The organism is Sinomonas soli, from assembly GCF_054782415.1.
Genome location: NZ_BAAGSN010000004.1, coordinates 1 through 55,937, shown reverse-complemented (window position 1 = coordinate 55,937; position 55,937 = coordinate 1). Strand labels below are relative to the sequence as shown.

Below are 55,937 nucleotides of genomic sequence, written 5' to 3'. Positions count from 1 at the left end.
GAGCGAGTCGGTGTCCTTGACGAACAGGGTGGGCGGCATGCCGTGGCTGAAGTCGAGGGGGTTGGCGACGTCCACGAGGACCTTGCCCGCGAGCTGGTGCGCCCCGGCGAGCTCGAGGACCTCGAGCGAGGCCGCCCCGTTGCTGGCGTTGACCACCAGCTCGGCGGCGGCAGCGGCGTCGTCGAACGCGGCGACACCGACGGCGCGGTTCCGCGCCGCCCAGTCGCCGAACTCCCCTTCGCCGGTACGGGCGAGCGTGGCCTGCGGGTCCCGCGTGCCGACGGTGACGGTGTGGCCGAGCTCGGCGAGGCGCGCCGCGAGGGTGCGCCCCACGATGCCGGTGCCGAGAACTGCAATGTCCATGATGGGTCCTCCCGGGAGACGTGTGGGGCTGTGGACGGGTCGGGGCTTAAAGCTGACCTGCGCGCTGCCGTCTGCGTCAAGGACTGTGCCGGTGACGAGCGCAGCGGCCGTCAGAGTGCGGCCCTCGCGGATGCCGCGCTATGGCCCCGGCTTGGCGAATGCCGCGCTCGAGGTGGACTCCAGCGGCGCCATCCCGAAGCTGCTCGGCAGCGCGCTCCGGAAGGCGTCACCGACTGGGCCCTCGCTGTTGGCCACCCAGTCCACTGTCGGATGGCCAGGCTGGTTCTCCTGCTTGATCCACTCGAACCAGACGGCCAGTCTCAGTCGGGGGAAGCGCGCCCTCAGCTGCGGGTCGAAGAGCTGGTCCCACCAGGCCTTCTTGATGCTCAGTGGAGAGGCGCCGTCCGGGCGCGAAAGGTTGTAGAAGGCGCCAGTCTCGCAGATCGCGAAGGGCTTGTTGTGCCCCTCTGCGTAGTCGGCGTAGAAGTCGGGCACCGCCGTCTCGTCGACTGACGCGCTCCGGAAGGTGCCGGTGATCTTGCCGATGAGCTTCCCGGGCTCGGGCATCGTGTTCTTGCCCCACGGGTAGGCGGCGCCGAAGTGGTAGACGGACAGGCCGACCCAGTCCACCGCGTCGTCCCCGGGCCAGTACGGGCTGTACGGATCGTCCTCCTGGGTGAGCCGCCCGTCCTTGTCGGTGTCCAGCGCCGCGAAGTCGGCAGTCCCGGGCTTCGCCTCGTACGGTCCGCCTTCGAAGGGATAGCCGCCCCCTTCGTTCGGTGCCCAGACCGTCCCCGAACCCGGGGAGCTGTGGACGGCGGCAGCGACCTCCCGGAACTTCTCGATGTACTGCGCCGGCTTCTGCCCCCAGGGGTACCAGGCGCCGTTCATCTCCTGTCCGAACCGGACGAGGACGGGCACGCCGAGGCTGTTCCACGCCTGAAGCGACCGCGTGAGCTCCGCCAGGGCCGGCGGCGTCACGGCACCGAGCCCGCCCCGCGGCTCGAGCGTGAGCATCAGCGACGACCGGCGCTGGGCGAGCTCGTGTGCCCGGGCGTCGAGGAAGGACAGGTCCGCCGGCTGGAAGGGGAAGTCCACGTAGAACCCATAGAGCGCGGGCGCCTGGCCCAGCCGCGCCGCGTAGCCATCCACGGTGTCCCGTCCGCTGTCCAGCTGGACGCCGAAGTAGGTCTGGGGGCTGCTGGGCCGCGGCGCGGGGGCGCCCTGTCCGGGGGCTGCCATCGCGATGCCCCCGGCGGCCAGGGCAAGCGCCACCATCGCCAGCCTGAGCCGGACGGGCAGGCTCAGCAGCATGGCTAATGCCTCGCTTGGGTCTTCAGAACGGTGAGGACGACCGCCAGCGCGGCCTCCACGACAATGACCACGGCGAGCGCCAGCGCCACGCCGCCCAGCACGGCGCCGGCGCGCAGCGCGGCAACCAGGGGCAGCAGGACGTACGCCGTGACGACTGCCAGCGCCCCGAGGACTATGAGGAGCCTGCCCATCACGGCGGCGAGCCAGGCCCGGGCGGCGGCGGGCGGCAGCCCGTCGGCACGGACCAGGGAACCGATCCGGGCGCCGGGGGCAACGACTGCGGGCGCAGAGGCGAGGGTCTCCGGAGATGTCCTGGTATCGACGAGGGTAGTTCCGCTCATGGCCTAGCCTTTCCTGATCTCGGCGGCGTCCGCCTCTACGGTTTTGGGGGTGGGGACCCAGCTCACGTGCCGGGTCCCCCGCGCCCAGGCCAGCACGGCCCAGAGCGCTGCCGAACTCTCGATCAGTCCCGCGACGGGGGCGGCCACGACGGCTCTGGCGATCTCCGCCCTTCGCGTGGGGCCGTCCAGGCCGGAGTCGGCGAGGTTGTGCCACGCTCCGATGAAGACCGAGCCGATCCACATCATTCCGACCAGCGAGAGCCACGCACTCGCCGGCCCGGGCAGGGGCGCCTGCTGGTTGAGGTATACCGATGCGATCGTCTTGGCGAGGAACGCCGGAAGGACGGCGAAGGACAGGACGGAGACGATGCACCCCGTCGCGAAGGCCGCGATCCGGTACCGCGTGCCCCACAGCAGCCCGAATTTCGTGGTGGTCGAGAGCGCGCCGAACCGGCCGCTGCGCTTGAGGTCAGCGAGCCCCTGCAGCACGCCGAAGACCCAGCGGTACCGCTGCCTGAAGGCGCTGCGCACTGAGAATGGGGGCTGTTCGAGCATCGCGCAGCCATGCCAGCCGAAGATCTCGCCTCCGTGCAGGGTGAACGCCTTCATGCCGAAGACGTAGTCCTCTGCGATGAAGGGCTCGCCGTCGAGGCAGCCGATGTCCCAGCCGATGTCATTCTCCAGGGATTCCTCGATCACCAGATTGGACCCGTGGAGGTGGAGGGGAGTTCCGGCCTCCATCACATGGCGGCATTCGTAGCAGCCGATGGGCCGGTTGGCCTCCATGGAACGGCACAGCGGTGAGGCCTGCAGGTAATCGAGCGGATAGAAAATAGGGCCCTCGAGAATCCTGCGGGGAGTTTCGGCGAGGCAGGCCATGAGCTTGCGCAGTTCCCCGGGCACCATCACGCTCTCCTCGTCGTAATGGACTATGAAAGTCCTGCCCGGCTTCCTATTCCAGAGCGCGCGCCGCTGCTCGACCGCGTAGTGGAGCCCGCGGGCCTTCATCTGGGTGCCCGCCGGAGTCCTGTAGTCGGAGGGGACGACGAGGACGTGGACTCCGATGGGAGCGTGGGAGAAGGCCTGGAGAAGGAGCTGGCGCTGGGGCTCGGACTCGGTGACGACCTCCACCGAGAGCAGCCGGCCGTAGAACTCGGGCGCCTCGTTCGCGAGGTCGATGACGTTCTCGATGCCGCGCATGATCACCGCCGAGCTTCCCGCGGACCCGCGGGTGGTGATCTGGATCTTCATGAACGGCACCGGCAGGGAGCGGAGCCTCTCCGTGGTGACGGGTTCGACCCGGCGGTACTTCCCCGTGTGGAACAGGAAGCTGCGCCAGTACGAGAGCATCCGCCAGCCGATAAACGTTACGGCGGCGAACAGGAATATCCCTACTCCAGAGAGAATTTCGTCGGAGAGCGAGGCCAATGGATCCCCCAGATTGTGAGCGCGGACCAACGGCCCTCCAGGCGTGGACGGAATGTCCGGATGGAAATGCCTGGAGGCGATGCCATTTCTTGACTTTCGAGACCGTTGCTTGACTCTAAGCTGCGCAATCGGGGCGATTCACCAGTAGCCCTTACCCGATATTCGCTGGGCGTTACTGGTGCGTTACTGGACGCCGAGGGCACCGATACGCGGACGGCCCAGAGCGGGCCACGGTGCCTGTACGCAACGGGCCCGCGGCGCGCACCTCAGACTACTTACCGAGGGTTTGGTATCGATTCGGCGCGGCAGGCCTCAGCGGGCGCGCGCCTCGACCCGGCATCCGATCGCGGTGAGGATCGGCGTCCAGTTGCGGCGGAGCGAGCCGCCGTCCGCAAGCCGCTCCGCGGCATCGATGCTGTCGGATACTGCGGCGATGGCATCGAGGGCGTCCAGGATGCCGCCGCCTCCGCCGCCGCCGGATCCCCCGGCAAGCTTGGGCACGGGCATGCCGGCCGCCTTGAGCTCGTCCTGCTGGCGTTGGCTGAAGCTGGAGGACCAGCTGGATCCCTCGCGGTTGAGGATGAAGCGGCGCCCATGGTGCGTGAGGTGCATCATCCCGAAGAAGCTGAAGCGGGCCGAGACCTCGGGGGCGGCCGCGTCCAGGAGGACCCGGTCCGCCTTGTCCGTGAGCCGCAGCCGCGACTGCGCGACCGTGAGGATGACCGGCCGCCACAGCATCCGGTCCCACAGCCCCGCCCCCAGGTAGAAGCCCTGCTTGACGGTCAGATTCCCCTCGTCCATGGGCGCGACCCTATCAGCCGCACGCCCCGGGCCCGGCGCTACCGCCGCCCCCGCCTGATCCGCCTGATGGTCATCGCGCCGAGGAGGACCGCCAGGAGCCCGAGCAGAGCGATGACCACCGTGGATCCGGCTCCGGCCGAGTAGGTGCCCGTCACGGCCTCGGCGACTGCGACCCCGCAGACGAACGCGAAGAGGGCGCACACCACGACGAGCACCCACCGGCCGATCCGCGCCGCGGCCGAGTTGTTGCCGAGCCGGTCGCCGACGTTGGCGCCCACCTCTGCGGCCACTGCACAGGGGTCGGCGTCGGGATGGCGCTGCCGCCAGGCGCGCCGCGCCGTACCCATGTACACGATGAAGCCACCGATGGCCGCGATGGGCGCTCCACTGGCGATCCGGGCCACGCGGGCCTGGTCGTCCTCGAGGAGGCCTAGGGTCACGGCGAACAGTCCGACGAGCGCCAAAACCAGCCCGATCGCGATCGTCAGCCCGGGCGGCATGGGGCCCTGCCACCGGCCCGGGTCGTCGAGCCACGGGAAGGGCGGCGGGTCCGAGCGCCAGTCGCGCTTGGCGTCCGTCTGCTGCGGACTGTCGGGGTGGGTCATCGGCGGTCTCCTCGGGCGCTCGCTGCTGGTCGCAGAAGGGCGCGGCACGAGTCACTCTCTGGCCCCCTTCGGCTCACAGGCTACCCGCCGGCCGCCCACGGTCGACGCCGGAGGGCACCTGCCGCGGGCCGCCGTCGGTTTCGGCTACTCGCCAGTTGGGTAATTCACGCCCAATCGGGCTCGCTGGCGCCGCTCAGGCTGCCGAGCTGCCGTCCGTCCGGGGGAAACGAGGTGGGATGGCCGAGCAGCACCGCGACAGCGGCGATCAGGACCTGGTGGGGGGCCGGTACCGGCTGCTCGAGGTGGTCGGACGGGGGTCGACGGCGGTGGTGCACCGGGCGCTGGACGAGTTCCTGGACCGCGAGGTCGCCGTGAAGCTGACCCAGTCGGGGGCGATGGACGAGGCCGAGCTGCGCCGCAGCGACATGGAGGTCAAGGTCCTGGCCCGGCTCAACCACCCGGGCCTCGTCACCCTGCTCGATGCCGGCACCGACCGCGCCCCCGGGGGCTCCCCGCGCGTCTTCCTCGTCATGGAGCTGGTAGACGGCGCGGATCTGCGCGAACGCCTACGGCAGGGCGCGCTGGAGCCCTCTGCCGTAGCCGAGATCGGCCACGACCTGTGCGAGGCCCTCGCCTACGTCCACGGCCGCGGCGTGGTCCACCGGGACATCAAGCCCGCCAACGTCATGCTGCTGGACCACCCGGACGCGGCGGCGCGGTTCCACGCCAAGCTCACCGACTTCGGTATCGCCTGGGCCGTCGACTCCGAGCTCACGCTCGAGAACGCCGTCTCGGGCACCCCCGCCTTCCTCAGCCCGGAGCAGGTCCGCGGCGAGACGGTGGGCCCGGCCAGCGACATCTACTCGCTGGGCCTGGTGCTGCTCCAGTGCCTCACCGGGACGCTGGCCTTCCCCGGTCCGCCGCTGGAGAGCGCCATCCGGCGGCTCACCCTGCCGCCGCCCATCCCGGACGACGTCGATCCCCTGTGGCGTGAGCTCCTCGTGGGGATGACGGCCATGGACCCGGCCGCCCGCCCCAGCGCCGCGGAGGCGGCCGCCGCCCTGTACCGGATGGCCGCCCTCGGCACCCTCGGCGGCCCGCTCGCCGAGCCGGTGGGCGCGTCGGAGGAGCTGCGCCTGGCCGAGGTGCGCAGCTACGCCGCGCCGGGCACGGCCGAATCCGGGGCCCTCGACCGGATTGCCCGCCTGGCCTCCCGGCTCCTCGGGGTGCCCATGGCGGCGGTGAGCATCGTGGACGAGGACCGGATCCGGTTCCTGGCCACCCACGGCATCGACGCGGACCACGTGGCCCGGGACCCGGGGCTGTGCGCCACCGCCGTGCTGCAGGACGACCTCTGGGTCCTCCCCGACGCCGCCGTGGACCCCGGCGCTGCCGGGAACCCGCTGGTGTGCGGGGACCTGGGCGTGCGGTTCTACGCCGCGGTGCCGCTGAAGACCCCGGCCGGGGCGAACATCGGCACCCTGTCCGTCCTGGACCGGGCGCCGCGCACCCTCTCCCGCGTCCACGCCGCCGCCCTGCGGGACCTGGCCGGCGTCGTCATGGACCTGCTCGTGGTGCGCCGGGAGGCGCGCGAGGCGGGCTCCCCCGCCGCGGGGGCCGCCGGCGTCGTGCCTCTCGCCGAAGTGCTCGTGACGGACGCGGTGCAGCCCGCGGAGCCGGCCTCCCTGGTGGGGCTGCCGAGCGCGGGCTGACCGCGCGCGCTCTCCAAGGACTATTGGCCCTCCAGATTTGATCCACGGCCATAATCAATGTGCATGGCGGTAGCGTGGCCGACGCCGAGTTCTCAACGAGCTTGCCCAGCTCGTAGGCGAGTACCGCTACTCCAACATGGGGAGTAGTTCCTGGCAGGGCACCTCCTGCAGCCACGACAACGATCGCAAGGAGCGCACTCTGGACGTCTCCGACCAAGCCGCGTTCCCACGCGGAGATTGTCTGCGGCGGCAACGTGGCGGATGGCCAGGCGTGCGCGGCAATGGAGGCCCACACGCTTTCGGCCCGAGGTCCGCTCATCCAGGGGCACGGTCTCAAGCAGCGGGGGGCGGGGCAGCGGAGGCGAACATGATTGCGCCGGTGGAAGCCGCTGGAGCCTCCCATGAGTGAGGGCCTGGACGAGTGGGATGACGAGCCCGAGGCTCCGGAGCCGGCCGAGGATGCGCCTGAGCGCCGCCCCGGCCCGCCGGTGGACCCGTTTACTGGGCGCCGCATCCGCCCTCACGGCAGGGGCCGTCGTCCTCGCAGACGGCGAGTCCGGCCAAAGAACGCAGCCCGCCAGCAGCAAGGCCCCCTCTCGATGATCCCCCAAGGATGCCTTCGCCAACTCGTCATAGAGCTTCACTATGCGGATGAAGGCCGGTGGGCCATCCGACCCTATTGACTTCCATAGTCAACCATTATCTTTCCTTTATGCATGACAAGACAGTGAAGTACGAGCAGGAGCTCCTTGGTCGCGTTGAGGACGGCTTTGACCTCAAACGCGTTCCTGCCCGGGAGACCCCTAGGGGGGAGACTCAGGTGAACGAGTCAGACTTCATCTTTATCGCGTCCGGTCACTGTCCCACCTGTCACGCTCCTGGCCAACAAGGCACAGGGCGCGAGAACGTGATATTCACTGGGCTAGCACCACCTTGGATTGACGTAGTTATCGATTGCTCTTGCGGGTTTGGCCACGGCGGAGAAGGGGAGAAGACAGGATGCGGCCGGACTTGGTCGGTAGGAGCGTTCTTCGACGAATGGAAGCTGACCGATGAGTAGTGCGCAGCAGACCCCGCCTCCGCCGCCCCCCAGTGCGGGTGATTACGAGACTGAAAAGCTGCTCAAGAAAAGCGACGCGAGTCTGCTCAGTGATGTTCGCTCGCGGGCAGATAAATGGTCAGCTGGCCTTACCGCTTTGACCGGCCTCCTCACGACTGCCCTCCTCGTCAAGGGACCGGAAGGAATACTGGATGTTCCGGAACCCTTTCGTGTCTTGGTTGCAGTACTGATTAGCATCGCGCTCTTGCTGCTGATCATTGCGACGCTGCTCATCTACAGCGCCGCCTACGGTTCGCCAACTGGGATGCCCGTTTTAAGTCGGCAGCTGTCGGGCTTGCAGGTCCGCTATATGAAGATCCGCGAAAGCGCAGCGAAGAGTGCGTTCAAATCCATGCAGATCGCGATCGGGCTCACTGTGCTGGCCGTCTTCCTACTGTTTGGAACCACCATGTTTACCTGGTTCGCAAAGAGTGGCAGCAGCCAAGTGGTGACAGGTGCCTGCATCCAAGTTGACGGAGTAACGATCAAACTTGGAGAGCTACAGGCGGTAGACGGGCGACGACAGCTGGCTGTTGTCCCCTGCCCCGCCTAGAGAGAGCGCTCCATGCGGGTTCCCTTGCAGGCAGTTGTCTCCATGTCGCCCCCCGGGGATAAGGCGGGCTCCGCCCAATTCGGCCTTCTCCTAGACATTCAAACACGGGCGCATCCCACACGGTGAGGCCCAGGCAGATGGTCCTGGATGAAGCCGCCACACCGGTGCTGGATCAACGTGCACGACGCGTCATGTCACTGCGGCACCGCCGCGGTCGCTGCCGCCGATCAGGCTTAGTGCGGCTACTGCCTCGGGCACTCGAGTCTTCCCAAAGCTTCGGAAGGCAGGTCATGTCGCCGGGGCAGGAGGTTCTTCATCTCCCCACACACCTCCCTCCCGCACACACGCACGCTTGGCTCAGGGGACGATCCCCATCCCCCGTCTTAAGGTCTGGGTATCCCGATGCCATGCCTATGCCCATCTGTCCTCAACGCCGCACTCAGCAGGGTCCCGAACCGTGCAGAATGTCGCGCTGAGGCGGAGCTGAGATCCACATTTGAGGACTCAGGTGTAGGAAGTGCCCTCGAAGCGATCCACCACCAGATCATCCACGGTCGGAGGAGACCCATGAAGGACACCCCAGCAAGCCTGCCCCGCCACCACAGGCCGTCCGCGCCCCTCGACCCGTGGCGCGGCCCGCCCCTGCTGCCTCGGCAGGCCGAGCCGACTGATCCGAACGCCCACCGCCGCCAGGAACAGCGGCTCGACGACCTGATCCGGGCGGGCCTCAGCGAGGAGCAGGCGCTCGCACAGCTCGCGCGCCTCGAGGCCGGCGACCTCTGGAGCGGGTAGACAGGCTCCCCCGGCGGCGCTCCGGCTCAGTCCTCCGCGTCGGCCCTCTCCGGCGCCGCCTCGAGCACCACGGCGCTGCGCGCGGGCACCGTGTAGACCTCGTTGGCGGCGGCGGTCTCCCCCACGAGGTGGTCGGCGCAGGTGGTGAGCACGGTGGTCCACTTGGGCGGGAAGAGGCCGCCGGGGATGAGGTAGTCCACGTCGTTGTCCGCGGCGTTGAGGATCACGAGGAAGTCGGAGTCCCCGGGGGCGCCGTGCCGGCCCACGGCGGGGACGGCGTTGCCGTTGAGGAAGAACGCGAGCGACTTGGCCCAGTCCTCGTCCCAGTCGTCCTGGCCCATGGCGGACCCGTCGGCGTCGATCCAGGCGATGTCCGGCAGCGGGTCGCCCTCGGCGGGGTCCACCGGGCAGCCGTCGAAGAAGTGCCGGCGGCGGAACACGGGGTGGTCGGCGCGCAGCCGCAGCAGACGCTTCGTGAAGTCCGCCAGCTCGGTGTCGGCGTGCTCCCAGTCGATCCACGTGGTGGCGTTGTCCTGGCAGTAGGCGTTGTTGTTCCCGCCCTGGGTCCGGCCCAGCTCGTCGCCGTGGGAGAGCATCGGCACGCCCTGGGAGAGCACGAGGGTGAGCAGCAGGTTGCGCTGCTGGCGGCCCCGCAGCTCGAGCACCGCGGGGTCGTCGGTGGGCCCCTCCACGCCGCAGTTCCAGGAGCGGTTGTCGTCGGCGCCGTCGCGGCCGCCCTCGCCGTTGGCCTCGTTGTGCTTGCCGTTGTAGGAGACCAGGTCGCGCAGGGTGAACCCGTCGTGGGCGGTGACGAAGTTGATCGAGGCGCTGGGCCGGCGCCCGTGCTCGGCGTACAGGTCGGCGGAGCCGGCCACGCGCATGGACAGCTCGCGCAGCGTGCCGGGCTCGCCGCGCCAGAAGTCGCGCACGCAGTCGCGGAACTTGCCGTTCCACTCGGTCCACTGGGGCGGGAAGTTGCCCACCTGGTAGCCGCCCGGGCCCACGTCCCACGGCTCGGCGATGAGCTTGGCGCGGGAGAGGACCGGGTCCGCGGCCGCGAGCTCGAAGAACGGCGAGACCATGTCCACGTCCCCCTCCTCGCGGGCCAGGGTGGCGGCGAGGTCGAACCGGAACCCGTCCACGTGCAGCTCGGTGACCCAGTACCGCAGCGAGTCGAGGACCAGCTGGAGGGTGAGCGGGTGGCCCACATTCAGGGAGTTCCCGGTGCCGGTGTAGTCCATGTAGTAGAACTCGTTGCCCGGCACGAGGTGGTAGTAGGCGGCGTTGTCGATCCCGCGGTAGGAGAGGTGGGGGCCCAGGTGGTTGCCCTCGGCGGTGTGGTTGTAGACCACGTCGAGGATCACCTCGATCCCGGCGCGGTGGTAGGCCTTGACGAGCTCCTTGAACTCGTAGATCTGCTGCCCGTGGTCCCCGGAGGAGGAGTAGAAGGAGTGCGGGGCGAAGAAGCCGATCGTGTTGTAGCCCCAGTAGTTGGCCAGGCCCTTGTCCAGCAGGGTGGAGTCGTTGACGAACTGGTGGATTGGCATGAGCTCCACCGCGGTGACGCCGAGCTCGGCGAGGTAGCGCACGACGGCGGGGTGGGCCGCCCCCGCGTACGTCCCGCGGAGCGCTTCGGGGACCTCGGGGTGGAGCTGGGTGAGGCCCTTGAGGTGCGCCTCGTAGATGACCGTCTCGCTGTACGGGGTGCGCGGGTGGGCGTCGCCCTCCCAGTCGTACTCGCCGTGGTCCACGACCACGGAGAGCATGCTGTGGCCGAGGGAGTCGGAGGTGTCCATGGTGGCGGGGTCGCCGAAGACGTAGGCGTGCATCTGCTGGCCCCACTCGTTGCGGCCGGAGACGGCGAGGGAGTGCGGGTCAAGGAGCAGTTTGGAGGGGTTGAACCGCAGCCCGCGGGCCGGGTCCCAGGGCCCGTGGACGCGGTAGCCGTAGTGCTGGCCGGCGGCGCAGGCGGGCACGGTGCCCTCCCACCGCACGGCCTGCCCGGAGGCGGTGTCGCCCACCCTGGCGAGGTCGAAGCAGCGCTGCTCCCACGTCTCGTGGTCCACGAGGCAGACCTCCACCCGCTCGGCCTCCGGGGCGGTGGCGAGGGCGAAGCCGGTGCCGGCGGCGGTGGGCCGGGCGCCCCAGTAGGCGTCCTGGGTGTTTGGCTCCATGGGCCGAGGGTAGCGGAGAAACGGCACACGCGGACGGATGGTCCGCCCTCCACGGCCAGCCCCCGGCGCACGGCTACAGTGGGAGCCCTGTGGGCCGTCCGTCTGGGAGGAGGCGCACGCATGGACTTGGCCTTCGACGAGGTCGACGCGCCGCCTGCCCGGCGCACCTGGCTCTGGCTAGGCGTGGCGGGCGTGGGCACGCTCCTGCTGGTGCTGTTCCTCGTCGCACCGGCGGCCGCCGCGGTGGCCGGGCTGATCCTGCTCTCGGCGATCCCGCTCGCCGTGCTCGCCGGGACGAAGCGCACGACGGCGCCGCTCGCCGCCGCGGGCGCCGTGGCCCTCGTGGCGCTGGGCGGGTCTGCCGTGGCGCTGGCGGTCGAGTCGCACGGGGCCGGCCGCATGCAGGACACCGTGACCGCCCGCACCAAGCCCGCGACGGCCCCGCCGAGCGACCGCGCCGCCGTCGGCACCCGCCCCCGCCCGCATGCCGCCACCGCTCCCCCGCCGCAGCAGGCCAGGACGGCGCCGCGCGCTCCCCAGCGCGCGCCGCTGGTGCCCCTCGTGCCCCCGGCACGGCCTGCCGCCCCCGCGGCCCCGGCGCCGGTCCCCGCCGCTCCCCCGCCGGCCGCGCCGACCGTCCCCGCAGCGCCGGCTCCGGCACCGTCTCCGTCCGCTCCGCCGGCCGCCCCGGCAGCGCCGAGGATCGTGGACGTCTCCGCGAACGTGGCCTGGGGACGGCTCACCCTCGAGGCCCGGACGCAGCTGTGCGCCGCGGCCCCCATGCAGGGCATCGCCGTCCCGCGCGGTCAGTGCCGCTGACCGGCAGCGTCACACTTCAGCCAGCGCCGTCGCCCCTGTCCGCCGCGCCCTGTCACGTCCTAGCCTTGTTCCGAGGCGAAGCACTGGCGACGGGAGGCCGGGCGATGGGTTCCAGGATCCTTGCCCTCGGCGACAAGGTGACGTTCCATGACACGGGGCGCCGGCCGTTCAACGTCCGCGCGGTGTCCCCGGACGGCAGCGTGGTGATCCTCTCCCGGCCCGTGGGGCACGGGGACTCGGCCGAGTACACGATGATCGACTGGCACCAGGGGATGCGCGGGACGGACGGCACCGCCGGCGCCGGGATCCGCATCGCCTCGCAGGCCCACCACCGGCTGCACCGCTTCTTCACCGAGCGGGCGTCGCTGCGCGACGGCGACGTGCCGGCCACCCAGTCGATCCTGGCCTTCGGCGACTGGACCCCGGTGCAGATCGCCACGGTGAACGGGCGCCCCTGGCCGGAACTGCACCAGGCCGCCTCCGAGCACGGGTGAGGTGCGGAAGGCGGCCAGGGGCACCGCAACTAATTCCGCCCGTAGTCCCCTGTAGGGCAGCGGCATGCCGTGCACGGGAGAGACTATCGGACAGCCCCACCCCCGGATCCCCCGCACGCTCCACCGCGGCACAGAGCGTCCCACCGAGAAGCGGTAGAACCACCTCTACAAGACCTTCGACGCCCACAGCGATTACACCTCGAGGTAAACCACGCCTAGCTTGGTGCAGGACCGCCGTGTACACCGCCGCCAGCCCCACCGTCAGCAGGAGAAACCGCCGAACGCATACTCGCCACACTCTCATCCAGCCCGGTTCCAGTAATCGCCAGGTTGGCCTAGCCCTGCACCGGTGACGCAAGGCCTAGCTGGCTCGGTTCCACACCAGTGGCGCACCCAGCCGAGTCACCGAGGCCATGCACGGCGTGGGCAAGCCCATCCGCCGCATCGCCCGCGGCGTCCGCAACTTCACCGACTACGGGCTCAAATGCCTGGCTCCCAGCTGGCGTCGACAACCATGGAGAACGATCCTCAACCCCCTTAGATCCGAATGATCCTTCAGCCTCGAAACGCCTCGCCCACACGCTCAGATCCGAGCGCGAAGAATGAGAACCTGACTCACATGCGCCCTACCTCTAATGCTTCACTCGGTCCGACGGATCCTAAGCATGAGGCAGGCTGAAAGCGATCGCAGCGCCACACGCGACAGCAAGCACCGCCGATGACGTCCAAGTGCTCCTATACATAATGATGGAACTACTCAGTTCCTTCATGGGTCTCGTCTGTACGCCGAGAATCAAACTCCCCAACAACTTTCCGATACCGGCCCCGGCGACCACCGCAACCGCTAGACCTGTGAGGCCCAGGAGAAACACTGCAACGCAGGAAGCAACGACCGCCACACACTCACCGATAACGTAGGGCCACACGCGACCGCTCGCAATGCCGTAGTAGTAAGCGGGCACAGCAAGAACTGTCGAACCCCACACCAAAGCCATCACTCCACTGGTGTAAACGAACAGTGGGTCGACACGTTGCAGATAGAGCCATGAAATCAGCGGTGACCCCAAAACCACGCCAGCCATCAGAGTTGCAGCAGCCAGTGCGGCCGTCTTACTGACATTCCGAAAGAGAACCAGCGATTGCGCACCGTCCTTGCCTGTGAGGGATGCAAAGGCCGCGATAGTGGGCTGCAAAGCCATTGTTGCTACGTTTCGCACTTGGTACACCATGCGATAGGCCATCTCGAAGATCCCAAGCACCTGAGTGCCTGCCATCGCAGCGATGACGGTCTTTACAGCCGGCTCAAACATAAGATTTGCCATCGATCCAAACTGAAGCTTGACCCCGAACCCTAACATTTCCTTCAGCGTCGGCCAGGAAAACCATGGCACCGTCAGCGGAGACCTCACCCTGGCAATAGTTACAAGAAACACCACCTCGAGCGCCAAGGCGACCACGAATTGGGCTGTCTGCGCCCATGCGAGTCCGAACAACCGGTAGTTATGCACCAATAGAAGCGAAAGAACCAACTGCAAAACCGTTCCCGCAATGCCTGCGACGGACCTCAGGTCGGCCCGGTGCACCCCCACAAGGCAAGAATCGATCGCGGTCTTCGTGACTAGAAACCAGAAGTTGAGAATTGCCCACGGGAGCACTGCTCGCGCAGCCTCCAGCTCAGCACCATTCAAAGCGAGACTCAGCCAGTACCACAATGGCAAAGAAAGCGCAAGTGACACGGCCCCCATAGTAAATACCATGAAGGTGATCCCTGTACGCATATATCCTAGAGCCCGGTCGGGGCGTTTCTCCGCGAGAGCACTCGCCACATACCGTGACAGGCTTCCTGAAATCCCCAGGTCAGCGGCCCGGCCGAAGGCACTGGACGCTAGCACAAGCGCCCAAACGCCGAGCATGGACACACCCAATACCTGTACGACATTGCGGTAGATAAGGAATAGAGAAAGGGCATTAACAATGACCTCGGCCGCAGAGAAGAGACCATTTCGACGCAGACTCATGGCTGCACACGCTTCGTCGCGAGGCTTGTCCTGAACCGCAGCGCCGGCCTCTCGACCAAGTACCAAGACCCAGCAGCCAAAGGAAGCGTGAATGCCAAGCTGACCACCGCGTTCCCAAGAGCCGTGAGACCGGGAAGGAGATGTGCCACGCACTGTTGAACCGGAAAGGCATAAATGTAGACGCCGTAGCTGTAGTCATGCATGCGTCGCATCGGAACGAGGAAGGGGGCTTGCCAGAAAGCAGCCCAGAAAACCGCCAGCGCCACCGATGCAATCAACAACGTGGAGAAAACGACTGTACCGAATGACGCCCAAGACGCAAGCGCCATCACTGCGACCATCCACCCGCGTATGCGTATGCGTCCCGAGTACCGACCAGCAATCATGCCCAACACGAATGCCAGTGAAAGCCGATGCAGCTTGGCCATATCGCTGCCGTCCGAAAGAGCTCCCTCGAGGTTGCCTTGGAAACCCGACACCACGAGAAAGGCGCAATATCCCACCGCATACGCGGACAGCGCAATTAGAAAATTGCGCTCGGATTGGAATCCCTTCAAAAGGAAGAGGGCTAACACGGCTAGGTAGCAAGTGAACTCAAACCGAAGCGTCCACAATGATCCGTTCACAACCCCCGGAAGAGCGTTGTTTTCGAACAAGCCGGGAAGAAAATATTCGGGACGGTAAAGAACACCGTTCCCGAGCAAATAATCGCGCACTTGGCCACTAAGGAAATAGTCACTCAGGTGGCTTGAGAACAGTAGACCAAGTATCACAACCGAGATTATCAGCATCACCCAAAGGCCGGGAAATATTCTCAGGGAACGCGCTATGAGGTAGTCCCTCACGCTCTGGCTCTTGACCATCGACCGATAGATGAGCATTCCGCTGATCGCAAAAAAGGCCGTCACGGCGATCCAACCGCCTGAATATCCCATCGACTCTGCCAATGCGTCAGGACGCCCGAGGGCAATGTCTGAGGCGTGCGAAAAGATCACACCCGAAGCGGCTATAAGCCGCATCACATTAAAGTTGTTGGCTCGGGCATCATTCACTGCGAGCATCTCCCAGTTGTGCTTCAACTCTGACCAAGCGCGCGGTCGGCGCGCCGAAGAAAAACAAAGATTTGCTCAAAGGCAGGGAACTTCCATCGAAGCAATAACGCCGTTTGGTGCAAGTTGAGACGAGTCAAGCGACCACGCACCGCCCGCCATTGCTGTCGACTCAGACGACGGCGGATCTCTCGAGTGAGCGGAAGAAGGGGAAACAGGTACGAAGCATATCCGAGCACCCCCGTTTCTCTGGTGAAATGCCGAGCGTAACGTTCGAAATATTTACCTGGGGCGTTTGCCGTCCGCACCAAGCCGACGCCGGCTACTTCCCGGTGTTCGCCTTCGAGCATCGAAAGACCCACAACAAGCCAGTCGTAACCGAACACTGTCACATCGGACGCATAAGCATGTTTGAGTCCTTCGGTCCTGTAGACACCGAAGAGTCGGGAACTGTCCCGCGGATTTTCGAAATACGTTCGAATTCGCTCTATTGGAGTTCCGGCGATGGTAAACGTGCCGCGGGCAAGAGTTTCCGTACCGTCGCCATGCCGGAACGCCACTTGGGTGCAAGCAGCGATCGCCTCTGGGTGGGCATCGAGCGAGGCGATGCATCGTTCCACGAATGTTGGGGAACGTACGTCGTCGTCCGTGGCCCACATGAACAATTCTGTCTTCGCTGCCGCCAAGACCCCTCGGAAGTTGGCGCTCTGTGGAACTGTCTCAGGATGCCGAATATGGCGTACCCGCGGGTCCGTTGTTGCATACTCAGCACAAATCTGCGTAGTGCCATCTGTAGAGGCATTGTCGAAGATCAGTAGCTCGAAGTCTGTGAACGTCTGATCGAGGACGCTTTCGATGCTTGGCCGGATGTGGTCAGCGCCGTTGTAAGTAATCATCCCTACAGTCAGTCTCGGCATCTCAGGCCACCGCCCCGATCGTCTCAATCAAATTGGCCAGAGTTTGCCGAAGGTCCTGGCGACCCTCAGCAATGGGATATCGGCTCGCATAGTCGAAGTCGTCTCCGACCACCGGTGCTTGGCCGATTTGACGAGTCACCTCAGTGGTGCGGCCAGTCAATTCGTAGGCAACGTCCGCGCACAGCTGGGCAAACTGGTACACGCTCAGCGTGCACCTACCGATCGGGTTGACTACCGACCATCCCTGCGGCGTATTCTTGAGCCACTGCATCACGGTAGAAGCGATATCCGCAGTTCCGACGAAGTTCCGACGCTGTTCACCGCTGGACCTGATCGCGATATGGCCGGACTCCACAACTTCACGGGGGAAGGCGAAGGGGATCAAGGACCACCTCCGGAAGTCAGACGGATGTGACAACTCGCCAAAAACCGCGCACGGCCGAAGTGCCACGCCAGATACGTCAGAAGAGCACGACCGCTTGAAGATCTGCTCCGTCGCATAGTGTGCGATCGCGTAGTCGGAGCGAGGATCGGACACGCTTGATTCGTCCTTGTGGCTCACCATCGGGCCGTACACGTGCGCTGACGAAACGTAGACTAATCGCCGCGCGCCCGCCTCTATCGCAGCGCTCACTAGAGCATTAGATCCGAGCGTTGCCGAGCGGAAGGCCCGCTCGGGATTGTCGCGGAAATCTTCGTCGATGACACCCGCACAATGCACTAACGCATCCAGGCGCCCGAAGTCTGCTGAATGGAATGAATTCGGTTCGGCAAGGTCGGCACGAACATGGCAGCTCACGCGGCGTCCAAGTGTCACGACATCATGTTCAGTACTCAATCGGCTTCGGACGGCCGCACCGATCAAGCCGGTCGAGCCGGTCAGCAGGATGCGCATTTGAACTCCTTGGAGAGCGGTTCGTCAGCGAGATCCAATATGCCACTCCAAATCGAAGTCGGGAGCGCCGGCATCCTTGTCTGAGATGACTTCTGGTTCGACTGGAAGCACAATATTGAATCGAGGATCGTTGTAACGAACGATTCGCTCTGCTGTGGGATCGTACGAGTTGGAGACGAAGTACACCATCTCGACATCTTCCGTGAGTGAGAGGAAGCCGTGAGCGCATCCCGCCGGCACGTACATCATTGTGCGGTTGTCTGCCGACAGGGGCGCGGCAAACCATTCGCCAAAGGTCGCCGACTGCTCCCGCAAATCCAGTACGATGTCGAGCAACTCACCACGGATCACTTTCACGACCTTGACCTCGGCGCTCTCACCGAGCTGGTAATGCATCCCTCGAAAGGTGTGCTTCCGGCGACTGAACGAGGTATTGAACTGCACGAAGTTCGTCTCTAGCCCTTGTTTCGTGAATTCGACTGTATCAAAGATCCGTGCAAAGAAACCCCGATCGTCGCTAGCCCGCTCGAGGTCGATTGTGTAGACGCCTGCTAGAAAGCTCTCGGTAAATTTCATTCCTTTGACCTTCTAGTCGTCTTGAGCAGTGCTTCGTATTGCTCTATCTGATGGGTGACCGCGTCTTGCATTGTCACGCCCGCACGCGTCGACCGGATCCAGTCCGCGGTCCACTCAACGGCCTGCCGCCCCGTCAACATGGGTCTCCAGCCGATGGTCCTGGTCGCCAACGACGCATCTAGTGTCAGGAGCTTCATTTCCACTGGGTGGTGCCCCTCAGCCCGCTCCCAAGGGTGTTTGATCGCCATGGCTTCGCCCAGCGACTCCGTCACCTCCCGCACCGTCAACGGTTCCCCGATGACCGGCGCGAAGTTCAGAGCCCGTGGCACGCTGCTCAGAGGATCCGATGCCAGTGCCTCGACATAGTCGAGATAACCGCCGATTGGATCGAGCACGTGCTGCCAAGGGCGCACAGAGTCTGGATAACGCAGAGCAACTCTCCGGCCGCTCTCCATCGCACGCCACACGTCGGGGATGAGGCGGTCTTCTGACCAATCACCGCCACCGATGACATTACCGGCGCGCGCAGTGGCCACAGCAATCCCGAGATTATCGAAGAAGCTATGACGGTACGACAGCACCACTTCCTCACACGCCGCCTTGGAGCTGGAGTATGGGTCATGCCCACCGAGTCGGTCATCCTCAACAAACGCACGACCGGAATCGTCGTTGGCGTACACCTTATCGGTCGTAATAACCAATACGGCCTTCAGGTTTGGCGCGTGTTGGCGCAGTGCCTCCATGACGTTCACCGTGCCCATTACATTGGTAGAGAACGTCGTAGCCGGCTCGCGATAGGAAACTCGCACCAATGGCTGCGCAGCCATATGGATTGCCACCGTTGGGTCCGCAGCCCGCACGCTCCCGGCAAGCGCTAGTGGATCCCGGATGTCGCCGTATACAGAGGACAGCCGCGGCGTATTCAAATTCGGAAACAAGGCCGGGGTCGTGTTGGGCGCCAGGCCGTACCCATGTTGAGTCGCGCCAAGTCGTGAGAGCCATTGTGTGGCCCAGCTCCCTTTGAACCCTGTGTGTCCCGTGACGAAGACTCGCTGGCTTTGCCAGAATTCAGGTGTAGGCATGAAGAACGCTCACCAAACCTTCCATGGAGCCTTGCCCGCTTCCCAGAGGCCTTCGAGATACTGCTTGTCACGCAGGGTGTCCATCGGCTGCCAGAAACCGTCGTGCACGAATGCCCCCAGTTGGCCGTCTCGTGCGAGGCCTTCGAGCGGCTCACGCTCCCAAATTGTGTGGTCACCCTCAACCCGGTCTAAGACGCGGGGGTGCAGCACGAAGAAACCGCCATTGACCTGGCCACCGTCGCCTGCTGGCTTTTCCTCGAAACGCTGAACCCGACCGCGGTCAATAGTGGTCGATCCAAACCGCCCCGAGGGCCGCACCACAGTCAGAGTTGCATCGAGGCCGTGTTCAGCGTGAAACGCGACAAGGGCGTCCAAGTCGACGTCGGCGACTCCGTCGCCGTAAGTCATAAGAAATGGTTCGTCCTCGGCGAGGTACTGCCGCACGCGCTTCAGCCGACCGCCTGTTAGAGTCTCAGCCCCTGTATCGACGAGTTGAACCTTCCATGGCGGCAGGGAATCGGTGGAGAGGAAGCTCACCGACCGCCCCCGCATATCCACTTCAATGGAGGAGTTGTGCATGGCGTAGTTCGCAAAATACTCCTTGATGAAGTATCCCTTGTACCCAAGGCAAACAACAAATTCATTAAATCCGCGCGCAGAATACATCTGCATAATATGCCAAATGATCGGAAAACCGCCGATCTCCACCATTGGCTTCGGGCGCACGGAGGTTTCTTCCGCAAGCCTTGTACCCAGACCCCCCGCTAGCAATACCACCTTCATGGCTACACCGCCTCCCTCATCGCTCCGTCCATCCAAGACAATCTAGCCTCAATGTCCCACTGCTTTGCGCAACACTTGTGCCCTTTCAGCCCAAGAAAATTCTTGCTCACAATCAACGAAGGCTCGCTTCTGTACCGCATCGAGCAAGTCCGGCTGCTCCAACGCCGTGCACACGAGGTCCACTAGGTCAGCCAAGGTTGGCGCTGCTAAGTATCCCTCGCCTTCGGGAGTAGGCAGCCCAACAATCGCGCCGCTCAGTCCCACAACCGGAAGTCGTTGGAAGACGTGTGATAACAGGCGAAGCTTGAATCCACTGCCCACGGTGTCCACGATCAAGCCTGCCCGGGCATCCTTGATCACTGCCCCCAGGTCCTCGGCGAATCCGACTACCTCGACCCGGGGATAGTCCTCGACGATCTGCGCTCGCAGCTTGTCGGGGATATCGCCGACCACGAGGGTTTCGATCCCGGCTGACTCCAGACGCTCGTAGGCGACGTGAAGCCAGTCCAACAACACCTGCTGCTTCTGCTCGGACCGTCGTCCCCCCAAAATTAGTACCCGCCGTGGCACAGCTTCGGTGATGTCTCGGACGGTAACAACTGGTCCGTCATAACCTGGGAGAATCGGAAGATACTTAGGAGCCGGGTCGATGGTTCGAAAGGAATCGGCATCGGCGGGATTGATTACGGTCACGATGTTACAGTGCCGGATCAGCGCGTTCTCCCAGTGACGGACTTTTCTGAGATCAAAAGCAGCAGCCAGCTTTTTCCAAAACCCAATTTTGTAGCTGCGATACTTTCCGGCGCGGGTCGGATATTCCCACTCGTGCGACACGTAGACCAGCTTGGTCGTGGGATATTTGCGCCTGTAGGATCTCGCCTTAGGCAGCGCAAAGGCGACGCCGATATTATCGAGAACGATCGCATCCCACGCGTTTTGGCGTAACAGCGCAGAGAGCTCCTGCCGATACGCTCTGGTGGCCCCCTTCCAAGCGATCAAGGGAAGTACTGACATAACTGAACCAGCGCGGGTAGTTCGTGGTGGGTCGACGATCTGCCAATTCACCCGCCGCTGACCAAAACGACGGCGAGCACCGCTGTCAGCGCAGAGCACTGTAACGTTAGCGACGGTCGACCAGGCTTCTATTACGCCACGGCTGTATACAGAGTCTCCCGCACCGGCTGGTTCGTAAGGGAAGACTTTGGTCAAGTAGAGGATGCGCTTCTTCGGGCAGGAAATCGGTTCAGACACTTGCCGCAGCCTATCGCGATTTCGCCGGAGACCAAGTGGCCATCGTGTGGCCCTGTAATGCACGAGTGACACCATAAAGCGTAGCGATGAGCGCCAGCACAATCTCAGTCACTTGGGCGATAATTCCTCGGCGAACCCGCAACCCAGCCACGATGGCGACGCCGCCGATCGCGACGATGATTAGACCTGTCCAAGGAGAGATGAGGAAAGCTATCGCGAAGCAGAGGAGGACCGCGATAACGAGGAACAGGCCGCCAAACCATCTCGCAGCTTTGCGCGAGGAGTATTTGAATCTATCGATTGCGGACATTCGACGCAATCGAGGACGCAGGTACAGGTGCGTGTGGAAAGCACGGGCCGCTATACGCATCTTGCGCGCGAATTCGTCGTCTCGTGCCGAAACAAGTCGTTCGTAGGCAATGACATCGTCGGCCTTCACCAGACGCCGACCTGCGAACACGGCCGCCATCGAGACCGTGAGATCATCCAGGACCGTGTCCGGAAAATCCGGGTATAGCTCCCGGCGCAGTGAAAAAATCGAGCCATCGGCGCCCATGACGTTACCGGTACGTGACTCGAGCGACTTTAGCTTCTCCTCCAGACGCCAATATGCCCCCCCAACCGAGGCAGTCACCGTCTCCGCCGAGTTCAGATAACGGAGGGTCCCGCAGACACCACCGATCAACGGATCGCGATACCAGTCGAGTAGATGATCGATTGCGTCCGGATCAAGTATCACATTGGCGTCTGTAAAGACGAGAACGTCTCCTGTCGCCATGCCTGCCATCTGCTTCATGCCGTAGGCCTTACCCCTGCGTCCGACACCCTCCACCACGGTGACCAAGTCCGGACGCGACCTCAGACGTTCCAGCGTGTCGTCCGACGACCCATCATTGTATGCGAGCACCTCCAGATGGCCATAACGCCGTTTCAGGATTTCGATGTTCTGAAGCTTTTCGATCAGTGCCGCGCCCTCGTTGTACGCGCTGAACATCAAAGTCACCGTCTTCGGCCGTGACCCGGTGTCGTCCACTTTGATCGCGGGCAGCAGCCGAAGGAAAAGGGGATAGATCGCGTATGGGTAGACAACTGCTAATACAAAAAGTACCAGCAGCATTACCAAAATAAGCATCACAAACTCCCCCAATATATTCTGCTATCCAGCGAATAGTGGCCTATGCAGCACTAGGCAACGGTCATTGTTCGCAATGTGACCGAAGACACGGGCTCATCGAGTCGGCTGTACCGTGAGGCCGCGATCATCGACGGAGATCCCACTGTTGAATACGCCGTTGCCCGTCACGCATCCGCTCACCAGCCAACTGTAGCGTGTGGGACCTTGCCGTCATCACAGCCCGTCCACCTGAGGCCACCGTAGTCAGTGCACCACCGGTCGCGGTAGCGGGCGGCTGGACACTCTGTATTTCGGTCCTCAGCGAGTTCAGGAGTAGTGCCACCTTCTTTGCCTCCCGCGAGACCGCGCTGGTCGCGCCCTCGATCGGGATGCGCGCCCAAAGGGCTCTCTACCTGCTCTCCTCGCACGTGGTGTCACGCGCGCCAGCCCAGCGTGGGCCGCGGCGTCGAGGGTGTGTGATTGACGTGACGTGACGTTCTCAACGCATCGGCCTGCCGTGCCTTTGAGGAGCGCCTCGCGTCAGTGAGCCCAGGTGAGGTGCCGTAGGTGGCTAGTTCGGCGGCGCGCTCGACGCACCATCCGCCGCTAATCGAGTGTCTCTCGTGCTTCTGTTCATTCCTGAAAATTCGCTAGGCCAGGGCAGCCAGCGGAGCGCTACTGCCGGGTGCAGCGCACCGGAGGCCACGCGCTGGAGCCACACGCGGACAAGACTGCCCCCTTGTGGGGCTTCGACCAGAACCACCGGGCCAGAGGCCTTTGTGCTGGCGGTGACCAGCAGGCGCCGCCGGCTGCACCCCCGAGCAGACGCACCCGGTCCATGCTTGGAGTAGCCGCGGATCTCTATGATCGCGGTTTCGAGGTCCACGAACGCGAGTGGCCTCCCCGGGTTGGCCAGGGGTGCCCCGGCGGCAAGGTTCGCCAGGAGGCCGCATCTGGCGCATGTGCACCAAGGCGGGAGCGCGCACGAATCCAGCCCTGTGGGCGCGTAGCAGTCGCGGAGAGCTCCTTCACGGCGCCAGCGAAGCCCGCGGATGGTCGGCAGTAATGCCTATGCAATCCTTCTCGTGATGAGCCTGCATGTGCATGACATGGCGGAAGTGTGTAGCCACCGGCTGGATGACTACGGTGGCTTGCGACCCAAGCCACCATCAAACTGGCCACAGTAGGACACTCAGCGACATCGCACACGTCGTGGCTGCCGTGGTCGACTACGCCGGTACTATCGAGTGGGAATCATCAAAGCCCGATAGAGCACCACGGGAGCTCCTGGCCGTCAGGGACCGGAACCTGTCAGCTGGGCAACCCAGATTGAGCTGAATGACGACCTTCGCGGCACGATAAGCTGGTTCCGCGAACATCCCAATGACTTCTGAAGGTAGAACCGTACCTTGATGGGTCTGGGGCAGGGGGGGACATATGAAGATCAGCGTCATCGGTACCGGATATCTCGGCGCAACGCACGCGGCCTGTATGGCTGAACTCGGGTTCGAAGTGCTCGGTGTAGATGTCGACGTGGCCAAGGTGACCGCCCTAGCGCAAGGGAACCTGCCGTTCCATGAACCTGGGCTTCCCGAGTTGCTTCGCAAGCATGTCGCCACCGGCCGACTACGCTTCACGACCTCCTTCGAGGACGCTGGGACTTGGGCGGACGTTCATTTCGTCGCAGTGGGCACGCCTCAACGACCAGGCGAGGATGCCGCAGACTTGGCGTTTGTGGATGCCGCCGTCCGGTCACTGGCCGAGCACATCACAAAGGATGCCCTTGTCGTAGGCAAGTCGACGGTGCCTGTCGGAACAGCTCGTCGCCTCCGCTCACTGCTCGATCGGCACGCTAATCCGGCCTTGAAGATAGGTCTGGCTTGGAACCCCGAATTCCTTCGCGAGGGATTTGCCGTGCGCGACACGCTCTCCCCGGATCGCCTCGTCTTCGGTGTCGACAACGCTCACGACGAAGATGTCCTACGGACCACATATGCGGATGCGCTGGCCAAGCAGACACCACTCATCGTCACCGACTTCGAGACTGCCGAGCTGGTCAAGGTGGCCGCCAATGCGTTTCTCGCGACGAAGATATCCTTCATCAACGCCTTCTCCGAGATAACCGAGACGGTTGGGGGCGACATCCGTACCCTCGCCGACGCGATCGGCCATGACATTCGGATCGGCAGGCGCTTCCTTAACGCCGGCGTAGGCTTCGGAGGAGGCTGTCTGCCCAAAGATATCCGGGCTCTTCAGGCCAGGGCCAGTGAGCTGGGACTCGACAGATCCATGCGTTTTCTCTCTGAGGTCGACTTGATTAACCTCCGTCGCCGCGACCGCGTGGTCCATCTCGCCGAGGCGATGCTCGGCGATCTACCGGGCAAGAAGATCGCGATTCTCGGCGTAGCCTTCAAGCCCGACAGCGACGATGTGCGCGACTCACCTGCACTCGACATCGCCGTACGCCTGTTCAATAGCGGCGCCGACGTGTCGGTATATGACCCCGAAGGCAACGCCAACGCAGCAAGACGCTTCCCCCGGCTCGGCTATGTCGATTCGCTCGATGCGGCCGCATTAGACGCGGACCTCGTTCTGCTGCTGACGGAATGGAATGAGTTCCGCCAACTGAAGCCCGAGGACCTATCGAACCTCACTCTCGGCCAAAAAATAATCGACGGCCGGAACGTGCTGGATTCTGCAGAATGGGAAGCTGCAGGATGGGAGTTCGTGGCCCTAGGACGCAGGCATGCTTCGGCATCTACCAACCGGTTGATGCCGGTATGAAGCTTACACACAGAAGCATGATCGGCGGGATATCGGCTGCGAAACACTTCAAACACCAGCGGACGCAGCTACCGATCATGCTCAGTGACCTCGTCTGCGTAGTCTGGGCAGTAACGGGGGCGCAGATTCTCCGATTCGGCTCAGACGATGACGTCACAGTCCGTGGCTCCAACGCTTCCTATGCCACGATTGGCGTCCTAATTGCCGTTGGCTGGTGGATTTTTCTCACCTTTTCATCCTCCCGTGAGCCAATGATCCTCGGTCATGGAATGGAAGAGTATAATCGGGTCACAAAAGCGACCCTATGGTTTTTTGGGGGGATTGCACTCGGATCCTACGTCTTCAAGCTTGATCTAGCGAGAGGGTATGTGGCGATCGCCTTGCCACTAGGTTTAATAGGCCTGCTCTTTGCCCGTTGGACACTTCGATCGGTTCTCGTGGCACGAAGGAACAGTGGCGGTGACCTTCGTCGCGTCATGGTATTGGGGGCTCCCGCTACTGTCAGCCATTTAGCAGTACAGTTAGGAAGCACGCCTGCGGCCGGCTATGCGCCAGTGGCCGCCTACGTCCCAGAGCCCCATGACGCGACCGCGGGGCAGGTCTGGCCACATGTCGCATTGGTCAGCGGACCGGCCGAATGCACCTCTATTCTGCGGGCTCTCGAATCTAATGACGCCGACACACTCGCTATATCCAATGGCGCGGCGCTTCCCCCACGAACACTCCAGGAGCTCGGGTGGCAGCTGTCCGCGCGAAATATCGCGATGGTGGTTGCTCCTGCCCTTACTGATGTGGCTGGGCCGCGTATTCACACCCAGCCGCTTGCCGGGTTGCCTCTAATCCATGTCACTACACCGAAACTCGATGGCTTTCGCGGCACCCTGAAACGAGTTTTCGACATCTGTGGTTCAGCTCTGATCATCTTGCTGCTCTCGCCGGTACTGGTTGCCGTGGCACTCGCGGTCAGGCTATCTAGCCCGGGACCCGTCCTCTACTCTCAAGTTCGGATCGGCCAAAGCGGGCAGCCCTTCAAGATGTACAAGTTTCGATCCATGGTCACCGACGCAGATGCAATGCTGGCAGATCTGCTTAAAGCGCAGGGTTCCGCGGACAAGCCGCTCTTCAAGGTCGAGAACGATCCTCGGATTACGAAGATCGGCGGAGCCCTTCGCCGGTATTCCCTCGACGAACTCCCTCAGTTATTTAATGTTCTCCTTGGGACTATGAGCTTAGTCGGCCCTCGACCCCAACGGGAGGCCGAAGTAGCGCTGTACGACGACTACGCGCACCGGCGTCTCATCGTGAAGCCTGGTATGAGCGGACTCTGGCAGGTTAGCGGGAGATCCAACCTAACCTGGGAGCAGGCCCTACGCTTCGATCTCTACTACGTTGACAACTGGTCGCTCCTCAATGACCTGACAATCCTGGCCAAGACGTTCAAGGCTGTCGTGGCCAAGGAGGGCGCCGTGTAGAAGCAGGCGAAGCGGCGTGACGCTACGTATACCTGTAAAGCTATGGCGGCGCCTCTGTGCCTCGCTGGAGGCGTCGGCGAGCTTGTGGCTGGACGATGACCGGCCAGGCTGGTGCGCGTGGCTGGTACCGCAAGACGGTAGCTCGGCGGGAATGGTTCCGCTTTTCTAGCGTGTCGCGATCACGTTGTTGGGGGGCTGTTACTCGTACTCATAAGCGCTTCGTGGGCGCTCGAATCGCTGCCGCCGACCTCGGAGGGGATACAGCGAAGCGGTCTTCAGGCCTGGCGTCCTTGGCTGCCGGGTACCAGCACGAGCCGGCCAGCTCGCGAGCGACGGTGGGGCGCTGGCGCCGGTCGGGGACGCCCACCCGCCGGGGGCGTATGCGCAGGTAGCCCTCACCACCGGGTGCCCACCTGCGGTCGGAACAATGTCTCAAGCGGCCCGTCTCGTCTTGCCGAACACATATCGCGCGATGGTGCCAGATGGTCTCGACAGGAGGCGAGGCTCATGGACGTCGCCGGTCTCTGTGGTCGGCCCAGGCGCCCGGGCCGCACCCGAAGAATGCTCGGCCGTGTCAGTCCTACGAAGACCCGTCGTCGCCCCGGCAAACCGGTGCCAGTCCCCGAGTTCCACTCGCCTGGGAGCCAGATTAGCGTGCTCACCTCGCGCCGGCAGCCCAGACAGTGTACTAGCGGTGCGGACTCTCTTCGGGCCGCCTCCTCTAGGGCCGCATCGGGTCTGCCGCCGCGGCCCTTGACCATCAGCGCGGCGAAGACGATCCGGGTGGCAGGCGATGCCCGCTGCGGCAAGGCTCGCGGCGCAGCCACCCAACGTGGGCACCAGTCCAGGCGGCCCGCCTTGGTGAAAGATGCCGTGACGGAGCCGCGACTTCCGGCCCCGGTGCCGGGCCCATCCCAGATCCCCCGCGGCAGTCCTCTTACGCCCGTACGAGGTCCAAAGCGGGCCTCATGCTTCGCAGTCGGACTAGGGACGGGGTGACCTCGTCCAGGCAGCAGCCTGTCCCGGTGCACCACGTCCTTGGCATCGATCTTGCCGGGTCTCCCGAGGGTCGCTGGCGCTCTGGAAGAGACGACGACCCACCTGATACCGTGTCAGGTCAGGGCCCTCGAGAGACTGAACCCCGCCGGGATGGGCGGCATCCGTGCCCAAGGCCTGCGAAATCGAACACGAACACTGCTTCTGGGAACGTGGACAGCCACCGAGGTCGTCTGATGGTGCACGGATCGCACTGACAGAGATTTACCCGGCCGCTGCCGTCCAACCTTTCCTGCCCCAGCACCGTCAAAATAACCGCCAGATCAGTCCGTAGAGATAGAGGACCTAGAGCGATTCACGACGACGGCCGGGCTCCCGGGACGCTGTGTCACTGCGACGATCGCAAAAAGTGCCACGGCCAGCCAGGTTGTGGGCGACTCGAAGGCGCCCTCGGTGTACCAAACGATCCATGCACACACGAGTGTTCGTAAAGGATGCTTGACTCCGACAGAGGTCAGCAAGCGGACCACGATATAAGTTAAAACGGCTCCGCCAACCAAGCCCATACTTATCCATTGCCACCAGAATCCATTAGCCAACATCGTGTGTGTGTTGGCCCCGACATACCACGGCCAACGGTCGAAGGCACCAGCCGTCTCCCAAACTTGGACGACGACGGGAGCTACGCCATCGACATTGCCGAGGCCGTAACCCAACAGAGGATAGTTGCTGAGCGACTGCAGCGCGACATAGGGGCCGGAAGTCACGCGTGCGAAAAAACTACCGGTTTCGCTGGATCCGAAGTTTCCCAACAGGTCAATGAAGTTTGGGGAAGCTAGAATGGCTGCACCCATACCGACCCATGCGAAGAGACGAAGATTGGCGTATCGTCCTTTTGGCCAGAAATGCCACAGAACGGTCGCAAGAAGCACGAACAGGATCGAGGTACTTGGCGCCAGTGCATAGCCGACACCAACCATCACGAGAAGGCGGATCCAGCTCCGAACGCTGCCGCGATTCTTGTCCAACAAAAATACGAGAACAGCGGAAAAGATCCATGACTGCGCAAGGAATGAGGGCTCCGAAGCAAGGGCCGTGGGACGTGCACCACCGTAGATTACAGTATCGCGGATTTCGCTGTCATAGATACTTCTGGGCGTCCCCGCGTAGATCGCCTCAGTGATATTCGTCATCGCGCTTCGAAAAACGAATGCATCTAGGGCCGTGAGCACCATAAGCAGCACCCAGAAACCATAGAAAAGTCTCTGCAGTCCTAGCGCGGGAAGTCTTGACGCAGCGAGGACGATTGCCAGAGTGCATATGACAGACGCAACTAATTGAGCGCCGCCCCGTAGACTTTCGACAAGATTGCTCATCGGGGCAAACGTCAACAGGGGGTGGATCGTGACCACGACGATCAGTGCAAAAAGAGGAATTGCTGCCCGGCGGATTAAGCTACTTGCATGAGCGATCGCCAGTAGCGCCCCTGGGACCAGGATTAGATAGTTCGGCACTAAGACAGAGCCGTCGCCGGAATAGATCGACAGCCTCAAGTGGAACCCGACCAAACACGTAGCTAGTAATACGTAGGTGAGGGCGGCGTGCCAGCTCCGCAGCGAAGGCCGGGTATGGACCGAGTTCTCATCACTTACCCGCATCGCATCCTCCAAATAAGCTACCCGTTAGCGCCGTGCGGGGCAGAGGCACAAAGCTCAAGAGCGAAGTCGAAACTGAGCAGCCTAAAATGGGTGAGGTTTGCCTTGAAACGGACAGGGACTCTTCTTGGGGCAGCGAGACCATCACCTGTGATGCCCCGGGATAGAGGTGCGTCGTTCCGCCTGTTTGCACGTTAGCCCTCGCCAAGGCTTACACCCAGCTCGGTGCTGGCTAACGAGTCAAGCGGTACAAATGTCGTGGTGGGGATAGCGGTAATTCCCCCCGGACCCGCGCCTTGCACGAGAAGTGTGAGCTCATTGAGATGAAGTAGGAAGTCGGGGCTGAGATACTGCGGGCGCCCCTCTCGCAATTCTCGCGCCATTTCTGCCACGCCGACGAACTTGTCTTGCGCATACACCTCGCGTCGCCTAATGCCCTCCAGTAGCCTTTGTTTGAGCGATGGAGCCACTAGATTTGTGCTCTCTACCGCATGGGACTTCCAATTCCTCGTAAGCTTTATCCTGCGGCCTCCGATTCCGAAGAGCCGGCCGAGACTCGGATGCTCACGGAGGGTGCGAAGCTTCCGCGCGTTGAGGCTTTTCGATGTAAACCTTTCTAGGAAGACGGGGGCGCGGTACTGTCGATATCCGTCTACGCAGATCTCGCCTTCCCGGCCGATGATACGCATCCGGTGGTCTCGGGGAGCGACGACACTGCAGGTGATCCTGGCTGCAGCGCCGTTGGCGAACTGGATGTTGGCGACGGAGAAGTCGGGCGTTCCAACAAGGCGAGGCAAGGCCTCAGCCTTGTTCTCGATAAGCTCGCTTGAGAACGCTGTTACGGACACCGCCGGGCCAAGCAAACCACAGATCCAGACGAGGTGATAGCCGAGATGTTCGTACGTGCACCCCTCGAGGATCTCTTCGTGCAGCGGCCAGGGAGCACCTGTCGGGCTGGTCACCTTATCGAAGCCCATGTGGTGAATCGGATTATCATCCAATTCCGCATAAACAAGAAGCGGTTTGCCGATAGCACCCGACTGGACTGACTCGAAGACCGTGCGCACGCTGTCACTAAAAATGTTGGAGGGCGCCGCGTAGACTCTGACACCGTTCGCCTCCGCTATTCGGAAAAGCTCACGCGATTGCTCAAGACTCTTGGTTAGAGGCTTTTCGGAATATACGTGCTTGCCCGATTCGAGGGCTTTCTTCGTGATGTCGAAATGAGAGTCGATGTTGGTCAAGTTGATGACCGCATCAACGTTTGGGTCGGCAAGCAGGTCATCAAATGTGGAATATGTATGGAAACCGTAGCGGGCGCTTACAGCTTGCATCCGCTCGGGTCTTAAGTCGTAGACTCCCGATACTATTAGTTCTGGGTGCGCCTTAATGGTGCGCATGTAGATATCGAAGACAAAACCGCACCCGACGATGGCGAGTTTCATAGGTGTGCCTGCTTTCTTATCTCCCATTCGAGTGTGGCCGATTCAGCAGCTTCGTGATGCGGCGTCAAGAGCAGAATGGTAGCGGGCTCACTGTTCAGATAGCGTCGCACCCACTCACCCGCCTGAGGCAAACTGATATTGCCCCGAGTCACCTCGATTACTGCAGACGTCGAGCCCATACGAAACTCGACCGACCGCTGGGTGTGACTAACAAGAGTCCATTCGCCCGCAATGGTGAGGCGGACGCGAGCGTCATGGCCTACCTCCCAGACGTCCGTGATCCGCGCCAGCCCAGGCGATACGGTGATACTGCGGCACACATCCTGTCCATCGGGCAAAGAAAGATGCCCAGTCACATGGTTGGCTGACGCATCAGGCCCGAACCATGCCTCGTTCATCCGGCCCACCCGAAAACAGCCAGCGTATTCGACTGGTTCTAGCCCGCGGCAATGCGGGCCGTTGTGGCTGCTCGCAGACCTTTCAAATGTCCGGCGCGAGCCCGTGGAGTACTGGAATGTACCAGGATCGACTATGAATCGTTGGTCCGCGACGTCTGCCTCGATGGAGAGGAAATCGGCGTGCCCATGGCCAGGATTCCAGCGCGGGCCGATCGGTCCGGCATCCATAAGGACGAAGATGTCGTCGGACTCCAGCCGGGCGTAACCCGCGTCAGGCAGCAGCGCAAGCGGAGCCGTGGTGTGTTCGCCGGCCACACGCGATAGCGGGGGGACCTCGCCGAACCAGCTGTCGTTGAACAGCGCGATCTCACCGTCGGGATGGGACATCGTTGCCCAAGCCTGGAGTGCCTTAGCCAACGTGCCGCTGGCGAGTTGTCGCGTACCTTTCGTAAGGAAAGGTGTATTGGCGAACACGTCGAGGGCCATCGCCGTCAGGCCCTGATACATGGCCGATCGCTCGATCATGAACCCATCCCTCAACACGCACGCCTCAATGCTGCGCCTGACCTCACGGTCAAGGCTCGCGGCGACTCGTGGGGGCACGAACTCGGCGCAAGAGTAGTAGAAGCATAGCGCGGCGAGATTGCGCTCAACGTGGTTGTTCTTCAGTTCGTGCTCGATGTTCGCCGCCACGAAGCTGACGTTCCAGCGCAGGAAGGATTCGATTTCCTGCTGCAATGACCTGTCGATGGAAGGATAAGAGAGGATATACCCACTAAGGATGGCCAGTACTCGGTGTGACACGCTGTACGGGAACCAGTAAGAGGAAAAGCATCCTGATTTCCCGAATGTCGCTTGCTCACGATAACCAGCGAGTAACGCCTTCACAGCGTCGCGATGACGCTGGTCTCCCGCTACCAGCATTGGACATATAAACCCCATGTGCCCCAGCTTCATGCGCCAGAGATGAAAATCATCCTCGGCAGCGATGGTGTGATGCCAGTCAATTTCGGCGGGGCTGGGAAACTGCACAGATTGCCCAAAGAAGCTAAAGCGATTCTGAAGGACATCGTCGATCGTTGCTATGTACTCGTCGTAATAGTATTGCGCGATCGCCTTCGCCAGGCGGATCCTGTTATCACTCATCAAGTCACGGTCCAGTCTCGGCGTGGCCCGTGTTTGTCTTGTGATGAGTGACGCATACGCCGAAGGGAATCGACGGGCTAAAGCATTACGGAGTTTGCGTTTGATGTGATACGCAATTTGCCTCGGAGATAGGCGGGCCACGGCACGGATGAGGGGGCGAATGGAGTTCACTGCTACAGCACCAACGTCACAGAAAGTTCAGCCCCGCGTCCCGGGCCGCTCTCGTCGACGCCCTGAGACTGGCGAGACGGGTGGTTCCCACCAGCGGAAGGTCGATACGCGGGTCACCTACCACTTCGACAATTCGATGTCGGGCGAAGCTCTCAGCATCATTCCGGGAGGAAAGTGCGCCCACCCCACCGAAAATTTCACGGCCGACAATAGTCACTCCCGCGGCATTGGCGCGCGCCAGGGTCGCATCGTAGCTCGCGGACCCAGGGTGGAGGGGTACCTGCAAGGCGCCCACACGATCGTCCGTAAGCGCAGCGAGCGCGGTTTCGACATCATCCACTGAGACGCCAATGCAGCCGATCTTCCCAGCTGCTCGGGCGCTGTCAAGCGCACTGACAGCTTCGCCGTTGAGAATAACCTCGACGTTTGGGCTGTGGAGCATAAAAACCTCGACTTGTTCACGGCGCAATCTGCGGAGTGTGCCCTCTAGGCTCCGAACCAGATGCCGTGCGTCCCATCGGGCGGGTAATGGCGTAGACCGTGCTGCCGACAGCTGATGACGAGCGCCAACAGAACGGCGGACGGTGGATCGCATCGTCCCCTTCAGTGGACCTAACATGCGACGGCGCAACTGATGGTATTTGCCTGCTTTCGAAATCAGTACGCAATCGTCGTGTCCGGCTATTGCTGCTCCAATTGCCTTCTCGCTGTCGCCTTGCCCGTACACATTCGCGGTATCAAATACACGCACGCCTTCCTCAAGCGCGGCATGCAGAAGCGCCCGCGCTTCTCTCGGCGAAGCGCCATTCACTGAGCCGAGTCGACTACAGCCAAGCCCGAGTTTCAGCCCGCCTTGCGGGACTAGCGTGTAGGTATGCACTGGTTCACCTCGCGGTCTCAGGGGCTGATGTTCGAATCCTAACGGCCCACCGGACTGTCAGAGAAATGGGCTCTTCACGGATTCATTGGGAAATGAACCGGTGCGGCAGAGGGTGAAGGGCCTCCTAGCTCTACCGGAAGGCGCTGCCCGGGCATGCTGTCGCCGCAGAGACTGTGCCGGCGGCCGGCGCCGTTGCCTGTTTCATGGCCAGGGCGATGAACAGAACCACGGCCCAGAGCCCACAGGCGCAATGCCACTCGGGGCATGGCTCTGCTTCTCGTTCCCGCAACGCCCACTCACGCCGACGATGGCTGTTCCTTCGGCTCATTGCTGCCCCCTCCAGTCGTAGGCGTCGCAGGGAGCGAAGACCGCGGCCGCGCCTGCTGCGGGACTAGATTGGCAGGTGGCCCCACGATTTCCAAATCTGCACAAATCCATGTTGACGTGCCACGGACGTCCGGAGCGCGGGAACCGGTATACAGTAGTGTACGGACCGACGCGCCTCTGCCGCGGTCGGTTTTAGGCGCTGCTGGCTCGGAGCCGGCATCTTGATGGGGGACACATCATGAACTGGCACTACGCCCTTCCTTTTTCCGTGTGTGCAGTGCTTGCTGGGGCTGCGATCATCACTTCCGGGGCGGAGGTCCATGGCGGCCTCGCGGTCATTCTCTGGATCGCCGCCGGGGCGCTCGGCTTCTTCCAGGGGATCGCCGTAGCCATCACGTCGCGGAGAGGCTCTCCGCCCGTGAGGGTCGCTCTTGTAGCGACGGCTTGCGGGCGGCCCGTAGTAGCCAAGCACTTGACGACACAGGTACCGGCGGTCTCCCTCGAACCCGCGCTGCAGGCGGCTACATAGACGGACCTCCAAGGGGTCTATTGCAGTGCTGCACCGGGTCCGATTGACTCGGACAATACGCCGGGCTCTGGGGGCCTCGAAGGGGACATGGTCCACGATGAACTCCTTAAGGTAGTCCATATCTCCATGCCCAAGGAGAATATCGGGGGGGCACTTGGCCGACTTCGCGAACCTCTAGCATCTGCTCAACCACCTCGTGCTGAATCGCGAGATTGTCGGACTGAAAGCACTGCACGGTAGCGGTAGCCGCCACGCGTCCCACAAGACCGCCACGGTGGAGGGCGACGCGACTGCGACCGTGCTCGGCACGGCCACGTTCAGCGCTGATGCCACGTTCTGCCTCGATGTGCCCACCGATGCACCAGCGGCCAGAGCGGCCTGGACGACTGGTCGCTCCTGGGCGTCCTCATCATCCTGGCAAAGACCTTCAAGGCCGTGGTCGCCAAGGATGGGCCGTCCAAACCCTAGGCTCCCGCGGCCGCCGCAGGTTCCCCGGCACCGCTGTGCGAGGGCCCCAGGCCGAGGTTCCCGAGCAGCGCGGTGAGCGCCTTCCGGCCCGCCTCCGGCGAATAGGAAGCCTCCCAGCGGCGGCGGGCGGCAGCCACGGCGTCGTACGCCGGCAGCGCCGCGGCCGCGGCCGTGATCACCTCGGCGAGGTGGGCCGAATCGCCCGCCCGCGCCACCCACGGGTGATCCGGGCCCACCACCTCGGGCAGCGACCCGGCGTCGCTCACGACCACGGGCACGCCCGAGGCCATCGCGGTCACCGCCGGGAAGCAGAAGCCCCGGGGCGAGACGGCCGGGCAGACCAGCAGGTCCACGGACCCGAGGAACTCGTCCGCCGGCATGCTGTGCACGCTCTGGACCATCGCGCCCAGGGACCTGAGCCGGCCCTCCACCACCACCCGCTCGCGGGCGTCGGCGTAGCGGGTGGGCCCCGTGATGCGGAGCCGGTACCCCTCAGGTGCCCAGCGCCTGAGCTCCCTGAGCGTGTCCGCGAGGACCAGCACCCCGTCCCGCTCCGAAACCGGGCCCATGAAGCCGATCCGCAGCGGGCCGGCGCCGCGCCCGTGGCGGACGAGCTCGAGGGCGGGGACCGAGGGGGCGAGAACGTGCGCGTCCCTCAGCCGCCCGGCGTCGGCCGCGGAGGGGACGATGGTGGCGAGCGCGCGGGCACGCGCCGCCGCCCTCCGGACGCTCTTCAGGGGGCCGGGGGCCGCGGTGTCGAAGGCGAGGACCCGCCGCTGCATCCCGGCCGTCGCGAGGGCGGGCAGCGTCCCCTCGCACCACAGCACGCCGTCCGGGTTTGCCCGGCGCCACCGGAGCAGATCGAGCGCGTACTGCGCAGGGTGGGCCGAGGCCAGCGTGTGGACGGGGAGGCCGAGCGCGGCGGCGCGCGCCATGAGGGGGCTGCGGGCCGGCGGCCCGACCACGAAGACGTCCTCGCCGAGCGCGGAGAGGCCCTCCGCGACCGAGGCCAGCAGGCCCTCCCCGTTCCCGCGCCGGATGCCCGCGGCGATGACATGCCTGGCCGTCATATCCCCCATGCTCCTTGCCCGTACGTAGTGTCTGGATCCAAGGCTAGGGGCGCCGCGGCACGGCCCGGTGGCGGCACGCCGGGTGCACAGGTGTGGCCTGTGTGACTCCCGCCGCGCGGGCTACCGGTGGAGGTTGAGGGCGATGAACAGCACCGTGGCGACGGCGGCGACCGCCAGGAGCGCGGTCTGCGCCCTGCTGACGAGCCGCTCGTTCCTCAGCCACCACTGCCGGCGCCGATACTTGCTCTTCCAGCCCATGAGTAGCCCCCATCGCATCACCGAGCGCGGCAACGGAAAGCCGCGGCTGCCTCTGTGCACCACCACCATGGCAGAGGCACACACGAAGTCCAAAAAAGTGCAAGTCACATGGCCTCACGCGGGCGGAAGTGGCGATTTCCGGCGGAAATCCGGGACTTTGGGCACTAGTGGGACACGGGGTTTCGACTCCGCTTCGCCCCGGTCAACCACCGCGGGTTTCGACTCCTCTGCGCTCCGCTCAACCACCGTTAGCCTGAGCCCATGAAGGGCACCGCTGTGATCGCCGGGGCCGGGATCGCGGGGCTCGCTGCGGCCCGCTCGCTCGCCGCCGGCGGCTGGGACGTGGAGGTCCACGAGCGCCACCCGCAGCTCTCCACCGCGGGCACGCTGCTGGGCCTGTGGCCCGCTGCGTGGTCCGCGCTCGAGCGCCTCGGCGCCGCCGCCGGGCTGGAGACCGTGAGCATCGCCTCGGGCGAGCTCCTCCGCCCCGACGGGCGCGTGCTGGCCCGCCTGTCCCTGCCCGAGACCTCCCGCGGCGTGGGGCGGATGGACCTGCTCGAGACCCTCCTCGCCGGGCTGCCCGAGGGCACCGTCCGCTGGGGCTCCCCCGTCGCCTCCCCCGCGCAGCTGCCTGACGCCGACGTGGTGGTCGCGGCGGACGGCGTCCACTCCGCCCTGCGCGCCCACGCCTTCCCGGCCGCGCGGCTCCGCGACGCCAGGGTGGTGGCCTTCCGCGGCGTGGCCCCCCTCGAGACCCGCAACGGGTTCGAGGCCTGGGGCGCCGGGCTGATCTTCGGCCGCGCCCCGTTCCCCGGCGGCGGGACCAACTGGTACGCCGGCGTCCGCGCCGACCTCGCCGGCACCCGCGAGGACGATCCGCTCGAGCTCCTCGGCACCCTCTACCGGGACTGGACCCCGCGCGTCCACGAGGTGCTCGCCACCCTCACCTCCGAGGCGGTGGACCGGCGCCGCATCGAGGACCTCGCCCCGCTGAAGAGCTACGCGGCCGGGAACCTCGCCCTCGTGGGCGACGCCGCCCACGCCATGGCCCCGCACCTGGGCCGCGGCGGCGGCGAGGCCCTCATGGACGGGCTAGCCCTCGCCGACGCGCTGGTCGCCGCCCCGACCGCGGCCGAGGGCCTCGCGCGGTACGACGCCGCCCGGCGCCGCCCCTCCCAGCGCGCCGTGGCCGGCTCCCGGCTGATGAACCGGATCAGCAACCAGCTGCGCCACCCCTGGCTCCGCGACACCCTCGTCACCGCCGCCGGCAAGGCCGCAGCGCGGCGCCGCCCCGCGCCGTCGTCCGCCGAGTGAGACGGGCCGGCCGCACGCGGGCGAAGCACCCTGTTGGACATGTAAAATCTCGGTAGCCCGGTCCGCTGGCCCTGTACGCGGCCAGCCGACCGGGCCTCCACTTCGCACCTTCTCGACGAACTCTGGGGGCTCCATGGAAGTATCGTCGCTTCGGCAGACCACGGGGAGCAGGCTCCTCGGCAAGGGCGGCATCGCCGCACTCGTGCTCGGCCTGCTGCTCGCACTCACCACCACCGGCATCGCGTCGCAGGCCGCCACCGCCGGCGGCTACTCCGCGATCGACGCCAAGTACCAGGCCGTGGGCGGCTCCCGCCTCCTCGGCGCGGCCCGCGGCCCCGAGGTCCGCACCAGCACCGGCGCGCACCGCGACTACGCCCGCGGCGCCATCTACTGGTCCTCGCGGACCGGGGCGCACCCGAACGCGGGCGCCATCCGCGCCGTGTACGCCTCGAAGGGCTGGGAGCGCGGGTACCTCGGCTACCCGACCACGGACGAGTACAACTACCAGGGCGGCCGCGCCCAGAACTTCCAGAACGGCTACATCACCTGGTCCCCGCGCGGCGGCACCGCCGCCGTGGTCAACGGGCGCGTCATCCCCGGCGCGTTCTGCGCCAACAGCCAGGTGTGGATGAAGGGCCTGGCCACCAATGGCCGCTGGTACACCTGCGGCAGCAAGGGCCGGGACGCCAACGGCCACTACCACTGGAACAGCTGACACCTGAAGCCCGGCGGGCCCTTCCAAGCCGGGGTACGCCAGCAACGAACGGGGTCCGCGAATGCTTCGCGGGCCCCGTTCGTCGCGCAATGATGGGGTGCATGACCCTGCCAGAGCCAGAGATCCCCGAGCCCGAGATGCCCAAGGTCTTCCAGATCTCCCTCCCCGAGGAGAACATCGAGGGCCGCTTCGCCGACTTCGCCAACCTCTGGCACACGCCCAACGTGTTCGTGCTGGACTTCGTGGCCCTCACCCAGCCCCCGCAGGTGGGCGAGACGGAGGACGGCGACCACGCCGAGGTGATCCCCGGCCGCGTGGTGAGCCGCATCCGCATCCCCCCGGAGCAGGTGTTCGAGCTCGCCGCGGCCCTCACCCGCCAGCTCGGCGTCTGGGAGCACGAGACCGGCCGCAAGCCCCCGGCCAAGCCCCTCTACGACTCCCAGGGCCGCCAGATCCACATCGACGACGAGGGCGTGGAAGGCCCCGAGTGAGGGGCGCCCTCGCGCGGTCCCTCGCGGTGCTCCCCGCCGTCCTGCTGCTCGCCGCCTGCTCGGTGCTCGGGACGCACGACGCCGGCTCCTCGCCGCACGCCGCCGCCTCCCCCGGGGCGGGGGCACCGGGCGGCGGGGCGACGGAATCGGTGCCCGCCGCGCCGACCGTGGTGAGCGTCCTGGGCGACTCCCACTCGGGCTTCCCCTACTCGTGGTACCGGCTCTCCGTGGCCGACTCCCTCGTGCCCAGCACCACCCCCGGCGTCCTCTCCTCCCACCCCGGCCGCACGTCGCTGGAGCTGCGCGCATGGGTCGGCGAGGCCGCCGCCCGCGGCGGCGTGGTCCTCGTCCAGGCCGGCACCAACGACATCCTGCGCGACGGCGCCCCGCCCGCCGGGGCCGCGGCCGGCGTGGAGCTCCTGGTCCGCGACGTGCTCGCCCGGCACGTCCGGGCCGTGCTGGTCTCGGTGCCGCCCTCCGCCGCCCACGGGACCTCCACCGTGCAGCTGAACGCGATCCTGCGCGCCTGGGCGGGCGTGCACGGCGTGCCGTGGCTCGACGTCACGGCCCCCGTCACCGCCCCGGACGGCACCTGGCTGCCGGGCCTCTCGAGCGACGGCGTGCACGCCAACGAGGCCGGCGGCGCCCTCATGGCCCTCGCCGTGTGCGACCAGCTCCCCGACCTGCTCGGAAAGTCCTGACGCGGCCCACAGGGTCAATTGACAATTCGCACCCCGGAGCGTGTCACGCACGGCGCAATTCCCCGGCCGCCTTCCCGACGCTGCCCTGCGCTGCCGGCGCCGGCGGGAGCCGGAAGCACGTGACAGCGCATTGTCACACGGTCACAGCGCGCCGATAAGGCCCTCCAGACCCTTGTCGGCGCGCGATGGCGGTGAATATGGTCGGCCCTGTCAGGCCATTTCTCGAAAAGCCATCCTGACGCACCTGTGAATATCAATATTGGGGGAAAAGTGAATACACGGAAGAAGTCTGCGCCCCTGCGCCTGTGGGCCTCGGCCGCCTTCGGAGCGGCCCTTCTCAGCACCAGCATCTTCACCGGCGTCGGCGCCGCGAACGCGGCCGGCACGGCGCCCGCGCAGAGCGCACCGTTCACGGTGTCCGCGGCCCAGGTTGCGGCCGCCGTCACCGTCAGCCCGTCCTCGGGCGCGCCGGGCACCGCGATCACCATCGACGGCGTGGGCTACGGCCCCAACGAGCCAGTCGAGGTGATGTTCGACGGGACCGCCCTCACGACCGTGACGGCCGACGCCGACGGACACTTCTCGTACCAGGGCACCGTCCCGACGGGCGCGGCCCTCGGCGAGCACACCGTGGGCGCGGCCTCCGAGAACGTGGGCGCGCGGGTCGCGGCCTTCACGGTCATCGCCGCGAGCGTCCCGACCAGCACCGAGACGGCGAAGCCCTCGCCCACCGGCGACCCCGGGAGCGACGCGGGCTGCGGCGGCTGCACCGGCACGCCCACCCCGACTCCCACCGAGAGCACCCCGTGGGACGAGTCGTGCGGCTGCACGGGCACGCCCACGCCCACGCCGACCGAGAGCACCCCGGAGGAGGAATGGTGCGGGTGCACGCCCGCTCCCTCCCCGACCGAGTCCGAGGCCGCGCCGGCACCGAGCGAGTCCGAGGCGGCGCCGCTGCCCGAGTCGGGCGCCCCCGGCCGCGGCCTCGCCGTGCAGACGGCCGTCGACGCCCGGCCCGGCGACGCAGGAACCCAGGCGGCCCTGACCCTGTGGAGCGCTGCCACCGGGCTCCTCGGCCTCGGCTGCGCTGCGGCCTTCGTGGCCTTCTTCCGCCGCTCCCGGCGCGAGTCCTAGGCGAGCCCCAGCCCGCGTCCCCCACCCGGTGGCCCGAAAACATCGGGTGGGGGACGCGCCCGTCCGGCACACCGGAACCCCGTTGACCAGGAAGACCAGCCCACGAGGAAGACTGTGAGACCCGCACGCATCGGAGCACGGCACGAGCGCCAGGCCCAGAGGGCGCCCCGCGGCACGCTCGGCGCCCTCGCCGCGGCGGTGGCCGCCGGCGCGCTCCTCTCCGCCGCCGCGGTGGCCGACGTGCGCCCGGGGCCGCCACCGGTACCGGCAGCGACGGCGAGCGCGGCCACCCCGGCGACCGGCCCGACGTCGTCCGCGTCCGCCTCCCCCGCTCCGTCCCCCTCCCGCACGAAGTCCGCGAAGCCCTCCCCGCCGGCCCGGGCGACTCCCGCGGCCGCGGCGCCCCGGCGGCTCGACTACCCGGGCGCGCAGGCGAGCGTCGCGGTCCTTCCCCTGACGCCCACGGCGGACGACCTCGCCGCCCGTTCCCTCACGCCTCCGGAGACCATGGACGCCTATTGGCTCGCCAACTACGGCAGGCCCGGCGCCGGCTCCGCGGACACCACGTACATCGTGGCCCACCGCTGGGTCGGGACGGACGCGCCCTTCAACCGGATCGGCGAGCGCGCCAGGGCCGGGGACGCCTTCACCCTCGCCACGGCCGCCGGCACGCTCCGCTACCGCGTGACCGCCGTGGCCGACTACAGCAAGGCCGCCCTCAGCACCTCCCGCGTGTGGGACGCCGTGCCCGGAAGGGTGGTGCTCATCACCTGCGACTTCGCCGACCCGTGGGGGACGAACACGGTGATCACCGCCGAGCCGCAGCCCGGGACGTAATGCAGGGCCGGTAGGATCTGCTGTCCATGGGCACTTCACGTCTGCGGGGCCGGGCACCGGCTGCGGCGATGCTCGCAGCCCTCACGGCCGTCCTCGCCGTGCTCCTGGCGGCTCCGGCTGCCGTGGCGTCGGCCGCGCCGAGCTCGCTGGGCCGCCCGCTGGCCGTGCCCGCCGGGTGCCTGCTGCCGCTCTTCTGCCCTCCCAGCCGCCCCTCCCCCTCGCCGACCCCGTCCACGGCTCCCCAGCCCGGGACCGGGGGGACGCCGGCGCCGAGCCCTGGCGCCGGCGGCGGCACCGGAGGCGGGACGGGAGGCGGCACGGCCCCGAACCCGGCGCCACCGCAGCAGGCACCGGCGCCCGCGGCCCCGGCTGCGCCCGTCCCCGGGTCCCCTGCGCCCAGCGCGCCCGCTCCAATGGATTCCGGGGCGGCAGGTTCCGGGCCGGGGCCGTCCGATTCGCGGCCGTCCCAGCCCGGGCCGGGCGCCCCGGCATCGCCGGCGGCAGCACCGCCGTCGTCCGTGTCGAGCGCCACCCCGAGCGGTGCAGCCTCGCCGGAGTCGGCGGTGTCCCCCGTGGCCGCGCTGCGTGCGGACGGCACCGCGGCGGGGGCGCCCACCGACGAGTCCGGCGTCCCGGGACCGTACCTCCTGCTCGGCCTCGGCCTGCTCCTCACGGCGGCCTCGGCACTCGGCCTGCACCGCAACGCGCGGACCCGTGCGGCCCTGCGGGAGGGTCCGGGGTCCTAGCAGCGCCTTGACCGTGGGGCCGAGCCCCTGAGGATCTGATCCGCGCGGCGTCCGGTCAACGCGACAGGTACGGCTGCGCGGGCTGGGCGGTGTGGGTGATCTGGTCGGCCGTGATCACCGTGGACGTGCCCTTGGCAGGGTTCGGGCTCTCGTAGAACGTCCCCGTGGCGGTGATCCAGGCATCGGCGCTGTACTGCTTCTGCCATCCGGGCAGGTAGACGGGGACCCCCACCGGCTGCGCATCCACGGCGCAGCAGCTGATCACAAAGCGGGTGATGAAGAAGACGTTGGCGGGGTCGGCGCGGTCGGGGGTGACGAATCCGGTCAGCGTTGCGCTCTTGCCCACGAGGTTCCCGTCCGTGTCGTAGCGCAGCAGGGAGGCCCAGTCCCGCACCGTGTAGTCGGCGGGATCCCGGCTTTCGAGGTTGGCCGTCTGGGCGCGGCTGAGGGTGCCGGAGACGTTCAGGCTGCGCTGGCTCGCGGCAGCGGAGGTGAGCGTCCGCGGGGGCAGGACCAGCAGCCCGACCACGGCGGCCGCGACCACCAGAAGGCTGCCGGCGGCCCGGAACCGCCCCACCGCTTGCCCCGGGCCCGGTGCGGGGGCTCCCTCGCGGCGCCCGCGGCCCTCCGGCGCTGCTGGCCGGGGCGCGGCGGCGGGGAGGAGCGCGAAGGCCGCGACCGCCAGGACGCCGCCGATCGCGGCCATGACGGTGGCGAACGGGGCGTAGCCGGGATTGATGTACAGGCCGAGGCGCCCCGTGGCCGAGAGCCACAGGGTGGCCGCGACCGCGGTGAGGCTGAGCATGACGCCGACCCTGCCGGCGAATCCTCTAAGCATCGGAGCTCCTAGGCAGCAAGGTTGACCGCCCACCCGAGGACGGCGGCGCAGGCGCCGATGAGGAGGGTCAGGGCGGCGAGGGTCTTCGCGGTGAAGGTGGTGCGCAGCAGCGCGATCATCTTCACGTCGATCATCGGGCCGAAGACCAGGAACGAGGTGATCGCGCCGGGCAGGAAGGTGCTGCCGAAGGAGAGGATGAAGAACGCATCCACGTTCGAGCACAGGGCCACGATGAAGGCCAGGGCCATCAGCGCCAGGACTGACCAGATCACGTCGCCGCCGAGGGCCACGAGGGCGTCGCGGGAGACGAAGACCTGGATGATCCCGGCGAGGGCTGCGCCGACGATCAGGGCAGGCATCATGGCGTTGGTCTCGTGGGCGAAGAGCTCCAGGCTGCGCCGGACCTTCCCCTCCGGGCCGTGGCCGTGTGCGTGTGCGTGGCCGCGTCCGTCTGCGGCGCAGGATGCCTGGAAGCCGGGGGTGAGGAGCTGCTCGGGCCGGGGATGGCGGGCGTAGATCCAGCCGACGAGGTTGGCGATCAGGAACCCGCCCGCGACGCGTGCGGCCAGGACGGGGCTGTCCCAGCCGAAGGCCTGCTGGGTGGTGATGATCGTGATCGGGTTCAGGATCGGGGCGGCGAAGAGGAACGTCATCGCCTCGGCCACCGTGAGGCCGTTGGAGATCAGTCCCCGCGCCAGCGGGACGTTGCCGCACTCGCACACCGGCATCAGGATCCCGAGGAACGAGAGCGTCAGGCGCCGTAGGGCCGGCCGTGCGGGCAGGCGGCGCAGGAGCAGGTCCTGCGGGAGCCAGACCTGCACGATGATCGAGATGAGGATGCCCAGGAAGACGAACGGCAGCGACTCGATCACCACGCTGATCGCGAGGGTGAAGAAGTCGCGGGCTGCGCCCTCGATCCCCGCCGTGGCGGACGGCACGAACGCGCGGAAGATCAGCACGGGCACCAGGACCACGGCCGCGAGGACCAGGAAGACCGCCGTGCGGGCGATCGCCTCGGCACGGCGCACCTGCTCGGGAGGCGGTTCGGGCGGCCTTCCCGTGGGCAGTGCGAGGCTGTCCGGGTCCGGTTCCGGCTGCGACATGGTGAGAGGCTACGACCGGATCCACGGGGCGACTAGGGTCCGGAGCCCTGGACAGGGAGCGCGGTGTGTGTGCGCGTAATGCCCGTCCCTTGGGATGATGGGTCCAGACGGGATCGACAATGGCCGCCACCGGGTAAAACGAGCAGTGCCCCCGGGCAGCAGCGGTCCAGGCCGTCCCCTTAACTCCGGTCCGCATGGAAGGACACCCGCAATGACACCCGCTCACGGGACCAGCCCCAAGGAGGTCCGGCCCTGGCCGGCCCTCTGGGCGCTGGTCATCGGCTTCTTCATGATCCTCATTGACACGACCATCGTCTCGGTGGCGAACCCGTCCATCCAGGCCGGGCTCTCCACGACCACGGACAACGTCATCTGGGTCACGAGCGCCTACCTGCTCACCTACGCGGTCCCGCTGCTCGTGACCGGGCGGCTCGGCGACCGGTTCGGGCCGAAGAACATCTACCTGATCGGCCTCGTGGTCTTCACGCTCGCCTCGCTGTGGTGCGGCCTGTCCGACCTCCTGCCGGGCAGCGGCATCGCCAACCTGATCATCGCCCGCGCCGTGCAGGGTCTCGGCGCCGCGCTCATGACCCCGCAGACCATGGCCGTCATCACCCGCACCTTCGCCCCCGAGAAGCGCGGCACCGCCATGGCCCTGTGGGGCGCGACGGCGGGCTTCGCCACGCTCGTGGGCCCGGTCCTGGGCGGCCTCATCGTGGACACCCTCGGGTGGGAGTGGATCTTCTTCATCAACGTCCCGATCGGGGTGGTGGCCTTCGTGATGGCGGCGGCCCTGGTCCCCCAGCTCGAGACGCACAGCCACACCTTCGACTGGCTCGGAGTGCTGCTCTCGGCCGCCGGCATGTTCTTCCTCGTCTTCGGCCTGCAGGAGTCCAACACCTACGACTGGAACGGCTGGGTGTGGGCCTCCGTGATCGCCGGCGTCGCCTTCCTCGTGCTGTTCGTCATCTGGCAGGCCCTGAACAAGAAGGAGCCGCTGCTTCCGCTGGGGCTGTTCAAGGACAGGAACTTCTCCCTCGCGAACGCCGCGATCTCCGCCGTGGGCTTCTCGATCACCGCGATGTTCATCCCTGTCGTGTACTTCTTCCAGGCCGTGCGCGGGATGACCCCGCTCGAGTCGGCCCTGATGGGAACGCCCTCGGCGGTCCTGACGATGGTGCTCGCCCCGGTAGCCGGCCGCCTCACCGACAGGGTGCACCCCCGCTACCTCGTGGTGCCCGGCGCCCTCCTGGTCGGGGCCGGGATGTGGCTCTACTCGGTGATGATCTCCCCGACCATCGCGTGGCCCCTGCTGCTCATCCCCTCCTTCGTGATGGGCCTGGGCAGCGCGTTCATGTGGGGCCCCACCGCGACCACCGCGAACCGGAACCTGCCGCTGCGCGCCGCCGGCGCCGGCTCGGGCGTGTTCAACACGACCCGGCAGGTCGGGGCCGTGATCGGCTCGGCAGCCCTCGCGGCGCTCATGACCGGCCGCATCAGCGCCGAGATCACGGCCGCCCTCCCGCCGGGGAGCAAGGGCGCGGGCGGCCAGCTGGGCAAGTCGAACACCACCGTCCTGCCCCCGTTCCTCCACGACGCGTTCACGCACGCCATGAGCCAGACGCTCATCCTGCCCGCGTCCGTGGTGCTCGTCGCCGCCGTGTGCGCGCTCTTCTTCGCCACGCCGCACCACCTGCGCGCCCAGCCCGCTGGAACCGGCGAGGACGCGCAGGCCAACCGCGCCGAACGGGGCACCTCGGTCAGCGGCTGAGCTGCTTGGGCTCCTCGGGGAGCCCTCGGAGCTGACACTCAGGCGAGCAACCTAGACTCGCAGTGCAGTGCCCCGGCCACCCCCCATGGTTCGGGGCACTGCTTTGTCCGACGCGGGTTCAGGCCTTTTGGCTCCTTTCAGCGCCGGCACGCGCCGTCACCATTGCCAGTGAGACAGCCCGCCTTCCTCTGCAGATCCAGGCCATCAGCCACCGGAAAGGGCCTCCTATGTCGCGGAACCATCGACTCGGCGCCCGGTTGGCCGCGCTCGGCGCGGCGCTGATGCTGCTGGCAGGGTGCAGCAGCACGCCCGGCCCGTCGGCGACCACCACACCCAGCGCGTCGGCAGGCACCTCGAGCCCGTCGGCGACCACTACGCCCAGCCCGTCGGCAGGCACCTCGAGCCCATCGGAGACCCCCACCCCCAGCCCGTCGTCGACCGCCGCGTGCACCGCTGCCAGCGCCTTCGGCGACGCCCTCGCCAGCTTCAAGGACGACCTCCAAGCCGGCGCATCGGTAGAGGACGTCCGGGCCGCCCGCGACCAGATGGCCAAGGCCCTCACCGCCCTGGACGCAACGCCCGGCGATGTCTCCCCGACCCACATCGACGCGCTCAAGGCCGCTGAGACCCGTCTTGACACGGCGGTGAAGGGCATTGCCGACGACGACATGCTGGCGCAGGCACTCGGTTCCCTCAACCAAGGGGCAGGCACTGTCCAGGCCGCGTTCAACAACGTCCTCGCGGACATCAGCTGCTAGGCAGCCGTCCTCAGTTGATGATGTCCCCTCGCCCGCTGGTACGGAGCACCGACAGCCGTTCCCGCCATGCCTGCAGCTGTTCGGGCGTCAGCCGCACCCAGTCGGTGATCTCGCCGAGGATCCGCAGCGGGGCGCTGCTCCGGTAGGACCGCGTGGGGTTGCCCGGGAACTTCTTGTCGGTCACGTTGGGGTCGTCCTCGAACGCTCCCATGGGCTCGACCATGTACACCCGCGGAGTCGCTGCTCCCCCTGCGAGTTCCCCTGCGATCTCGGCCGCGAGGCCTGCCCCGTCGGCGCGTGCCGTGAAGTAGATGTGGTTCATCACGACGTCCGGGCGGTAGTTCGATGGGCGGCCGGGCGTCAGCAGGTCGCCCACCTTCAAGTCGGCGACCGTGCCGTGGTAGAACGGGCCGTCATCGAACGGTGACGCGGTCGGATTCTCACCCATGCTTGTGGTCCATGGGCGCTGGAGTGAGCTGGACCAGCTTCGCGAGTTCGTAGGCCGTGCGCCGGTCAGCTTCGTCGGCGACGAAGATCCGACCGATCAGCAGGGCCGCCTTGTGGGGCACATCGATCCGGGTCATGCCGGCCGGGGTCTCGCCGTGCCAGGCGGGTTCGCAGAGGAGGAAATCACCGGCGGCGGTTCCGGTGGTCCGTTTCCCCACGTAGGCGGGGTTGGCGCCGCTGGTCGGGTCCGTGAACTGCACGCTGTAATAGCGCTGTGCCATGTCGGGCACGTGCAGCACGTGCGGCCCGGCGCCGACGTCCAGCCAGCCGCCGAAGTAGAGGACGTCGTCGGTGCCGGTCGCGATGACGCTGCCAGCCAGGGCGGACCGGGAGGGGCTCTCCGGCACGGCGTAGATGGTGTTCACAGGGATCGGCCCTCCACCCAGCCCGCGCCGGGCAAAGGTCCGCTTGAAGCCGCCCACTGTGATCCGCGGCCAGAAGTAGATGAAGAGGACCGTACCGATCACCCAGACGGCCACAGCTGTCGCTGCCAGCAGGGTGATGGAGCCCAGGCCGCCGGCCGCGATCCGCCTGTAGGTCACCCAAGCGAAGACCGCCACGATGGCGATCGTCACGGGCGTGGCGTATTTCAGGATCAGGCGATTCATGGCTGCACCTTGACGACCGGCGGGACCTCGTACCGGCCTTCTACGATGGCCGCTCCAGGGAGATAGGCGCGGAGCATGAGCTTGAACCGGCCGGACGGGGTCGCCACCCAGTTCTGCGCAGCATCCGATGGCTGATGCGGTTGGAGCAGGATGTCGACTGAGCCGTCGGCGTTCGCCACGAGACCAGAGTGGTCGTTCACGCTCGGCCGCCCGGTCGGGGCGTTGACCATGTAGCCGACGGTGTCGGTGGCGGTCAGCGACCAGAAGGCATCATTCGGTGGGAGCTGGCCTGCCGGGAAGTGCAGGCGGTACGCATGCTCGCCGCTGAGTCGATTCCCTCGGTCGTCAGTGGTTGCCGTCCAGTAGGCGGCCTCTTCAAATACGTTGACGACAGGGAGGGCCTTCTGCAGGGCCGCACGGACCAGCAGCCCGTTGCCGGGCTGACCGGCTCTGCGAACCGCGCTCCACCCGTTGACGGTCTCCGTCTCGGTCCTCGCCACCGCGTTCAGGACCAGGACGGTGGTCAGGTACGCGAAGGTCAGACCCATGATCAGGCCCTGCACCACGCCCGAACCCGCGACCCACGCCAGGAAGCCGCTCACGATGACGCCTGCATCACAGGACTCCAGTTCCTGACGTCGAGGTCTCTACTGCAGGGGCCGCTCGGAAAGCGGATGCCAACTCACTGAGAGCGCCGCCAGCTGTCGATTGCCGCCATCCGATCCCTCTCCCGCTGAGCCCCCACCGAATCTGTCAGCCTCCGTTCGATCTCGGCCAGATCCCGAGACGCCCGCTCAAGGCGTTCCACCAGGATCTCCAACAGCTTCAATTCTGCCCCCAGGGCTGGCTCTTCCATTCCCACCTCGCTCTCCAGGGCGGCCGGCGCCCTCTTGATGCAACTCTCACACCCTTACGGGTCCTCAAGCCCGAGTAGGCGGTACTCGATCTCCCCCACCACGGACACCTCCACCTGGACGAGGTCGTACTCGAAATCCGCAGTGGCACCTCTCGCGCCAGGAATGCGGCCACCCACAGAACGCCGCTGCTCGGGCTGTGTCCGACCCCGGGAACGCTCAGAGAACCCACAAGGCTGGACGACTGGGCGATATTTTGAAGCGTCGTCTGATTCCCTCGGCTCTTCTCGCACAGTACGCTCCAAGCAGAGGAAACAAGGGCAAAAAGCCCCGTCAATTGAGACGCAACCCTTGGTGTACTTGCCACTTCCCGTCACGTTACCGACAAGGAAACTCCGACCTTGGCAGAGGGGCCTTATAGGGCGGCATTATGCCCTTGACCCGACCCACAGCCCGGTGGTCAAATCACATTTGCCGGACTCGCGCACCCCATTTTCGAATCGAGATCTCCGGCGCATCTCCCGACGCTTTCCGATTGCTCACAATGGGCGCACATTTCATTCGCACAACCCAGCCACGTTGATGTGCAGGGACCTGAAGTTCCTACTGAAAACGGCTCGCAGTTTTACGATCCCCTTTTGCCCTGCGGGCGCCGAAGCGCGACGCGAACCTCGACCTCGTCGGCCGAGCACCATTGGCCCACAACAACTGAGGAGTTGTCATGGCAAACATCATCGATCAATCCGTCCAGGACACGAGCCCGAACGCTGCGGACGCAGAGCCGCACGAACGGCCGAGGACCCGAACGTCTCGGCTTTCCAGGCTCCTTCGGAAGATCGGCACCACCTTTGGCCTGGTTGCCCTCATCGCCACCGGAGGAGCGGTCACTGCCGCCGCTCCGGCGCAGGCCGCGGCACTGACCTACTCGGTCTACGCACCGCATAAGATCGGCCCGACCACCGCCGAGGGGTGGGCCTACCTCAGCCGCAACTGCCACGGCACCTACGGATGCGCGAACTATATGAAGATCGAGAAGCGCGAGTGGTGGGGTTGGTCCTACCGGGGCGGGGGCTGGGTCTACAACAACGGCTGGAACACCGCTCGAGGGAGCCTGACTCGCGGCTGCGCCTCCTACCGCACGACGGTCGACAGCTACAACGACCTGGCGGGGAGGTATCACAGCGGCACGAACCTCGGCCCGGTCGGCCACACTCGGAACGGAACCACGATCTACCGCTACAGGACCACAAGGTCCTCGGGGACGATCTGGCTGTGCCGGTAGGCAGACGGTAGCCCCACCGTCATTGACTGGGCCAGGCACGGGCGTCTGGCCCAGCCCACCGCGTTCCGATCTCAACGTAGAGCGGCCTGCCCCCGAGGCGCCTGGCGAGGGCGCGGTTGCTCGGGGCGTGCGGCACGTAGCGGTGGCCGAACGGGTCCGCCACGACCACCGCTCCGGTGCGGTGGGCCATCTGCTCGTCGACCGCATGGAGCCCCGCACAGCGGCTGCGCACCACGCCGGCCTGGACAGTCCAGCCCTGCACGTCCGACGGGGCTTCGAGTTCGAGCTCCTCGAAGATGCTGGCGAGGACGTCCTCGCGGGTGGAGGGGTAGCGCCGCAGGAGCCGGTGGGCCTCGGGATGGGCGTGCTGCTGGCGGAGGAACTGCTGCCGGAGCGAGTAGTGGTCCGCGGGGCCGAGGGACCGGCTCAGGGCGAGGAGGCCGTCCGGGCCCGCGAGGAGGTGGCGGTACTGGCCGGAGCGGTCGATGACGCACCGGCTGCTCCCGGGCCGCTCGCCGGAACGGAGCAGCTCGGCTTCGGTCCGGAAGAGGTGGAACTCGCCGTCGTCGTCAATCACGATGAGGGGCATGGCGCCCTGGATCGCGCCCATCGCTGTGTCCTTCCCGGGCCTTCGAGGGGGCCCTCTCTGCATGAGAGCACCCCGCGCGGCACCCGCTGGCCGATCTTTGCGGGACGCTGACGCGGCCCGGGCAAGCCTTGACGGAATCTTGACGGCCGGATGAACGGCGCGTCCGGCGGCCGGTCATGTTTGCCCGGCGAGGGGGCGGGCAAGGAACCGCACATCCCTCAAGAAAGCGGGGCGAGCAGTATGCGGATCCACAACCTGAGGAGAAGAGACACGATGATCGGACGCGAGAAGATCGAGACACTCGGACGCGCCGGCGGAAACGTCGTCGGACAGGACGGGGAGAAGATCGGCGGCATCGGCGAACTCTATGTCGACGACGACACCAACCAGCCCACCTGGGTCACCGTCAAGACCGGTCTGTTCGGCATGAAGGAGTCCTTCGTCCCCCTCGGGGAGGCGGACCTCCGAGGCGACGACCTCGTGGTCCCCTACACGAAGGACCAGGTCAAGGACGCCCCCCGCGTCGACCCCGACGGGCACCTCGAGCCCGGCGAGGAAGACCGCCTCTACCAGCACTACGGCCGCTCCGACGGGGCAGCCCGGAACGTGGGAGGAACCTCCGGCCTCCGGGACGCCGATGCCTCGGAGCCCGGTGCCGACGACACCGGCACCGTCTATGGCGCGGGCGGCTCGGCCTACGGCGGCACCGGGGAGTCCGCTGGCCTGGCCGGCACCGACACCGAGCAGACCGAGACCGCGAGCGAGGTCTCGGACATGCCCCGCAGGAGGGAATCGGGCACCGCGGCGGACGACGCGATGACCCGCTCCGAGGAGCGGCTCAACGTCGGCACCGAGAAGCAGGAGGTCGGCCGGGCCAGGCTGCGCAAGTACGTCACCACGGAGAACGTCACCAAGACCGTCCCGGTCCAGCGGGAGGAGGTCCGCGTGGAGCGCGAGCCGATCACGGACGAGAACCGCGGCTCAGCCCTGGACGGCCCCGACCTCACCGAGGACGAGCACGAGGTCACCCTCCACGAGGAGCGGCCCGTCGTCGACAAGGAGACCGTGCCCGTTGAGCGCGTCCGTCTCGGGACCGAGACGCGCACGGGCGAGGAGACCGTGAACGAGGACGTCTCCAAGGAGCACATCGACACCGAGGGGACCGAGGGCGGCCGCCGGCCCTGACCCACTGCCCCGTGCGGCCCCGGGCCCGGGGAGGACGGACTCGTCCTCCCCGGGCCCGGGCATGAGTAACGCGGGCCGGTGTGGAGTTGGCCTCAGTCGAGGCCGGCTTGGCCGCGGCGAGGCGTGTACCCGACGGGGCAGTCGAAGGACACCAGGTTGCGCCAATTGAGGGGAATGGGCTGCTCGGGTCTGATGCCGACGGCCTCAAGCCATTCAGGCAGCTGGCTCGGGTAGTCCAATTCGAACAGGACGCATCCGCCGCCCTCCCCTGAGAACGCCGTCCCGGTCTGCCCCCGTCTGCCCACGGCCGCCTTCCACCGCGAACCCGGCGCCTGCCGGGCGCTCCGGACCTCGAACCACAGCGGCTCGTCCGGGCCGAGCTCGGCCGCCATTGCCTCAATGCGTGCCCTCTGCATCTGTGCCGAATGCCTGTCGATCACGCTCCCACCCCCTTGTGTGGGGTAGTTGATTCCCCGTCAACGGTGCAGTCACACAAGAAGCTGGGGGGATCCGGGCGGCGCGTGGAGGCGGGCGCGCTCAGTGGTGCGGCAGAGGGGGCCTGCCCCCATCCTGCCCGTTCCACCACATGGATCCCAGAGCGCGGGAGAGCTCGTTGTCCTTCCACGGCGGCAGGTTTTCCCCGGTGCGCCGGTGCCGCTGGTGTTCCAGCCATGCGCCAAGGATGGGCTCGTCCGGCTCGTCCGCGCCTGCGGCCTCCGGGAGCCTTCCGTGCACGGTGCGGAAGGCCCGGACCCGCTCCAGCGCCCGGCCGAAGAGCAATTCGGCTTCCTCCGCGCCCGCGGCGGCTGTGCCGCTCCCCCAGTCCGGTCCGGGCGCAGTGTATGCGTTCTCCATCTTCGCCCTCCTCTTCCGAGCGGTTGCACCGAACACGGATCAGGTTGAGGCCATGCGGGGTGCACCGACCAGAGGAAGAGGGCCCTGACCCGCGGCGGGCAGGGCGGCGTAGGCGGGCCGCCGTTTGCCCCCACCGAGCACCGGGTAGCTCTGCCTACCGACGGGCCGGACCGCCCGGCCCTGGACAGGAGTCTCCGTGGCACATCCCGTCACCCGCCGCACCGTGGAGGTCGACGGCACCGACCTCTCATACCTCGCCGCAGGAGAGGACTGCAGGCCGCCGCTGCTGCTCCTGCACGGGACCTTCTGGAGCCGGGTCTGGGCGCCCGTCCTTCCCCAGCTGGCCCAGACCGCCCGGTGCATAGCGCTGGACCTGCCCGGGTTCGGCGCCAGCGCCGGAGAGCTCACCCCGGAGCAGGCCACCGTCCCCGCCCTGGCCGAGACGGTCCTGCGCGCCGCCCGGGCGCTGGGCCTGGATACCTTCGACGTGGCAGCGCATGACATCGGCGGCGGCATCGCCCAGCACCTGGCCGCCACCACGGGCTCGGTGCGGAGGATGGTGCTGATGAACTCGGTGATGTTCGACTCCTGGCCGGTGCCCGCCGTCGAACGCTTCCGCGACCCGCAGGTGCGGGAGGCCACGAGCCAGGACGACCTGCTCGCGGCGCGCGAGACCTCGACCCGCGGCAGCACCCACCGGACTCTGGGCGAGGACGAGCTCGCCGACTACCTCAGCCCCTGGCAGGACCCGGCGAGGGTCCCGTCCTGGATGGCCATGGCGGCGGCAGCGGACGCCCGCTACACGGTGGACCTGGTCCCCTCCCTCCAGGAGGCCGCCATCCCCACGCGGCTCGTGTGGGGCCGGGACGACGACTTCCAGAAGATCGAGTACGCCCGCCGGTACGTGGCCGAGATCCCCGGCTCCGACCTGGTCGTGGTCGAGGGCAAGCACATCCCGACCGAGGACTCCCCCGACGAGGTGGCGCGGGCCATCGCCGAGCACCTGGCCGCAGGGTCCTAGGCGATCTCCCGGATCAGGGCCTGCAGGCGGTCGAGCGCGGCGTGCGCCCGCAGGGGCAGGTTCTGGGTGATGGCGCGGGCGCTGGGGTCGAGCGGCTCTCGCGCGAGAACCGGCACGGCCGCGGATTCTGCCCCGTCCCGGCCGGTGCCGGCCGCGGACCGCGCGAGCTCGGCCACCTTCTCGATCTCGGCGGCGAGTTCGGCGTCGGCCTGGTCCAGCCTGCACGCGGCGTCGCTCAGGGACCGCGCCGTCGCGACGATGTTCGCGACGAGGGTGAGGCGGCGACGGATGGCGCGGGGCCGGTTCTCCCAGATCTGGTACCGGGTGAGCGGCTCGCCGACGAGGACGAGCCGGCGCAGCTGGTTGTCCGCGGCGATGACCCTCTCGTCTACGGCGTCGGCGCTCACTGAGGCAGGGTCGAGGGCGCGGTCGCGCAGCGTGCCGAGCAGGTCGGCGACTGCCGCGAGCACGGAGCCCTGGACGAGCCTGATGGTGTCGCGGGTGCTCACCGGTGTGACGAGAAGGGCGACGGCGATGCCGACCGCCGCTCCGGCGGCCGTCTCGTCGAGGCGCAGCAGCAGGAGCTCGTCCGAGAACTGGCCGAGGATGGCATACAGCTCGCTGAGCATGATGGTGAGGAAGAAGATCATGTACGCGTAGGAGATGCGCATGAGGTAGTTGCCGCAGAAGATGCTCGCCACGATCACTGCGAGGGCGGCGAAGAGGTTCCCGTTGGTGAGGCGGGCGACGACGACTCCGGCGACGAGGCCGCCCAGGGTTCCCGCCACGCGCAGCAGCGACTTGCGCGTGGTGTCGAAGCGGGTGCCGGTCCCTGCGAAGGAGACGAACGCGGCGATGACCGCCCAGTAGTAGCGCTGCCCGCTGATGAGGCTTCCGACCACGATCGCGAGGGTTCCGGCGACCGCGACCTGCACCGCCTGCCGGGTGGCGAACTGCAAACGGGTGAGCGGATTCCACGATGCGCCGCGGGGATCGACCTCGGACGCCACGCTGGGGATTCCCGGCAGCTGACCCAGGACGAGCCCGGCCGCGGGCACGAACTCCGGCTCGTTCTCCTGCACGGTGCGGCTCAGCACCGGCCGGTTGGGCACCGAGGCGACGATGCTGATGCCGCGGTGCAGGTCGGCGGCCGCGGCCTGCACGCTGCGGGGCGCCACGGAGGCCAGCTCGGGGAGCGCCGCTGCTGCCTCGCGGGCCCGGGCCGGGTTCGCGGCGGCGAGTGCGCCCAGGGCCTCCGCGGCGGCGCTGCGGAGGGCCGGCCCGGCGTCGTTCGCGGCGAGCTGCCGTGTTCCGAGGGTGAGGCGGTCGAGGCCGAGCTGCAGTTCGAGCAGGCGCGCGCGCAGCGTGGACGCCGTCCAGCCCTCGGGGAGCGCCGGAGCGTGCGCGGCCCAGCCGTCGCTCATCAGGGCCGCCTCGGTGGCCAGCGCGCGGGCGCGGAAGATTGCCAGCGAGGCGCGGTCGGCCGCAGGGCTGCCCGGATCGGACTCGAGCAGGGCGATGCAGGCCCGGGCGAGGCCGCGCTGGCGGGCGCCCATGCTCCGGAAGACGGCGGCGAGGGTGCGGCGCGGATGCCGGCGGAACACCGTGCAGCTCAGCAGCAGCACCACCGCCGTCGCGATGACGATGGCCACGAGCATCGCAGGGATGGCAGGCAGTGTGGTCTTGAGGAAGGATGCGAAGAAGTAGCCGTTCCACAGCATGAAGCCGTAGAAGAAGTAGCCGAGCCCGAACCGGCGCATCCACACGGCCAGGAACATCACCACGACGAAGCCGACGAGGGAGGCTGGTTGATTCGGGGCGAGCAGCGTGCCCGCCGTGATGCCCGCGCCCATGGCCAGCGGGAAGTACGCGGCCGTGATCGCGTTGGACTTGATGCGGTGGTCGACCAGCGCGTTGGTGCCGATCATCGCCACCACGCTGCTGAGCAGCATGAACACGACGGTGCCCTGGGCATTCGCATGGAGCAGCAGCGCGATCCCATAGCCCACGGCCATGCACACCGCGACGTTGCCGGCGCCGGCCAGGCCGAGGTGGAGCCTTCCGAGCCCGGGGTCCGAGGCGACCGCGATGTCTGCGACCCGGCGCAGGAAACCGGGACGGGAGACCGCGGCGGCTCGTGCCTCCGGCGACGTCCTTGTCCCGCGCACGGGACTCAGGCTGCGTGGTCGGAGCGGGCCGCCCAGGGCGAATGGCCCGGGGCACGCTCCTCCTGCGGCATCGCCGGCGCCTGGGCGGCCTGCGCCTGGGCGGCGTGGGTGTGGGCAGCATGGGTCTGGGCGGCATGCGTGCGGGCGGCGCGGGCCGCGAGTCTGAGCCCGTCGTCGCTGATCGGCACTCCTGCCCACTGCTGTGCATGGGACGGGATGAACACGTCCTCGGCAGGGAAGGCCCTCCTGCGGTGCCGCCCGGAGGCAACTGCCCAGACGACCTCGATGGATCCGTCCACTGCCCCGACCGCGTACCCGTGCACCTCCCGGCTGCCGTCGAAGACCACGACCTTCTGCCCGCCGCCCGGCGCGTGTCCGGCCCCGGAATTGATGTCCCTGTCACGCTCTCGCATGTCTGACCTCCCTCACTGCTCTTCGTACCCCTGCGAGGGCTGATCCATGCAATCCGTGTGGCCGTGCGCACGGGTGCTGCCCCGCTGTGTGGGGTCCAGCGCGGTTGGTCGGGGGTCAGGCGGCCATCTTGCGGCGCATGCGGTCCAGGAGCCGGCGCAGCAGGCGCGAGACCTGCATCTGCGACACCCCCAGCTCCGCGGCGATCTCCGACTGGCTCATCTCCTCCACGAACCGCAGCCGCACCAGCCGACGCTCCTGCTCGCTCGC

At 66.5% G+C, this 55,937-nt stretch carries 53 protein-coding genes (1 of these 53 running past the window's edge); 20 read left to right on the top strand and 33 right to left on the bottom strand.

The genetic code is table 11. The features are described from left to right. The 6 genes from ACYVKZ_RS03610 to ACYVKZ_RS03585 form a co-directional block, all read right to left on the bottom strand. Positions 1 to 363, bottom strand: partial view of an NADPH-dependent F420 reductase gene (locus ACYVKZ_RS03610; RefSeq protein ID WP_460990653.1) — the 5' portion only. Its footprint begins 300 nt before the window's first position; 363 of the gene's 663 nt are visible here — the first part of the coding sequence; its start codon is at positions 361 to 363; its stop codon lies beyond the left edge, outside the window. Positions 364 to 501: 138 nt separating this feature from the next. Beyond that, complete coding sequence (locus ACYVKZ_RS03605; RefSeq protein WP_460990652.1) at positions 502 to 1,677, bottom strand: glycoside hydrolase family 26 protein; 1,176 nt, start codon at positions 1,675 to 1,677, stop codon at positions 502 to 504. 2 nt (positions 1,678 to 1,679) lie between these two features. Further along, positions 1,680 to 2,018: a hypothetical protein gene (locus tag ACYVKZ_RS03600; RefSeq protein ID WP_460990651.1), complete on the bottom strand. Its 339-nt coding sequence runs from the start codon at positions 2,016 to 2,018 to the stop codon at positions 1,680 to 1,682. Positions 2,019 to 2,021: 3 nt separating this feature from the next. Continuing rightward, positions 2,022 to 3,368: a glycosyltransferase family 2 protein gene (locus tag ACYVKZ_RS03595; protein WP_460990650.1), complete on the bottom strand. Its 1,347-nt coding sequence runs from the start codon at positions 3,366 to 3,368 to the stop codon at positions 2,022 to 2,024. Between the two features lie 390 nt (positions 3,369 to 3,758). Then, entirely contained in the window at positions 3,759 to 4,247 is a 489-nt protein-coding gene (locus tag ACYVKZ_RS03590) for a hypothetical protein (protein ID WP_460990649.1), read from the bottom strand. Between the two features lie 38 nt (positions 4,248 to 4,285). After that, the gene (locus ACYVKZ_RS03585; protein WP_460990648.1) at positions 4,286 to 4,852 is read right to left on the bottom strand and encodes a hypothetical protein; all 567 of its coding nucleotides are present in this window, start codon (positions 4,850 to 4,852) and stop codon (positions 4,286 to 4,288) included. A 236-nt stretch (positions 4,853 to 5,088) separates the two neighbouring features. Between ACYVKZ_RS03585 and ACYVKZ_RS03580 the strand changes: the two genes are divergently transcribed. The 3 genes from ACYVKZ_RS03580 to ACYVKZ_RS03570 all read left to right on the top strand — a co-directional run bounded on the left by ACYVKZ_RS03580 (position 5,089) and on the right by ACYVKZ_RS03570 (position 9,008). Then, entirely contained in the window at positions 5,089 to 6,564 is a 1,476-nt protein-coding gene (locus ACYVKZ_RS03580; protein ID WP_460990647.1) for a protein kinase domain-containing protein, read from the top strand. Positions 6,565 to 7,616: 1,052 nt separating this feature from the next. Then, positions 7,617 to 8,216 (top strand): hypothetical protein, encoded by a 600-nt coding sequence (locus tag ACYVKZ_RS03575; RefSeq protein ID WP_460990646.1) that lies wholly within the window; start codon positions 7,617 to 7,619, stop codon positions 8,214 to 8,216. A gap of 567 nt (positions 8,217 to 8,783) precedes the next feature. After that, the gene (locus ACYVKZ_RS03570; protein ID WP_460990645.1) at positions 8,784 to 9,008 is read left to right on the top strand and encodes a hypothetical protein; all 225 of its coding nucleotides are present in this window, start codon (positions 8,784 to 8,786) and stop codon (positions 9,006 to 9,008) included. Positions 9,009 to 9,034: 26 nt separating this feature from the next. On the opposite strand, the gene glgX is transcribed toward ACYVKZ_RS03570, so the two are convergent. After that, complete coding sequence (gene glgX, locus ACYVKZ_RS03565; RefSeq protein WP_460990644.1) at positions 9,035 to 11,182, bottom strand: glycogen debranching protein GlgX; 2,148 nt, start codon at positions 11,180 to 11,182, stop codon at positions 9,035 to 9,037. A gap of 120 nt (positions 11,183 to 11,302) precedes the next feature. Here glgX and ACYVKZ_RS03560 point away from each other — a divergent pair, with 120 nt between their 5' ends. Together ACYVKZ_RS03560 and ACYVKZ_RS03555 are read left to right on the top strand one after the other, a co-directional pair. Beyond that, on the top strand, positions 11,303 to 12,001 hold the full coding sequence (locus tag ACYVKZ_RS03560) for a hypothetical protein (RefSeq protein ID WP_460990643.1): 699 nt from the start codon (positions 11,303 to 11,305) through the stop codon (positions 11,999 to 12,001). A 104-nt stretch (positions 12,002 to 12,105) separates the two neighbouring features. Continuing rightward, entirely contained in the window at positions 12,106 to 12,495 is a 390-nt protein-coding gene (locus ACYVKZ_RS03555) for a hypothetical protein (RefSeq protein ID WP_460990642.1), read from the top strand. A gap of 659 nt (positions 12,496 to 13,154) precedes the next feature. On the opposite strand, the gene ACYVKZ_RS03550 is transcribed toward ACYVKZ_RS03555, so the two are convergent. Genes ACYVKZ_RS03550 through ACYVKZ_RS03510 form a run of 9 tightly spaced genes read right to left on the bottom strand, consistent with a single transcriptional unit; the run spans position 13,155 to position 22,198 of the window. Next, complete coding sequence (locus ACYVKZ_RS03550) at positions 13,155 to 14,513, bottom strand: oligosaccharide flippase family protein (protein WP_460990641.1); 1,359 nt, start codon at positions 14,511 to 14,513, stop codon at positions 13,155 to 13,157. Next, positions 14,510 to 15,574 (bottom strand): acyltransferase family protein, encoded by a 1,065-nt coding sequence (locus ACYVKZ_RS03545; protein WP_460990640.1) that lies wholly within the window; start codon positions 15,572 to 15,574, stop codon positions 14,510 to 14,512. Before ACYVKZ_RS03545 ends, ACYVKZ_RS03550 begins: the two co-directional genes overlap by 4 nt. A gap of 14 nt (positions 15,575 to 15,588) precedes the next feature. Beyond that, entirely contained in the window at positions 15,589 to 16,458 is an 870-nt protein-coding gene (locus ACYVKZ_RS03540; protein ID WP_460990639.1) for a glycosyltransferase family 2 protein, read from the bottom strand. Between the two features lie 22 nt (positions 16,459 to 16,480). Next, entirely contained in the window at positions 16,481 to 17,374 is an 894-nt protein-coding gene (locus ACYVKZ_RS03535) for an NAD-dependent epimerase/dehydratase family protein (protein ID WP_460990638.1), read from the bottom strand. Positions 17,375 to 17,398: 24 nt separating this feature from the next. After that, positions 17,399 to 17,950 carry a dTDP-4-dehydrorhamnose 3,5-epimerase gene (gene rfbC / locus ACYVKZ_RS03530; RefSeq protein ID WP_460990637.1) on the bottom strand — a complete coding sequence of 184 codons (552 nt, stop codon included), beginning with the start codon at positions 17,948 to 17,950 and terminating at the stop codon, positions 17,399 to 17,401. Next, positions 17,947 to 19,032 (bottom strand): CDP-glucose 4,6-dehydratase, encoded by a 1,086-nt coding sequence (gene rfbG / locus ACYVKZ_RS03525; RefSeq protein ID WP_460990636.1) that lies wholly within the window; start codon positions 19,030 to 19,032, stop codon positions 17,947 to 17,949. The genes rfbC and rfbG overlap by 4 nt, the downstream gene beginning before the upstream one ends. A 9-nt stretch (positions 19,033 to 19,041) precedes the next feature. Next, positions 19,042 to 19,815 (bottom strand): glucose-1-phosphate cytidylyltransferase, encoded by a 774-nt coding sequence (gene rfbF, locus ACYVKZ_RS03520; protein WP_460990635.1) that lies wholly within the window; start codon positions 19,813 to 19,815, stop codon positions 19,042 to 19,044. Positions 19,816 to 19,863: 48 nt separating this feature from the next. Continuing rightward, positions 19,864 to 21,066 (bottom strand): glycosyltransferase, encoded by a 1,203-nt coding sequence (locus ACYVKZ_RS03515; RefSeq protein ID WP_460990633.1) that lies wholly within the window; start codon positions 21,064 to 21,066, stop codon positions 19,864 to 19,866. A 10-nt stretch (positions 21,067 to 21,076) separates the two neighbouring features. After that, positions 21,077 to 22,198: a glycosyltransferase gene (locus ACYVKZ_RS03510; protein ID WP_460990631.1), complete on the bottom strand. Its 1,122-nt coding sequence runs from the start codon at positions 22,196 to 22,198 to the stop codon at positions 21,077 to 21,079. A gap of 1,419 nt (positions 22,199 to 23,617) precedes the next feature. Between ACYVKZ_RS03510 and ACYVKZ_RS03505 the strand changes: the two genes are divergently transcribed. After that, positions 23,618 to 24,964: a UDP-glucose dehydrogenase family protein gene (locus ACYVKZ_RS03505; RefSeq protein WP_460990630.1), complete on the top strand. Its 1,347-nt coding sequence runs from the start codon at positions 23,618 to 23,620 to the stop codon at positions 24,962 to 24,964. 17 nt (positions 24,965 to 24,981) lie between these two features. Next, positions 24,982 to 26,436 (top strand): sugar transferase, encoded by a 1,455-nt coding sequence (locus tag ACYVKZ_RS03500; protein ID WP_460990629.1) that lies wholly within the window; start codon positions 24,982 to 24,984, stop codon positions 26,434 to 26,436. Positions 26,437 to 27,755: 1,319 nt separating this feature from the next. On the opposite strand, the gene ACYVKZ_RS03495 is transcribed toward ACYVKZ_RS03500, so the two are convergent. The 4 genes from ACYVKZ_RS03495 to ACYVKZ_RS03480 form a co-directional block, all read right to left on the bottom strand. Beyond that, a complete protein-coding gene (locus ACYVKZ_RS03495; protein WP_460990628.1) occupies positions 27,756 to 28,808 on the bottom strand; it encodes a hypothetical protein in 1,053 nt (350 codons plus the stop codon). 473 nt (positions 28,809 to 29,281) lie between these two features. Further along, positions 29,282 to 30,532 (bottom strand): Gfo/Idh/MocA family protein, encoded by a 1,251-nt coding sequence (locus ACYVKZ_RS03490; RefSeq protein WP_460990627.1) that lies wholly within the window; start codon positions 30,530 to 30,532, stop codon positions 29,282 to 29,284. Next, positions 30,529 to 32,076, bottom strand: coding sequence for a heparinase II/III family protein (locus ACYVKZ_RS03485; protein WP_460990626.1), 1,548 nt, complete (start codon positions 32,074 to 32,076; stop codon positions 30,529 to 30,531). The genes ACYVKZ_RS03490 and ACYVKZ_RS03485 overlap by 4 nt, the downstream gene beginning before the upstream one ends. A 187-nt stretch (positions 32,077 to 32,263) precedes the next feature. Next, positions 32,264 to 33,127, bottom strand: coding sequence for an aldo/keto reductase (locus ACYVKZ_RS03480; RefSeq protein WP_460990624.1), 864 nt, complete (start codon positions 33,125 to 33,127; stop codon positions 32,264 to 32,266). Positions 33,128 to 33,692: 565 nt separating this feature from the next. On the opposite strand from ACYVKZ_RS03480, the gene ACYVKZ_RS03475 reads away from it, so the two are divergent. Beyond that, positions 33,693 to 33,983 (top strand): hypothetical protein, encoded by a 291-nt coding sequence (locus tag ACYVKZ_RS03475; RefSeq protein ID WP_460990623.1) that lies wholly within the window; start codon positions 33,693 to 33,695, stop codon positions 33,981 to 33,983. A 464-nt stretch (positions 33,984 to 34,447) separates the two neighbouring features. Here the strand turns inward: ACYVKZ_RS03475 and ACYVKZ_RS03470 are convergent, their stop codons facing one another. Then, on the bottom strand, positions 34,448 to 35,521 hold the full coding sequence (locus tag ACYVKZ_RS03470) for a glycosyltransferase (RefSeq protein WP_460990622.1): 1,074 nt from the start codon (positions 35,519 to 35,521) through the stop codon (positions 34,448 to 34,450). 120 nt (positions 35,522 to 35,641) lie between these two features. After that, positions 35,642 to 35,779: a hypothetical protein gene (locus tag ACYVKZ_RS03465; protein ID WP_307004286.1), complete on the bottom strand. Its 138-nt coding sequence runs from the start codon at positions 35,777 to 35,779 to the stop codon at positions 35,642 to 35,644. A 261-nt stretch (positions 35,780 to 36,040) separates the two neighbouring features. Here ACYVKZ_RS03465 and ACYVKZ_RS03460 point away from each other — a divergent pair, with 261 nt between their 5' ends. The 7 genes from ACYVKZ_RS03460 (at position 36,041) to ACYVKZ_RS03430 (ending at position 41,717) form a co-directional block, all read left to right on the top strand. Beyond that, the gene (locus ACYVKZ_RS03460; RefSeq protein ID WP_460990621.1) at positions 36,041 to 37,093 is read left to right on the top strand and encodes an FAD-dependent monooxygenase; all 1,053 of its coding nucleotides are present in this window, start codon (positions 36,041 to 36,043) and stop codon (positions 37,091 to 37,093) included. A gap of 133 nt (positions 37,094 to 37,226) precedes the next feature. After that, complete coding sequence (locus ACYVKZ_RS03455) at positions 37,227 to 37,808, top strand: LGFP repeat-containing protein (RefSeq protein ID WP_460990620.1); 582 nt, start codon at positions 37,227 to 37,229, stop codon at positions 37,806 to 37,808. A 101-nt stretch (positions 37,809 to 37,909) separates the two neighbouring features. Then, the gene (locus ACYVKZ_RS03450; RefSeq protein ID WP_460990619.1) at positions 37,910 to 38,299 is read left to right on the top strand and encodes a DUF3467 domain-containing protein; all 390 of its coding nucleotides are present in this window, start codon (positions 37,910 to 37,912) and stop codon (positions 38,297 to 38,299) included. Then, complete coding sequence (locus tag ACYVKZ_RS03445) at positions 38,296 to 39,000, top strand: SGNH/GDSL hydrolase family protein (RefSeq protein WP_460990618.1); 705 nt, start codon at positions 38,296 to 38,298, stop codon at positions 38,998 to 39,000. The genes ACYVKZ_RS03450 and ACYVKZ_RS03445 overlap by 4 nt, the downstream gene beginning before the upstream one ends. Before the next feature lie 270 nt (positions 39,001 to 39,270). Then, positions 39,271 to 40,134, top strand: a complete 864-nt coding sequence (locus tag ACYVKZ_RS03440) for a hypothetical protein (protein ID WP_460990617.1) — start codon at positions 39,271 to 39,273, stop codon at positions 40,132 to 40,134. A 114-nt stretch (positions 40,135 to 40,248) separates the two neighbouring features. After that, positions 40,249 to 40,971, top strand: coding sequence for a class F sortase (locus ACYVKZ_RS03435; protein WP_460990616.1), 723 nt, complete (start codon positions 40,249 to 40,251; stop codon positions 40,969 to 40,971). Between the two features lie 26 nt (positions 40,972 to 40,997). Further along, the gene (locus ACYVKZ_RS03430) at positions 40,998 to 41,717 is read left to right on the top strand and encodes a hypothetical protein (protein ID WP_460990615.1); all 720 of its coding nucleotides are present in this window, start codon (positions 40,998 to 41,000) and stop codon (positions 41,715 to 41,717) included. A gap of 55 nt (positions 41,718 to 41,772) precedes the next feature. Here ACYVKZ_RS03430 and ACYVKZ_RS03425 read toward each other — a convergent pair whose 3' ends face one another. Together ACYVKZ_RS03425 and ACYVKZ_RS03420 are read right to left on the bottom strand one after the other, a co-directional pair. Further along, positions 41,773 to 42,555, bottom strand: coding sequence for a TIGR03943 family putative permease subunit (locus ACYVKZ_RS03425; protein WP_460990614.1), 783 nt, complete (start codon positions 42,553 to 42,555; stop codon positions 41,773 to 41,775). A gap of 8 nt (positions 42,556 to 42,563) precedes the next feature. After that, positions 42,564 to 43,658: a permease gene (locus ACYVKZ_RS03420; protein ID WP_460990613.1), complete on the bottom strand. Its 1,095-nt coding sequence runs from the start codon at positions 43,656 to 43,658 to the stop codon at positions 42,564 to 42,566. Between the two features lie 211 nt (positions 43,659 to 43,869). Between ACYVKZ_RS03420 and ACYVKZ_RS03415 the strand changes: the two genes are divergently transcribed. Both ACYVKZ_RS03415 and ACYVKZ_RS03410 read left to right on the top strand, forming a co-directional pair. Then, positions 43,870 to 45,429, top strand: coding sequence for an MFS transporter (locus ACYVKZ_RS03415; RefSeq protein WP_460990612.1), 1,560 nt, complete (start codon positions 43,870 to 43,872; stop codon positions 45,427 to 45,429). A 227-nt stretch (positions 45,430 to 45,656) separates the two neighbouring features. Beyond that, on the top strand, positions 45,657 to 46,187 hold the full coding sequence (locus ACYVKZ_RS03410) for a hypothetical protein (RefSeq protein WP_460990611.1): 531 nt from the start codon (positions 45,657 to 45,659) through the stop codon (positions 46,185 to 46,187). 10 nt (positions 46,188 to 46,197) lie between these two features. On the opposite strand, the gene arr is transcribed toward ACYVKZ_RS03410, so the two are convergent. From arr to ACYVKZ_RS03395, 3 genes are read right to left on the bottom strand one after another with little or no spacing between them, the layout of a single operon-like run. Next, positions 46,198 to 46,635: an NAD(+)--rifampin ADP-ribosyltransferase gene (arr, locus tag ACYVKZ_RS03405; RefSeq protein ID WP_460990610.1), complete on the bottom strand. Its 438-nt coding sequence runs from the start codon at positions 46,633 to 46,635 to the stop codon at positions 46,198 to 46,200. After that, on the bottom strand, positions 46,628 to 47,302 hold the full coding sequence (locus tag ACYVKZ_RS03400; RefSeq protein WP_460990609.1) for a DUF1254 domain-containing protein: 675 nt from the start codon (positions 47,300 to 47,302) through the stop codon (positions 46,628 to 46,630). Before ACYVKZ_RS03400 ends, arr begins: the two co-directional genes overlap by 8 nt. Further along, positions 47,299 to 47,904, bottom strand: coding sequence for a DUF1214 domain-containing protein (locus ACYVKZ_RS03395; RefSeq protein WP_460990608.1), 606 nt, complete (start codon positions 47,902 to 47,904; stop codon positions 47,299 to 47,301). The genes ACYVKZ_RS03400 and ACYVKZ_RS03395 overlap by 4 nt, the downstream gene beginning before the upstream one ends. A 973-nt stretch (positions 47,905 to 48,877) precedes the next feature. Between ACYVKZ_RS03395 and ACYVKZ_RS03390 the strand changes: the two genes are divergently transcribed. Further along, a complete protein-coding gene (locus ACYVKZ_RS03390; protein WP_460990607.1) occupies positions 48,878 to 49,438 on the top strand; it encodes a hypothetical protein in 561 nt (186 codons plus the stop codon). A gap of 19 nt (positions 49,439 to 49,457) precedes the next feature. Here the strand turns inward: ACYVKZ_RS03390 and ACYVKZ_RS03385 are convergent, their stop codons facing one another. Continuing rightward, positions 49,458 to 50,048, bottom strand: a complete 591-nt coding sequence (locus ACYVKZ_RS03385) for a hypothetical protein (protein ID WP_460990605.1) — start codon at positions 50,046 to 50,048, stop codon at positions 49,458 to 49,460. Positions 50,049 to 50,300: 252 nt separating this feature from the next. On the opposite strand from ACYVKZ_RS03385, the gene ACYVKZ_RS03380 reads away from it, so the two are divergent. Beyond that, positions 50,301 to 51,212: a DUF2382 domain-containing protein gene (locus tag ACYVKZ_RS03380; RefSeq protein WP_460990603.1), complete on the top strand. Its 912-nt coding sequence runs from the start codon at positions 50,301 to 50,303 to the stop codon at positions 51,210 to 51,212. Positions 51,213 to 51,304: 92 nt separating this feature from the next. Here the strand turns inward: ACYVKZ_RS03380 and ACYVKZ_RS03375 are convergent, their stop codons facing one another. Beyond that, complete coding sequence (locus tag ACYVKZ_RS03375; protein ID WP_460990602.1) at positions 51,305 to 51,604, bottom strand: hypothetical protein; 300 nt, start codon at positions 51,602 to 51,604, stop codon at positions 51,305 to 51,307. Positions 51,605 to 51,749: 145 nt separating this feature from the next. Continuing rightward, complete coding sequence (locus ACYVKZ_RS03370; RefSeq protein WP_460990601.1) at positions 51,750 to 52,067, bottom strand: hypothetical protein; 318 nt, start codon at positions 52,065 to 52,067, stop codon at positions 51,750 to 51,752. 196 nt (positions 52,068 to 52,263) lie between these two features. Here ACYVKZ_RS03370 and ACYVKZ_RS03365 point away from each other — a divergent pair, with 196 nt between their 5' ends. Beyond that, entirely contained in the window at positions 52,264 to 53,088 is an 825-nt protein-coding gene (locus tag ACYVKZ_RS03365) for an alpha/beta fold hydrolase (RefSeq protein WP_460990600.1), read from the top strand. On the opposite strand, the gene ACYVKZ_RS03360 is transcribed toward ACYVKZ_RS03365, so the two are convergent. The 3 genes from ACYVKZ_RS03360 to ACYVKZ_RS03350 all read right to left on the bottom strand — a co-directional run. Beyond that, positions 53,085 to 55,256 (bottom strand): FUSC family protein, encoded by a 2,172-nt coding sequence (locus ACYVKZ_RS03360; RefSeq protein WP_460990599.1) that lies wholly within the window; start codon positions 55,254 to 55,256, stop codon positions 53,085 to 53,087. The two genes, ACYVKZ_RS03365 and ACYVKZ_RS03360, sit on opposite strands and share 4 nt — an antisense overlap. Positions 55,257 to 55,261: 5 nt before the next feature. Continuing rightward, entirely contained in the window at positions 55,262 to 55,669 is a 408-nt protein-coding gene (locus tag ACYVKZ_RS03355; protein ID WP_460990598.1) for a hypothetical protein, read from the bottom strand. Positions 55,670 to 55,784: 115 nt separating this feature from the next. After that, on the bottom strand, positions 55,785 to 55,937 hold a 153-nt coding region (locus tag ACYVKZ_RS03350; protein ID WP_460990958.1), incomplete at its 5' end, for a sigma-70 family RNA polymerase sigma factor.

Excerpts from the sequence above, each read along its gene's own strand:
- ACYVKZ_RS03475 (WP_460990623.1), top strand. The coding sequence starts at position 33,693 with ATGAACTGGCACTACGCCCTTCCTTTTTCCGTGTGTGCAGTGCTTGCT.
- ACYVKZ_RS03550 (WP_460990641.1), bottom strand. The coding sequence starts at position 14,513 with ATGAGTCTGCGTCGAAATGGTCTCTTCTCTGCGGCCGAGGTCATTGTT.
- ACYVKZ_RS03355 (WP_460990598.1), bottom strand. The coding sequence starts at position 55,669 with ATGCGAGAGCGTGACAGGGACATCAATTCCGGGGCCGGACACGCGCCG.
- ACYVKZ_RS03505 (WP_460990630.1), top strand. The coding sequence starts at position 23,618 with ATGAAGATCAGCGTCATCGGTACCGGATATCTCGGCGCAACGCACGCG.
- ACYVKZ_RS03555 (WP_460990642.1), top strand. The coding sequence starts at position 12,106 with ATGGGTTCCAGGATCCTTGCCCTCGGCGACAAGGTGACGTTCCATGAC.
- ACYVKZ_RS03510 (WP_460990631.1), bottom strand. The coding sequence starts at position 22,198 with ATGCTTATTTTGGTAATGCTGCTGGTACTTTTTGTATTAGCAGTTGTC.
- ACYVKZ_RS03385 (WP_460990605.1), bottom strand. The coding sequence starts at position 50,048 with ATGGGCGCGATCCAGGGCGCCATGCCCCTCATCGTGATTGACGACGAC.
- rfbF (WP_460990635.1), bottom strand. The coding sequence starts at position 19,815 with ATGAAGGTGGTATTGCTAGCGGGGGGTCTGGGTACAAGGCTTGCGGAA.
- ACYVKZ_RS03375 (WP_460990602.1), bottom strand. The coding sequence starts at position 51,604 with ATGGCGGCCGAGCTCGGCCCGGACGAGCCGCTGTGGTTCGAGGTCCGG.
- rfbG (WP_460990636.1), bottom strand. The coding sequence starts at position 19,032 with ATGCCTACACCTGAATTCTGGCAAAGCCAGCGAGTCTTCGTCACGGGA.
- ACYVKZ_RS03495 (WP_460990628.1), bottom strand. The coding sequence starts at position 28,808 with ATGAGCAATCTTGTCGAAAGTCTACGGGGCGGCGCTCAATTAGTTGCG.
- ACYVKZ_RS03500 (WP_460990629.1), top strand. The coding sequence starts at position 24,982 with ATGATCGGCGGGATATCGGCTGCGAAACACTTCAAACACCAGCGGACG.
- rfbC (WP_460990637.1), bottom strand. The coding sequence starts at position 17,950 with ATGAAATTTACCGAGAGCTTTCTAGCAGGCGTCTACACAATCGACCTC.
- ACYVKZ_RS03570 (WP_460990645.1), top strand. The coding sequence starts at position 8,784 with ATGAAGGACACCCCAGCAAGCCTGCCCCGCCACCACAGGCCGTCCGCG.
- ACYVKZ_RS03590 (WP_460990649.1), bottom strand. The coding sequence starts at position 4,247 with ATGGACGAGGGGAATCTGACCGTCAAGCAGGGCTTCTACCTGGGGGCG.
- ACYVKZ_RS03540 (WP_460990639.1), bottom strand. The coding sequence starts at position 16,458 with ATGATTACTTACAACGGCGCTGACCACATCCGGCCAAGCATCGAAAGC.
- ACYVKZ_RS03545 (WP_460990640.1), bottom strand. The coding sequence starts at position 15,574 with ATGCTCGCAGTGAATGATGCCCGAGCCAACAACTTTAATGTGATGCGG.
- ACYVKZ_RS03415 (WP_460990612.1), top strand. The coding sequence starts at position 43,870 with ATGACACCCGCTCACGGGACCAGCCCCAAGGAGGTCCGGCCCTGGCCG.
- ACYVKZ_RS03600 (WP_460990651.1), bottom strand. The coding sequence starts at position 2,018 with ATGAGCGGAACTACCCTCGTCGATACCAGGACATCTCCGGAGACCCTC.
- ACYVKZ_RS03490 (WP_460990627.1), bottom strand. The coding sequence starts at position 30,532 with ATGAAACTCGCCATCGTCGGGTGCGGTTTTGTCTTCGATATCTACATG.
- ACYVKZ_RS03595 (WP_460990650.1), bottom strand. The coding sequence starts at position 3,368 with ATGCTCTCGTACTGGCGCAGCTTCCTGTTCCACACGGGGAAGTACCGC.
- ACYVKZ_RS03585 (WP_460990648.1), bottom strand. The coding sequence starts at position 4,852 with ATGACCCACCCCGACAGTCCGCAGCAGACGGACGCCAAGCGCGACTGG.
- ACYVKZ_RS03425 (WP_460990614.1), bottom strand. The coding sequence starts at position 42,555 with ATGCTTAGAGGATTCGCCGGCAGGGTCGGCGTCATGCTCAGCCTCACC.
- ACYVKZ_RS03420 (WP_460990613.1), bottom strand. The coding sequence starts at position 43,658 with ATGTCGCAGCCGGAACCGGACCCGGACAGCCTCGCACTGCCCACGGGA.
- ACYVKZ_RS03410 (WP_460990611.1), top strand. The coding sequence starts at position 45,657 with ATGTCGCGGAACCATCGACTCGGCGCCCGGTTGGCCGCGCTCGGCGCG.
- ACYVKZ_RS03470 (WP_460990622.1), bottom strand. The coding sequence starts at position 35,521 with ATGACGGCCAGGCATGTCATCGCCGCGGGCATCCGGCGCGGGAACGGG.
- glgX (WP_460990644.1), bottom strand. The coding sequence starts at position 11,182 with ATGGAGCCAAACACCCAGGACGCCTACTGGGGCGCCCGGCCCACCGCC.
- ACYVKZ_RS03370 (WP_460990601.1), bottom strand. The coding sequence starts at position 52,067 with ATGGAGAACGCATACACTGCGCCCGGACCGGACTGGGGGAGCGGCACA.
- ACYVKZ_RS03580 (WP_460990647.1), top strand. The coding sequence starts at position 5,089 with ATGGCCGAGCAGCACCGCGACAGCGGCGATCAGGACCTGGTGGGGGGC.
- ACYVKZ_RS03400 (WP_460990609.1), bottom strand. The coding sequence starts at position 47,302 with ATGAATCGCCTGATCCTGAAATACGCCACGCCCGTGACGATCGCCATC.
- arr (WP_460990610.1), bottom strand. The coding sequence starts at position 46,635 with ATGGGTGAGAATCCGACCGCGTCACCGTTCGATGACGGCCCGTTCTAC.
- ACYVKZ_RS03485 (WP_460990626.1), bottom strand. The coding sequence starts at position 32,076 with ATGAGTGATAACAGGATCCGCCTGGCGAAGGCGATCGCGCAATACTAT.
- ACYVKZ_RS03535 (WP_460990638.1), bottom strand. The coding sequence starts at position 17,374 with ATGCGCATCCTGCTGACCGGCTCGACCGGCTTGATCGGTGCGGCCGTC.
- ACYVKZ_RS03465 (WP_307004286.1), bottom strand. The coding sequence starts at position 35,779 with ATGGGCTGGAAGAGCAAGTATCGGCGCCGGCAGTGGTGGCTGAGGAAC.
- ACYVKZ_RS03455 (WP_460990620.1), top strand. The coding sequence starts at position 37,227 with ATGGAAGTATCGTCGCTTCGGCAGACCACGGGGAGCAGGCTCCTCGGC.
- ACYVKZ_RS03390 (WP_460990607.1), top strand. The coding sequence starts at position 48,878 with ATGGCAAACATCATCGATCAATCCGTCCAGGACACGAGCCCGAACGCT.
- ACYVKZ_RS03460 (WP_460990621.1), top strand. The coding sequence starts at position 36,041 with ATGAAGGGCACCGCTGTGATCGCCGGGGCCGGGATCGCGGGGCTCGCT.
- ACYVKZ_RS03605 (WP_460990652.1), bottom strand. The coding sequence starts at position 1,677 with ATGCTGCTGAGCCTGCCCGTCCGGCTCAGGCTGGCGATGGTGGCGCTT.
- ACYVKZ_RS03430 (WP_460990615.1), top strand. The coding sequence starts at position 40,998 with ATGGGCACTTCACGTCTGCGGGGCCGGGCACCGGCTGCGGCGATGCTC.
- ACYVKZ_RS03380 (WP_460990603.1), top strand. The coding sequence starts at position 50,301 with ATGATCGGACGCGAGAAGATCGAGACACTCGGACGCGCCGGCGGAAAC.
- ACYVKZ_RS03560 (WP_460990643.1), top strand. The coding sequence starts at position 11,303 with ATGGACTTGGCCTTCGACGAGGTCGACGCGCCGCCTGCCCGGCGCACC.
- ACYVKZ_RS03450 (WP_460990619.1), top strand. The coding sequence starts at position 37,910 with ATGACCCTGCCAGAGCCAGAGATCCCCGAGCCCGAGATGCCCAAGGTC.
- ACYVKZ_RS03575 (WP_460990646.1), top strand. The coding sequence starts at position 7,617 with ATGAGTAGTGCGCAGCAGACCCCGCCTCCGCCGCCCCCCAGTGCGGGT.